This window comes from Pyxidicoccus caerfyrddinensis (assembly GCF_010894405.1).
Taxonomy (GTDB): Bacteria; Myxococcota; Myxococcia; order Myxococcales; family Myxococcaceae; genus Myxococcus; species Myxococcus caerfyrddinensis.
On record NZ_JAAIYA010000001.1, the window covers coordinates 232354 to 290024 of the forward strand.

Here is a 57671-nt window from a genome sequence, read left to right on the forward strand (position 1 = left end):
ACAGCATGCTCTTGGTCTGGGAGCCATAGTCGAAGGGAAGCGACACGCCCCCCACTTCATCCGAGTCGACCCACCGGACCGAGCCGTCCAACAGTTCCAGCCCGAGCTGGAACCCCGTCGGCACCGTGGGGAAGCTCCCGTCGAACACATCCGCGACGCGGACCCAGACCTCCCTGCCCGCGACCTTCGTTTTGGGCTTGAGCTGCGAGCGGAACGTCCCGGCGCGCCTGCCCGGCACCGCGACCATTCCGACCGAGTCGCCGTAGAACGAACCATTGTACGGATTGGGCGCGGTCTGGCTCATCCCGTACTCGTCGGCCGTCAGGCCGGTCTGCGACGTGGGCTCGTTGAGCGAATTCTTCGCAATCGTGTTGGCCTGCTCGTGGTCGTCCACGGTCTTCGCCTTCGTCCACTTGAACGCCAGGTGCACCAGCGACGTCGGTGTCGCGGGCGGCAGCTCCGTGCCGACCAGGAATCCGACGGTGCCGTGTCCCGCCAGGACGCGGCGGAAGAACGCGCAGCCGTAGGTCACCAGCACCCGCTCGTGGTCATGGCGAGCCATGGTCGGCAGGAAGCCGCCGTTGTCATTGCTGAGCCACTGCCGGTTGAAGAAGTTGTGACAGGCGTTGTGGACGTAGAGCTGTGACTTGAACGAGGGCGGCACGCAGCGGTCGTAGTACTTCGCCCCGTCGTTGCTCCATACGTCGCCGTCCGCCGCGGGCAGGAGCGTGAGGAACTCGTAGTCCCTGGGCGGGCCGCTCGTCGCCCCCCAGTCCGTCGGAGCGAGCGACAGCACGGCGAGCACCGTGACACCGGCCGGCAGGCTCGCGCGAATGGGAACAATCACCACCGCCTCGCCGCCGCGCGAGTGCCCCATGAGTCCGACGTGGCTGAAGTCGAGCGCACCCTTGAAGATGGGCCCGCCGCTGTTGAGCGTCTGGAAATGCGCGATGGTGGCATTGATGATGTCGGCGCGGTCCGTGATGTTGCCCGGACCCGAGGTCCACCCGTTCAATTCGTTGCAGTCCACCGACACCGCGACGAAGCCCATCTTCGCCAGCGCGTGCTGGAAGTAGTCGTAGCCCAGGTAGCTCGGGTCCGCGGGCGAATGATTGCCGTGGGCCATGAAGATGATGGGCACCGGCCCGCCCTTGCGGCGCCGCTTGTTGAACGGCGTGTTCGCGCCGTCGTCTTCAGCGGGGTAGTAGACGTTGCCTCGGATGTGCAGCGTCTGCCCTCCGATGCTCGTCGTGCCCCCGTCGTAATCGGCGAAGCCGACCGGGAACAGGTCGAGGCCGGACGGGTCGTACGTCACGTGGGGCGAGACGCACAGGCAGGTGAGCTCCTGGGCGAACGCGCTCACGCAGGTGCCGAGCGTCTGCACCACGTGGATGACGTCGTCGTGCTCGACCGCATGGTTGAGCAGTACGACGGGGCCGCCGCCTTCACCGGCCTTCACGTGGTTGCGGTAGACCTTCACCGTGGCGCCGCTCGCCACCCAGGTGACTCGGACGGAGGTGTCGCCGCACTGGATGGGCGCGACCTGCGGCGCGGGCAGCGCCGAGCACGGAAGGACCGTGCCGTCGCCGGGAGGGCTCGGCGGATCGCGCGGGCACATCCGCTGGACGACCGACAGCATGTCGCCCGCGAGGAGCGGCGCCGGCAACCCGACCAGGTGCGCGACGCCCCAGGTGCGCCAGATGCCGAGCGAGACGCCGTTGAGCGACAGCTCGAAGCGGGCACCATTCACCAGCTGGGTGATGCGTATCTGCTGGGTGCCTTCGTACGCTGGGTCGATGGACGGCGCCGGCAGCGGAGTCGGCGGCGGCACCGTGGTGTAGGCGACCGAGGGCGGGCTCCGGTCCCTGCACAGCTGCGCCCACGCGCGCACCACCTGGCCCAGGCCATAGTCGGGCGTCACGTTGACGCCCTGGTGTGGGGCCGCGCCCTTGACCTTCCCGACCTCGACGGTGTCGGCGGTGATCCACACATCACAGCCCGTGAGCAGGTTGTTGACGCCCGTGCGCGAGCCGCATTGATAGACGGGCGCGGGGTCAATCTGGGGACGGGGCGGCCCGTCTGGATAATCCTGGGTGTGGTCGCGCACCGTCACGACCGGTGACCAGCCGCTGGTGACACCGTTGGCCTGCTGCCGCGCACGGACGACATCCCCGGCGATCAGCGGCGTGGGGAGCGCCAGGAGGGCGCCGGACGGCTGGGGAAAACCTCCTGGCACCCCGGAGAGCACGGTGGCGCCGTTGACCTGGACGTCGAGCGTCGCGCCCACGACGAAGCCGGTGACGACGACTGCCTTCGCGCATTGGTACAGCGGCTCGCCGACGAGGGGCGGGGACAGATAGCGTGTGTCCTCGAGATTGAGCCGTTTGGTAGGCACTTCAGACATGAGTCGTGTCCTCCCCCCGCGGCCACCCTTCCATCAGGGGCCGCCGATCGCAATCGCACTCACGGTCGAGCTTTCGCCTCACGGCACCTGGTGCTCGGACAGGATGCGCACGTTGAGCGCGCCGTTGGCGAAGAACTGGCTGTTCTCCCCCACGCGGTGCTGCTCCAGCCGGCGCTGCAGGTCAATGTCATAGCGGCCGAGCTTCATCAGGCCGTCGTTGAACCAGCCGGCGCCCTTCCCGGAGCCGTCGACGTATTCCGCGTACGTCCCCTCCGCGGGCCAGACGACGGTGCCGAGCGTCGCGGTGAAGCGCCGCAGGTCGTCATCCGTCCACGTGAGGCCGGCGTCGTGCGCCTCGACGACGAAGGCGAGCATGCCGTTCGCGTGCGCCACGTCCTGCCCGGGCGGCTCGTGCGAGCCCCACCTGTCACTCCAGAACCAGGCCTCCGGGTGGAGGGGGTGTGGCCCGAGCTGCGCGCGCAGGGACGCGCTGACGTTGGGCAGGCCCCCGTTGATGTTGTCGAAGACGGCCTGGTAGGTGGGCCGCGCGGCGGCGTCCGCCGTCATGAGCGACAGGTCCATGGCGATGAAGGCCCAGTGCGCGACCAGGTGCGTGCGGTTGCGGTAGATGAAGGCCTCGGCCCCGCGCACGAACCACTTCTCGAAGATGTTCTTCTCGGTGAAGGCCAGCAGCCGCTCGTACCGCGAGCGATAGGCCGCGTCGTCGTAGAGCGTGGGCGTTTCGCGGATGACGCGCAGCAGGCGCGTGACGTAGCGCCAGCAGTAGCTCTCGTACAGCGGCACCTCCTGCCCCTCGGGGTCCGACAGGGTCGAGGCCCAGCCGAGGAAACCGTCCTTGAACTGGCTCCCGGGAAGAGAGCGGGAGACGCGGGCCGTGTCGACCAGGTTGTCGACGTAGAGCAGCGCACGGTCGAGGTACACGGTCCGCCCGGTGGCCCGGTACATCGCGGTGTTGGCGTCGATGCCGTACGCGAGGCTGTAGAAGTCCCAGCTGTCCGTCGATTGGCTCCGGAGCAGGAAGTCCGTCTTGTGCTCGCGCTCCCAGACGTTCAGGAACAGCCGCTCCCACGCGTCCACGGTGCGCAGCCCGGGAGGCGCGGTGGGCACGGGCGTCGGCGGAAGCGGAAGCGGGGGCGGGGGCGCCGGCGCGGGGGCCGAGGCGTTGGCCACCGTGAAGCTCGCGGTGGCCTCATCCGCGCGGAAGCCGGCGTAGTGGGCGACCACCGTGACGGAGTGGTCCCCATCGGGGAGCGTCCGCGTGTCGTAGAGCGTGGCCCCGCCGTCCCCCGCCGTCCCCGCGAAGTCGAAGGGGACGCGGAGGTCCAGGGACATCGGCGAGTGGTTCCGGGTGGGGGCGTCCAGGAAGAACTCCACCCGGGTGATGCCACTTCCGGAGCCGGGGGCCACGAAGATGGCGACGCTGCCCTGGAGGGTGCTCCCCGCGAGCGCCTGCTCCTCCTGCCGGTCCGGGGAACGGCTGACCCTGAGGGCGGAGGCATTGAACAGGTCCGGCCGCTCGTCGGTGGGCGTGGACTCAGCGGGCTGCTGGCCGTCTGGCTCACCCTGTTCGACGCTCTCACAGGCGCCCGAGGGCAGGAGCAGGAGCGCCAGGACGAACCACATGGCGAGCCCACGGGGATGTCGACCGCGGAATTTCGACATCGAGATTGTCCTCGAGCCGGGTCACCGGCCCTACCCTTCGAGGGTAGGAGCGGCCCTGGACTTCCCCAAGGGCACCACGGGGGCAGGCGCGCGCTCGGCACCGGACGCCCTGCCCGACATCAGGCCAGGGTGCCTCGGTTCGGGTCCGGCCTGTTCTGGACAGCGCCCGCGGCGGCGGGCACCTCGAGGACCACCTCCGCCCCGCCCGCGGCACTGTCCGCCACGTACGCACGGCCGCCATGCCGCGCCGCCACCTCGCGGACGATGGCCAGCCCCAGCCCCACCCCGGGCCTGCCGGGCGCGGTGTCCGCCAGCCGGTGGAAGGGCGCGAAGACCGCGTCGCGAGCGGCGGGTGGAATGCCCGGTCCGTCATCCGCCACACTCACCCGGTAGCGCTCCGCCTCGCGCGACAGCCGCACGCGGATCTCCCCACCCTCCGGTGAGAACTTCAGGGCGTTGGCCAGCAGGTTGTCCACCGCCTGCCGCAGCCCTCCCGCATCGAAGTGCGCCTCCGCGGGGGCTGGCGCGTCCAGGCGGATGAGCAGGCCCCGCCGCTCCGCCTCCGCGCGTGCCCCCTCCACCGCCTGGGCCACCACCACCGCCAGGTCCCCCTTCTTGCGGTCCCACGCCCCCCGCCCCACCGCCGCCAGGTCCAGCAGGCTCCCCGCCAGCACCGCCAGCCGCTCCACCTCGCGCCGCGCCTCCCGCAGGCTGGCCCGGAGCTCCTCCGGCTCCCGCTCGCGCCGCAGCGCCAGGTCCATGGTCGTCCGCATCAGCGACAGCGGCGTGCGCAGCTCATGCGCCGCGTCCGCGATGAGCCGCTCCTGCGCCTCCCTCGCGCCCCGCAGCCGCTGCGTCGCCTCGGCCAGCACCGCCCGCAGCTCGCCAATCTCGTCGCGACCCGGGTCCTCCGCCGGCGCGTGAGAGAAGTCCCCCTCGCGCAACCGGCCCAGGTGCCCGGTCATCGCATCCAGCCGCCGGGCCAGCCGCCTTGCCTGGAGCGTCTGCACACCCAGCAGCAGGAGCCCCGTCACCGCCGCCAGTGAGAAGGCCATGCGGTAGTACGTGCCCACCGAGCCGTCCACCTGCCCCAGCGACGCCGACAGCCGCAGGGCGAACCGCTCCCCGTGCGGCGAGCGCACGTTCACCAGCACCTCGCGCCACCGGCCGCCGCCCGCGTCCGTCCGCGTGGAGAGCGCCGGCTCCACGCCGGGCTCGCCGGGCACGAAGCGCTCTTCCTGGGGGGCCTGCTCCGGGAGCGGCGGGTAGCGCATCACCAGCACCCCGTCCGGCCCGTAGAGATAGCCCCGCGGCGCGAAGGGACGCACCTGGTCCACCAGCGGAGACACCGCCATGTGCAGGTGCACCTTCTGGTCGGGGCCGTCGAAGAGGCTGACGCTCTCCACCGCCGCCTGCGCGAGCAGCGCCCGGTCCAGCGAGCGCTCCAGGTCATAGCGAAACAGCCGCCCCGCGATGACCAGCGCGGCGAGCGTGGTCAGCGTCGGAACCAGCGCCCCCAGCAGCCACAGCCGCCGCGTCAGCGTCAAGGCGACCCGTCCCCGGACGCCACCACCAGCTTGTAGCCCACGCCCCGCACGGAGCGGATGGTGACGTCCGTCGCCTCCAGCCGCTCCAGCTTCGTGCGCAGGTAGCCCACGTAGACCTCCAGCACGTTGCCGCTGCCGTCGAAGTCCGGGCCCCACGCCTGCGTCAGCAGCCGGGCGCGCACCTGGGGCGCTCCCGGGTGCTTCGCCAGCGCGGAGAAGAGCGCGAACTCGCGCGCCGTCAGCGGCTCCTCGCGCTCACCCCGGCGCAGCACCCGGCGGCGGGGGTCCAGCAGGAGTCCCCCGAGCCGCAGCGGCCCATCCTCCGGCTCGCCCCTGCGGCACAGCGCCTCCAGGCGCGCCAGCAGCTCGTCGAAGTCGAAGGGCTTCACCAGGTAGTCGTCCGCGCCCGAGCGCAGCCCCGCCACCTTCTCCGGCGTCGTTCCTCGCGCGGTGAGCATCAACACCGGCGTGCGGACTCCGGCGCTCCTCCAGTGTTTCAGCAACGTGAGGCCATCCACACCCGGCAGGGCCCAGTCGAGGATGATGACCTCGTAGCCATCCTGACCGCCGCGCTCCAGCGCCTCGCGGCCCTCCGAGCACACCTCCACGGTGTGGCCCTCCTCCGCCAACCCGCGCCGGAGGAGCGCCACCATCTTCTCCTCGTCCTCGACGAGCAGGATCTTCACGGTACGGCCCCCCTTCGGAGGCCGCTGCCAGCCTCACACCCGTGTGCACTTTTTCACGGATGTGCAGGGCGGAGCCAGACCCCTCGGGCACGGGGCCGCGTGGCCACCTCCGACGCCGCGCGACACGCCGCCCCGGACGCCGGTGACGCGCCGGCCTTACCCGCCGCAGGCGCCGCAGTCCGGCCGGCAGCTGTTGTACCAGTTGACGTTGCCGCACGACTCGGTGACCTGGCAGGTGCCGTCACCGCACCGGTAGACGTCCTGGTCCCGCAACCGCGTGACGAGGGGCCGGTACGTGACGGTGCCGTAGGTGCAACTGGCGTAGAACAGCCCCGAGGCATCCAGCGTGCAATGATTGGCGCACTCCCCGACGAAGTAGATGGGCAGGCACTGCTTGCGCTGACTCCCCGAGTTGTCCACCACGGCGCACGCCCGCGAACTGCTCAGGCTCTGGTTCAGCAGCGTCCCCCGGCTGCCCGCGTAGATGCCCTGCCCGGTGAAGAGGTTGCCGAAGAAGCAGGACTCCTGCTTCGGGAAGGTGTTCAGCTCATCGCTCGTGTACGCGATGACCTGCCCCTGCGCATGCCGGCCCAGCACGGAGATGGGGACATTCGCGCCGTAGGGATTCACATGGGCGGCCAGGCACGCGGAGATGAGCTGCTGCTCGAGCAGGGGCGCTGGCGAGCCACCGGCCCACACCGGCGCCAGGCCCAGCGCTCCCGTCCAGGTATACGTCTGCCCCGACGTGGGCCGCGTGTACGTGCGCGTCTGTCCCGCTGGCACGGCGCAGCGGATGATGTAGCGCATCACCTCGTCGGCCTTCGCCGGGTTCGACTGGAACCACGAATGGAAGGACTGCGTCGTCAGGCCGTTGAACGACAGCCCGTTGAACGACAGCCCATTGAAGGACAGCCCGTTGAATGACAAGCCATTGACCGACAGGTTGTTGTCGCTACGGACCTCCTGGACCTGGGACTGAAGCGCGGGTGGCTCGGCGGGTGGGTCCTCCACCGACCCGCAGCCGCCCGTCCCCAGCAGCAGGACGCTCGACACCAGGGCCCACGAAGCAACACGACTCCCCATGCCGCGGCAGCGGCCGGACTCGACGGTCTGCATGTGATTCCCTGCCCCTCACATCCATGATGGATGTAAAATCACAGTAGCAGGTGAGACACGGCTCCGTCCCCCGCCGCCCCGCATCCATCCAATGACAGACAGTCCTTCCATCATCGACTGAACACAGGGGCGCGCCAGTATCCAGAAATGGATGTCCTGGTCCGAAAAGATGCGACCCGTTTTTTCTCAGCCCGGGAGCGGCTCGGCGGACGAGCCCGGACGGGCCGCCTCCATGCCGTGCTGCACGAGGAAGGCGCGGACGGCGTCGGCGATCTCCGTGCCCGCCTCCAGGAGCCCCGCGTGGCCGGCGTCATCCACCTGCATCCAGTGCGCGTGGGGCATGGCGTCGCGCATGCGCTCCACCTCGCTCAGGGGCACCAGGGTGTCGTCCCGCGCGGCGATGATGAGTGTGGGCACCCTCACGCGGCGCACCACGTCCCACGCGTGCCCCTCCGCCAGCCCGCGCAGCGTGTACCAGTACGCCTCCGGGCTCATCCGCCGCAGCGCCTGCATGAACTCGTCGATGTCCGCTCGCGGCGCCCGGGCGCGCAGCGCGCCCACCGCGCGTCCCAGCGGATAGGCGAAGCGGCTGGCCATCACCGCGTGCGCCACCGGCGCCGCCAGCGGCAGCGCGGGCGTGGTGGCCCGGAACAGGCCCCGGGTGGCGGACAGCGCCACGCGCGCGCGCAGGCTGTCGCTCCCCGAGCCCGGCGCCCCGGGCGTGCCGGCGATGAGCGTCATCGCGGGCACCAGGTCCGGCCGCTTCCGGTACAGCTCCAGCAGGACACGCACCCCCATGGAGAAGGCCACGTGCAGCGGCGGCCGCCCGTTGCCCCGGGCCATGACGGCCTCGGTGACGCGCTCCAAATCATCCACGTGCACGGGCACGCGGTAGTCGCCGCTGATGGAGTTCTCACTGCTGCCGTGCCCGCGGTAGTTCCAGTGCACCACCCGGTGGTCCTGCTCCAGGTTGGCGACGATGTATCGCCAGAAGTTCTCCGACGTGCCGATGCCGTTGGTCAGCAGCACCGTCGGCCGCACCGAGAGCTCCGCGTCGGCGGCGTCCTCCAGCAGGTTTCCCTGGTGCGTATGCCAGGCCACCCGGGTTCCATCCGGGGCGGAGACGAAGCGCGTGGAGCGGCGGTAGGGCATGCCACTTCCAACCATGGGGCGCCCCGGCGGGTGGCGCAAGGTCTCCCTGCCACCAGGCGGGCGCCCCCGTGGCACACCGACCTCCTTTCGGAACTCCACCGTGACGCTCCCCGCTCCGACCAGGGCCGGGTTATGAGTGAGCGCATGCTCTGCGTGGACGCGGAACAGTTCGATATCAGCCTCGCGCTCGCGCACTACGCCGAGCACGGCTTCGCGCGGCTGGGCCGCGTGCTCGGTGACGAAGGCCTGGAGGCCCTGCGCGAGCGGGCGGACGACCTCATGCTCGGCCGCGTCGTCCATGAAGGCATGTTCTTCCAGCCGGACGCGGCCACGGGCCGGTACGAAGACGCGCCCCTGGGGCTGGGCTGGCAGGGGCCGTCGCTGGACTACCGCAAGCTGGAGAAGCTGGAGAAGGACCCGCGCTTCCTGGCGTGGCTGGAGAACCCGCTGTTCGAGCGCATCGCCCGCGCCCGCATCTCCGGCGACGTCGTCCTCTACCGCGCCATCCTCTTCCACAAGGGCCAGGCCGGAGGCAGCAACCTGCCCTGGCACCAGGACGGAGGCCGGCTGTGGGGCCTCACCCGCGAGCCCGACCTTCAAATCTGGACGGCGCTGGACGACGCGCCCGAGGACGGCGGCTGTCTGGAAGTCGTCCCCGGCAGCCACCGGGACGGGCTGGTGACGGCGCTGGGCGGCGTCATCCCCACGGACGCGGTGGCCGCCGCCGACGCCGAGCACCGCGCCCTGCGCCTGCCCGTCCGCGCCGGCGAGTCCATCCTCGTCCACAACCACGTGTGGCACCGCTCCGGACGCGGCCGTCCCGGGCTGCGCCGCCGCGCCTTCTCCGCCTGCTACATGGGCGCGGATGTCCGCTGCCTGAGGAAGAAGAAGGCCCCGCGCGTCTTCCCGCCCGTGTTCCGCCGCTGAAGGCTCAGGTCAGCAGGAGCGGGCGCAGGGGCGGCAGGGGCACGTCGCGGCCGCGCTGCGCCACCGGGAGGACGACGCGGAAGGTGCTGCCCCGCCCCTCCTCGCTCTCCACGGTGATTTCGCCGCCGAAGCCGGTGACGATGCCGTGGCAGATGGACAGCCCCAGCCCGGTGCCCTCGCCCACCGGCTTGGTGGTGAAGAACGGATCGAAGATGCGCGCGCGCACCTCGGGCGGCATGCCGACGCCGGTGTCCTTCACCTCGACGATGACCCTGTCTCCCGAGTGGCGCAGCACGAGGCGCACCTCGTGCTGGTCCGGCTTGCCCTGCGGAATGGCCTGCGCGGCGTTGATGAGCAGGTTGAGGAACACCTGCCCGAAGCGCCCCTCGTTGCCCTCCACCAGCGGCACCTCGCGGTACTCACGAACAATCTGCGCCCGCATCTTCAGCTCGCCGCGCGCCATCGTAATCGCGGACTCGAGCACCGCCTGCACGTTGACGGCGGTGGCCACCTCGTCGTCCCCGCGCGAGAAGGTGCGCAAGTCACGGACGATCTGGCGCACGCGGTGCGCCCCGTCGGACGCCTCGCGCAGCACCTCTTCCATCTCCGCGATGCGCCCCGGCGGCAGCTCGCGGGACACCCCCTGCAGCTCTCCGACGAGGAAGGACAGGTTGGACAGCACGAAGGCCAGCGGGTTGTTGATTTCGTGCGCCACGCCGGCCGCCAGCGTGCCCACCGCCGCCAGCCGGTCCGCCACCACGAGCTGCGCCTGCATGGCTTTGCGCTCGGTGACGTCCAGCGACACGCCACCCAGCAGGCGCCGGCCGGAGCGCTCCTTCACGATGAAGCGGTAGGTGAGCCAGTAGCGCTCGCTGCCGTCCGGCGACGGAATCATGCCCTCGCTGGCCCAGGCCTTCCCCGACGAGAGCACCGCCTGGTCCTCCCGGCGCACGTGCTCGGCGGACGCCGCCGGCATCAGCGCCGTGTCGTCGATGAGCGCCAGGTCCACGCCTTCCGGTATCCGGAAGAAGCGGCGGTAGGACTCGTTCACCCAGATGCGCCGGCCCTGCTCGTCCTTGATGAAGGCCACCACCGGGCTGTTGTTCATGAAGGAGGCGAACAGCTCCTGCGACTCCTGCAGCGCGGCGAGCGCGGCCGTGCGCTGCACCATCAGCTCCTGGCGCGCCTTCGCCTCCGCGGCGTTGCCCATGGCCGCGCCGAGCAGACCCGCCATCAGCTCCAGCGTGCGCACGTCCCGGTCATCGAACGCGTTCGTCCGGCTGGAGATGACGTTGAGCGCCCCCACCGGCCGCGCCTCGCGCCACAGCGGGACGCAGATCATCGAGCGCGCCCCCACCTGCCGCGTGGCGTGCACGTTGACGCGCACGTCCTCCTCGGTGTCGTCCGTGCGCATGACCTCGCCGCGCAGCAGGCTGGCGCCGGTGAGGCTGCCCTCCACCTTCAGCTTGAAGCCGGTGTGCTGCGCCACGCTGCCGGTGGTCACGCGGTACTCGACAATCCCCTCCTCCACCAGCGCCACCGCCGCGCCGTCCGCGCCGCACAGCACCCGCGCGCGCTCGCACAACAGGCGCATGATTTCATCCAGGTCCAGCCCCGCCAGCGCCACGTCCGCCTGCGTCTGGATGATGGCGGCCAGCCGCTCCATCTCCCCGCGCGCCGCCTCCTCGGACGTCCGCCGCAGGCGCCGCGCCGCGCCGCGCCGCTCCAGCATCAGCCGCCGCGCGCGCACCTCGCCCGGGGAGAAGGGCGCCACCAGGTACTCGTCCACGCCCGCCGCCAGCAGCGGCTCCAGGTCCGCGTCCGAGTCCGTCCGCGCCAGCCCCAGCACCAGCGGCTCGTCCGGCCGCGCCCGCATCCGCAGCGAGTCCAGCCACCGCGCGTCCGCCGCCAGGTCCCCGGACTCCACCACCAGCACGTCCACCACCCCGTGCACCAGCGCCGAGCCCGCCTCCAGCACCGTCGAGGCCACCGATACCTCCTGGCCCTGCCGACGCAGCTCCTCCGCCACGGGGTGCTGCGGCTCCGTGCTGACGCAGAGGAACTTCATCCCGCCCTTCCTGCTCCCCCGAAGGAAGCCGTGCATTTGAAATCTTACAGCCCCGCAGTACTACAATCCAGGCCCGGCCCCGCCCCCAAGGTGCGGGTCCTGCCTGCCCCACGGCCCTGCCAGCGGGCTGAAAACAGGTGACTCCGCTGGAGGCTGGAAGGTCACTGCCCGCAGCGGCGGCCGCATATCATCGAAAGCGTGCCGGGTATCCCTGGAATCCTGGTGGCCGAGCAACCGCACTACCTGCCGTGGGTGGACTTCTACGAGCAGGTGGCGCGCGCGGGCACCCTGCTGGTGCTGGACAACGTGCAGTGGCTGCGGCGCGGCTGGCAGCGGCGCACGCGCGTGGCGCTGCCGGCCAACGTCCCCCTGCCCCCGCCCACCGAGCCCGGCTTCCAGTGGCTGTCCATCCCCCTGGAGGCGCCGCACCGGGATGCTCTTATCGCCGACCTGGCGGTGGACCCGCGCCAGCCGTGGCCGCGCAAACACCTCCACGCGCTGGTGACGCTGTACGGGCGGCGGCCTTACTTCGCCACGCAGGTGCTGCCGTTGTTGGAGCCCTTCTACGACGCGGCGGCGCGCGAGGCCGGGCCGGGCTCGCTGCTGCGGGTGCTGCTCTCGAGCATGGCGTTGTTCCACGAGCCGCTGGGGCTGCGGCCCCACGTCATGCGGGCTTCCACGCTGGCGCGACAGGGTGACGACAAGTCGGGGCGGCTGGTGGCGTACTGCCAGCAGCTCGGGGCGCACACCTACTACTCGGGCCTGGGCTCGTCGCTGTACCTGAAGACGGGCCTGTTCCGGGACGCGGGCGTGCGCGTGCTGTGGCAGCGCTTCCGGCACCCGCCCTATTCGCAGGGCCGCGAGGGCCGCTTCGTCCACGGCATGTCGATGGTGGACGTGCTGGCCAACGTCCCCGTGGACGAGGTGCGCCAGTGGCTGGAGCCCTCGCCCTGGGGCCCCTTCGCACCGGCCCCTTGAGTGAGGCTCAGGGCGTCTTGTTCTGGTCGAAGCGGACGAAGTAGCCCCGCACCGCCGAGTCCAGCAGTCCGTGGTCCAGCCGCGGCTCGGTGCCCTGGTAGTGGGCCATGTCGATGACCTGGTCGAGCAGGTCGCGAGGCTGGCAGGCCGCGAAGGGGCGGTTCATCGGGCGGTAGTGCGTGTCGATGAGGTAGTCCACGGCGGCCGCGTCGTAGGCCACGCCGCGCTTCTTGCACATGATCTGGAAGATCTCGTGGAACTGCTCCTCGTCCGGGCGCTGCACCTCCAGCTTGTAGCGGACGCGGCGCAGGAAGGCGTCGTCCACGAGGTCGCTGGGATCCAGGTTGGTGGAGAAGGCGGCGAACACGTCGAAGGGCACCTGCACCTTCTTGCCGGTGTGCAGGGTGAGCATGTCGATGTCGCTCTCCAGCGGGACGATCCACCGGTTGAGCAGGTCCTTGGGGGACACCTTCTGCCGGCCGAAGTCGTCGATGAGGAGCATCCCGTTGCTCGCCTTCATCTGGAACGGGGCCTCGTAGTACTTCACCTCCGGCGAGTAGACGAGGTCGAGCATCTCCAGCGTCAGCTCACCGCCCACCACGACGAGCGGGCGCCGGCAGCGCACCCAGCGCCTGTCGTACGCGGGCGCGCCGTCGTCCTCCACGGGCTTGTGGAGGTTGGCGTCGAAGATCTTCACCACGAAGTCGTCGATGAGCAGCGCGTGGGGGATGAAGATGTCCCCGTCGAAGCAGTTCACCATCCCCTGGCAGATGGCCGTCTTGCCGTTGCCGGGCGGGCCGTAGAAGAAGATGGCGCGGCCAGAGTTCATCGCCGGGCCGATGCCGTCGAAGATGTAGTCGCGGATGACGAGGTCGCCGAACTTGTCCTGCATCCGCGCGCGGGTGATGCGGGTGCCGCGGACGGTCTGCTTCTTCACCGCGGCCACCCACTCCTGGAAGGGCACGGGCGCGGGGCCGTTGTAGCGGTTGCGGTCGTTGATCTGCCGCAGCACGTCCGTCACGAACGGGGTGAGCTGGTAGATCATCGTGGACTTGCCCACGCCGGACGAGCCACCGCCGCGGATGTCCACGTACTTCTGGCGGCGCAGGCCCTCGATGATGTCGTCGACGATGGCCGTGGGGAGCTGGAGGCGCGCGGCCAGGTCCATGCCGCGCATCTCACCGGCGGCGAAGAGGGCCTTGAGGACCAGCTCCTCGATGAAGGTCGCCGTGAGGCCCGTCTCGTCCAGGCCGCGCGGCTGCTGGGGCCAGAACCTGTCCCCAGTGACGACGGGCATGGAGCCGTCCGTGTTCCGGCGCTGCATGGGGCGGCGCTCGGCGCCCGGGGCGGGAGGTGGGGCGGCGGCGGCGGGGGCGCGGCGCTCGGGGCCGGTGTACGCGGGGGTGGAGACCTGGGGGGCGGGAGCCGCCCGGGGCGCGGGAGGGGCGGCGGGCGGTGGGCGGCGCTCGGGTGGTGGGGCGAGCGGGGCCGGAGCGCGGCGCTCGGGGATGGCGGCGTCCGGGGAGACGACGACGGAGCGGCGCTCGGTGGGGAAGTCGGGGCCCTCTGGCGGTGGTGGCGGGCGCTGGGCGGCGGGGGCTGGCGGCCGGGGCGGGAGCGCGGGGCTGGTGCCGGTGAGTCCCGTGCGCGCGCGAGGCGGGCCGGAGAGCACGGGGGATGCGGCCGGAACCGCGGGCGTCTCCACGGGGGTGACGCTGCGGTTGTCTTCGTCGGCCGGCTCGCCTGCGGCCGGGGGGGACGGCCTCCTGAACAGGGACATTGGCGCTCGCTCGAGGGTGTTGGCCCCGGAGCCTACCGCATGGCTGCTGTTTCAATGAAACACCACGGTGACGGGTTTGGGCGGAATTCCGGTGGGCCCGGGTTTTCCGTGTCGGAGGGTTGTGGCATGGATGCGCGCCCCTTCGCCCCCGCCGGAGGGCACTCACCCCTCTCACCGGAGCTACATCCGTGAAGCGACTTCTGTCCCTGCTCACCCTCCCCTTGCTGCTCGTCGGTACCGCCGCGGCCGCGCAGACGACGACGCCCGTCATCACCTTCAACGCCAACTGGACCCTGGCCGAGTCCGCGCCGCTCGTGGCCGGAGGACAGGTGCAGGTGGCCTATGACGCCACCCGCCTGCCGCAGTGCCGCACCACCCTGCCGGATGGGAGTCCCGGTTGGAGCCTCACCGGGTACTACCGGCTGAACGGTGGCACCGTGGGGAGCTTCGACGTGGCGGGTGCTCCGACCACGGGCGCCGCGCCCGTCATCGCCCTGCCCGTGGCAGGCCCGCTGGAGGTGTGGTTCCGCGTGGCCAGCGCGGGGTGTGAGGCGTGGGATTCGAACTATGGGACGAACTTCCGGTTCACCGTGCAGCCTGCGGGGACGGCGGTGCCGCCCACGATTGTGTTCCAGGAGGGCTGGGTGGAGTACGTCGTCGGCACGCTGAAGGCGGGCCAGCCGTTCGTCGTGGACTACGACCTCGACCGGCTCCCCGAGTGCCGGCTCCTCTACAACGGCGCGCCCACGTGGGAAGTGTGGGTGTACTACCGGTTCGACAACGGCGTGACGGGGAGCAAGAGCGTCACGGCGGTGTCCGGGTACTCGCGGTTCGGGGTGCCGGTGACCCTGACTCCGCCGGCTGGGGCGCGCTCGGTGTCGATGTGGTTCGAGAACTGGGACCGTGGGTACTGCCACCGGTGGGACTCGAACTTCAGCGCGAACTACGGGTTCAGCTTGCAGCCGTAGCAGCCTGACTCCGTGTCGTCACTGGATGCCCCGTGGCCCCTGGCTGCGGGGCATCTGTGTTTGCGTGGGTCGAAAGTGTCCCCGTTGGGTTGTGTGCCCATCCGGAATGCCGGGTGTTAATTTCGGCGCATGAGCTTCTTCCAGGAACCGCCTCGACTTGGGAACCAGTACGACGACGACGCGCTCTTGCAGAGCTACCTGGCGCGCACGCTGCCGGAAGACCTCCGGCGCTCGCTGATGGATGAGTTCCGCGAGTTGGGGGACCTGGGTGGGGGCTATTTCTATCAGTTCCAGCTGCGGGACCGGCTGAACGAGCCGGAGCTGACGCAGTGGGATGCGTGGGGCCACCGCATCGACCACATCGAGGTGTCGCCGCTCTGGAAGGAAGCAGAAGTCCTCGCGGCAAAGCGGGGGCTTGTGGCGACGGCGTACGAGCAGAAGAGCGCCGAGCTCAGCCGCGTGCACCAGTTCGTCCTGAACTACCTCGTACAGGCATCGCTCGATGTGCACTCGTGCCCGCTAGCGATGACGGATGGTGCGGCAAGGTCGCTGCTCAATCTGGGGAACCGGGAGTTGATTGACCGTGCCCTGCCCCACCTGACGTCGAGAGACCCCGCAGGCTTCTGGACGTCCGGCCAGTGGATGACCGAGCGGACCGGTGGCTCGGACGTGGGCCTGACGCAGACGGTGGCGCGGCAGTCTCCCGAGGAGTGGAGACTGTACGGGACGAAGTGGTTCACGTCCGCGACGACTGCACAGATGGCGCTGACGCTGGCGCGGCCGGAGGGCAACGGTCCCGGTGGCAAGGGATTGGCCATCTTCTATGTGGAGACGCGGGATGCCGCAGGGAAGCTGAATGGCATCCAGATCAACCGGCTGAAGGACAAGTTCGGGACGCGGAAGGTTCCCACGGCGGAGTTGACACTGGATGGAACGCTGGCGATTCCGGTGGCCGGGCTGACGGATGGCATCAAGCACATGGCGTGGATGCTGAATGTGACGCGCACGTGGAATGCCATGGGCTCTGCGTGGAGCATGCGCCGGGCGATGGCGCTGGCCCGTGATTACGCACAGCGACGGGTGCAGTTCGGCGCGAAGCTGGCGGAGAAGCCGCTCCACGTGGACACGCTGGCGGGACTGGAGGCGGAGTTCCAGGCGGGCTTCATGCTGGCCTTCCGCGCGGTGGAGTTGCTGGGGCGAATGGAGGCGAAGGTGGCCACGGAGCAGGAGTTGCTCCTGCAGCGGCTGGTGACGCCGCTGGCGAAGCTGACGACGGGGCGCCAGGCGGTGCACGTCACGTCGGAGGTCTCCGAGGCGTTCGGCGGCGCAGGATACGTGGAGGACACGGGCGTGCCGAGGTTGCAGGCGGACTCGCAGGTGTTGTCCATCTGGGAGGGCACTACGAATGTGCTGTCTCTGGACGTACTGCGGGCGCTGGCGAAGGACGGCACGCTGGAGGCGTTCTTCCACGAGGTGGAGGGACGGCTGGCGAAGGTGCGGGACCCGGGCCTGCGGCCCTGTGTGGACGCGGCGAACAGCGCGCTGGATCATGCCCGGGCATGGGTGTCTGGTGCGATGGGGAATCCCGCGACACTGGAAGCCGGGGCTCGGCGGTTCTCACTGACGCTGGGGCGGACGATAGAACTGGCGCTACTATGCAATCATGCTCAGTGGTGCCTGGATAATGAGCACGGGCCGAGGAGCAAGGCGGCGGCACGGCGGTTCGCACAGCATGGTGTGGACCTCATCTGGGATGAGATGAATGCGGATGACGTGCGCCTGCTGGGGTAATTTTGCCCCTCTTTTCAGTCGCATCAGCTTTGATGCCGTAAGGGCCTGCAACTAACCGGCGCATAATACAGTCCTACGGTGGGTCGGACATGCCCCAATGCTTACGTCTGGCACCGAAGCTTGCTTACCAACCCCTAGAGGCATACGGTCAGTACCACTCCGACTCCGCACTTACTGCGGAATCGGAGGGGGGAACCGATGCCTTTCGATCCACCGCTCTCTCTGCAGGAACTCGAAAAGGCCTTCAGTGGCAAGTTCACAGTACTGAAGGAAGTTGCCGCTGGCGGCCAAGGAGCTGTCTTTGAAGCCAAGAATCAGATGCTTCAGACAGCGTCTTCGCTAGCACTAAAGATCTACTTCGGAGAGCAGATTGAAGAGCGGGCCGCACGCGAAGTAGAGGCTCTGCGAACGATCACTGGGCCAACACTCACAAGCCTTCACGATGCTGGAACAGTCTCAATTCGAGGCGAGCGTTGCTTCTACATCGCAACTCAATTCGTGAATGGCGACACCATCTCATCAGTAATAGCAAAAGGCCCGATAGCTCCCCAAAGCGTCGCAAACATCGCTCATGACATCGCACTGGCGATCGAGAAACTCTGGGAGGCCAGAATTGTCCATCGCGACATTAAACCCAGCAACATAATCATCAACGACCAAGCAAGATCAGTCCTCATTGATCTTGGACTTGCTCGACATCTGGCCCTCGACTCCCTCACCAGTATGGGCAAGACGTGGGGCACCATCGGCTACCTATCCCCTGAGCAAATGGAGGCCCAACGCGCACTAACCTGCAAGTCTGACATGTTCTCGCTAGGAATTGTCTTGCAAGAATGCCTCCTGGGGCGCCATCCAACGCATCGACAGCAACTTCACCTCAAGAACGGCGGCATCCCGACTGCCAACCTAGCAAAGAACACTCCAGCCCCGCTGGCCAAACTAATTGATTCGATGGTGCACAAGAATCCCATCAAACGGCCCCTGCCGCAGACTGCTTGCCAACTAGCCCTACACTGCATTCCCTAAAGCCATGAAGAACTTCTACGCAATTGCTCGATTTAGAATGGCAACCCCCGCCGATACGGTCGACGGAGGCGTCATAATCCCTGCCGGGATAGCGGCCCCGGTTCTTGCTCGCAGAAAATTAAGCAAGAAATTCCCGCACCTCCGCCGCCGCCTTCTTGACCCACAAATCTACCTTGCAAACCTAAGCGCCTCACTATGCGCGGAAACATGCACCAACCTCATAAGCTATGGCTGGTTCGGGGAGGCCTCCATCGACCAATACGACAGTCAGAAACTTACTCAGGCCCAATGGAAGGCCAGCGTCATTGGAGACGTGCTGAAGAAGTGGAAAGGCAAGCTTCCTTCCGCAGACGTCGACATCGACAACTCAATAACAACTTGCCTTGCACTCCAAGCCGCCATGGAGTGCGAAATGCTAATTCTTCCAGCACCACTCATTAGCTCAACAAAAGACATATCGACATCCCTCCAGTGGCTAGATCGGGGCTTGGCGGCAACACAAAAGCTCAAGCTCACATCTCCCGCCCTTGCAACAATAGCCATTTCCGACCACTGCCTGCGCGCATTTGAAGCTTGGTCGAACCCCATTATAGATTCAATTCTCGACCAAGTAACAGCCCGAGCTCCATACGGAGCATATGTGGTTCTCGAACAAGCAAGCGAAGACGGTTATTATTTCAACCATCCCAACACAGTAAGCTCCCTACTTAGGTTAGTAGATGGGCTCAAAGCAGGCGGACTGAAACACGTCCACGTCGCATTCGCAGGCGTCGCTGGCCTCTTGTCACTAATTGCCGGAGCCGACACTTGGTCTGCCGGATGGTATAGATCTCAACGACGCTTGCGCCTACGGGATTTTGAGCAAAAGGAGGGTCGCGCCTATCCAGCGTACTATTCGCACGCGCTGGCAGCAGAGCTTCATCTTGACGCAGATCTTGATGCAACAATCACAGGGGGTTTTCTACCCAAGCTTGGTGACAACACCCCAGCAAGTGAGGGGCTACTAAGAGCGCTTTCGACTGGCAAGAGAGTTTCGTCGGTTCCAGAATGGCAGTATCGCCAGTCCAATATCACAAGGGCAACCGAACACTTCTTGCATGCCATGACTAGAGAGACAAGGAAACTCTCCAGCATGACCCAAGACCAGCAAATAAAGTATGGAAGAGACTGGCTTGACGGTGCAACTCGGCTTGCAGCCGAAATATCTAGAATCGGAACTGAGTTCAACGCCCGAACGTCACTGATCCACCAACTGACGTGGCAACAGGCTTTCGATGAGTACTGCTCAAACGCCCAATCGTAGCTAGCCTACATCCGATGTGGATGACGCCCGCCCCACCCAGTAGCCGCCATCTACATCACTCAAGCATCATGCGATCGTCGCTGTTCCCAAGCGCGCATAACAATCCAAGCCCAACTAGGTGAATTCACCTTCCGGAAACGCCCTCGCAGTTCAACGCGAACACTATCGCGACCAACACCAATCAGCCCTAGCCCTGAATGTCGGCATTCGGCACGCAACTCTCGCAACCCAACCAACTCCTCTGGGACGGCAACGTATGACTTATTGGAAAACTGCAAGTATGATTTTGCCTGCTCGACTGCATCCCGCCACTTAATCAGCTTTGCTTCGACAGCAACAACTCTCGCGGACAGGGGGAATCTTCCCGCGACCAGTACATACCGGTCAGACTTCATTCTAACCAATCCCAATCGCCTTAACTTGCGCACCGACTCAACCACCCGCGCAGGCTGAACAAACAGCCGCTCCGAGAGTTCTTCACAACTTAGAGATCCCTGCCTTGAGAGTTCGGCCACCACGAACGCATCAAAGAATGACGCCCTCCCAAAAAAATCGAGCCGTTTACGCTTCGCCTTGGGTAATTGCACAAACAGCAAATCAGGGATAACAGCCCCCACCTGCAGTTCGTAGAAACATCTGGATTCATCTCCGGGCAATTCACGCTTCAGAAACGGTTGCATCTGTCTCGCAAGAACCTGAACAAGCTCAGACTCAAGCGAAAACGACGCCCGCTGGCGCGGCCTAGTCTTTGTGCTTCCTCCCTCAGTCATTTAGTTTTCACCCACATAAAATCATTCCGGCACAGTGATCGCTATTAGCACGAATCTGGGCGTGCACAACCGCAGCCTGACATATCACTATGCTGCTGGCACTGGTCTCCCTGGTGGGTTTCATCGTGGCTGTGTGGAGCTACGTGGAGGAAATGACCTCGGGCGCGACGGTGCCCTACCACACCGTCGTCAGCGACACGGAGAAGCGCTTCGCCAACCTCACCCGCAACGTGGACGTGGGGCTGGAGACCTACGCCGACCTCTTCGAGCAGCTGGAGGTGCTCCCCTTCGCGGTCGGCTTCGACCTGACGGCCTTCGGGCTCGACGGGCTGCGGTGGGCCGCATCCGTCTTCGCCACCGCCGTGATGGTCGTGGAGGGGATGCTGTACCAGGGCACCTGACGCTCCGTCGTGCCACTCATGCTCGGGACAAGCAATGAACGCGACGGGTCTTCACGTTCGTCACCTTTCCCGAGCGCTCCAGCACTCCCTGTCCCACGATGAACAGGGCGCCGTGGATCTGCTTCCGGCACGCCTCGTATACGTCCGGAGGCACCACGAGGTTGGCGATGCCCGTCTCGTCCTCCAGCGAGATGAAGCAGATTCCCTTCGCCGTCGGTGGCCGCTGCCGGCAGATGAGCATCCCGCCCACCGCCACCTGCTGCCCCGAGCGCACCTTCTTCAATCCCTCCGCCGTCACCGCGCCCAGCTTCTTCAGCGTGGGCCGCAGCAGTTCCAGAGGGTGCTTCTCCAGAGACAGCCCCACCGTGTCGTAGTCCGCCACCACGCGCTCATAGAGGCTCATCGACGGCAGCTCCACCTCCGTGCCGTCCATCGACATACCGAAGAACAGGTCGTCCGAGTCCAGTGGGCCCAGCGCCTGTATCTCCCACAGCGCCTTGCGCCGAGAGCCGCACAGTCCCGCCAGTGTTCCCGCCAGCGCCAACCGCGTCAGCTCGTGCCGGGGAATGCGCGCCCGCCTCGCCAGGTCTCCTACGTCGCGGAAGCCCTCCCCCTTCGCCGACTCCACCCGGCGCCCCGCGGACTCTCCCAGCCCCCTCACCATCCGCAACCCCAGCCTCAGCGCCTTCCCGCCCTCCTCCAGCGTGCAGTCCCACCTCGAGCGCTGCACGTCCACCTCCCGCACCTCCACCCCATGCCGCTGCGCATCCGCTACCAACGTGTGAGGCGCGTAGAACCCCATCGGCTGTGAGTTCAGTAGCGACGCCGTGAAGGCCGCCGGGTAGTGGCACTTCAGCCAGCTCGACGCGTACGCAATCAACGCGAAGCTCGCCGAGTGGCTCTCAGGAAACCCGTAGTGCGCGAAGCCGCGGAAGTTGTCGAACCACTCCTCCGCCTGTCCTCGCGCATACCCACGGGAGATACAGCCCTCCACGAACCTCCCCCGGTACTGCAACAGCATCGACTCCGCCCGCTTGTGGCTCAGCACCCGCCGCAGCCCGTCCGCCTCCCCCGCCGTGAAGCCCGCCGCCACCATCGCCAGCTTCATCGCCTGCTCCTGGAAGAGCGGCACCCCCAGCGTCTTCCCGAGAATCTCCTTCACCGCCTCGCTCGGGTACTGCACCTGCTCGATTCCGTTCCTCCGCCTCAAGAACGGATGCACCATGTTCCCGACAATCGGCCCCGGGCGGATGAGGGCAATCTCCACCACCAGGTCGTAGAACGTCCTCGGCCGCAGCCTCGGCAACATGTTCATCTGCGCGCGGCTCTCAATCTGGAACACCCCCACCGTGTCCGCCTCGCACAACATGTCGTAGACCTTCGGGTCCTCCGCCGGAATCGTCGCCAGCGACAGCTCCCTCCCGTGGTGCTCCCGAATCAGCGCGAGGCACTTCGACAGCGCCGTCAGCATCCCCAACGCCAGCAGGTCCACCTTCAGCAGCCCAATCGAGTTGATGTCATCCTTCTCCCACTGGATGACCGTGCGGCCCGGCATCGCCGCGTTCTCCACCGGCACCAGCTCCGTCAGCGGCTCGCGCGTAATCACGAACCCACCGACATGGATGGACAGGTGTCTCGGAAAGCCCTCCATCTCCATCGCCAGGGACAGCGTCTTCTGCACCCGACTGTCAAAGGCAGACAGCCCCGCCTCCAGCAACACCTCCGGCGTCACCTGGAATCCATTGGCCGCCGCCACCTTCGACAGCTTGTCCACCTGATCCAACGACAGCCCCAGCGCCTTGCCCGTCTCGCGCAGCGCCAGCCGGCCCCGGTAGCAGATGACCTCGCACACCATCCCCGCCCGCTGCCGGCCGTGCTTCTCGTAGACGTACTGGAGCACCTCCTCGCGCCGCTCGTGCTCGAAGTCCACGTCGATGTCCGGCGGCTCCTTGCGCTCCATGCTCAGGAAGCGCTCGAACAACAACCCCATCCGCACCGGATCAATCGCCGTAATCTGCAATGCGTAGCAGACCGCCGAGTTCGCCGCGCTCCCCCGCCCCTGGCAGAGAATCCCCCGCCTCCTCGCGAACCCCACGATGTCCCACAGCGCCAGGAAGTACCCCGCGAAGTCCAGGGCGGCGATGAGCTTCAATTCATGCTCAATCTGTTTCACCACCTCCGGCGGCACGCCCCCCGGATAGCGCACCACGAGCCCCTCGTACGTCAGCGCCCGCAGGTGCGCGTTCGCCGTGCGCCCCTCGGGCAGGTCCTCCTCCGGGAAGCGGTAATGCAAGTCATCCAACGAGGCGTGGCACCGTGACGCCAGCTCGATGGACCGCTCCAGCGCCTCCGGCCGGTCCGCGAACAGCCGCCCCATCTCATGCGGCCCCTTCAGCGTCCGCTCCGCGTTGGGCAACATCCGCGTCCCCGTCTTGTCCACCGTCGTCCCGTGGCGGATCGCCACCAGCACGTCCTGCAAGGGCTGCCGCCGACGGTGGTGCGTGTGCACGTCGTTGTGCACCACCACGGGCACGCCCAGCTCTCGCGCCAGCGCGTCCACCCGGGCCTCTCGCGCCTGGTCTCCCGCCGACAGCGTCCGGCACAGCCCCACGTGGAAGCGCTCCGGGAAGGCCTCCGCCAGCGCCGCCACCCGCTCCACCGGGGCCGGCTCGGGCAACAGGGCGAGCAGTCCCGCGGAGCGGTCCGCCAGCGCCCGCCACGGCAGCCCCGCCTCCCCCTTCGGGTGCGTCATCCGGCTCTGCGACACCAGGCTGCACAGGTTCGCGTACCCGCCCGCGTCCGCCGCGTACACCACCACCGGCGGGGCGTCCTCCAGCGTCAGCTCGGCCCCGAGGATGAGCTTCAGGCCGTGCTCCTTCGCCGCCAGGTGCGCCTTCACCACCCCGTACAGCCCGTCCGCGTCCGTCAGCGCCAGCGCTCGCACCCCGAGCCTCGCGGCCGTGGCCACCAGCTCCTCCGGATGCGAGGCGCCGCGCAGGAACGAGAAGTTGGAGCGGCAGACGAGCTCGGCGTAATCCACAGCCGATCAACATACTGAGCGGGCGTTCAGGCGCTAGGTTGGATCGACACTCGGCGAGAGAGGAGACGTCATGGGTTGACGCCGGCCAGGACGATCTCGCGTGTCGCGCCAGACTCACTCCAGGCCGAGCACATCGTCCCCCGCTGCCCGTCATGCTAATGAGCGTCAGGAAGTGAGGTTAAGGCTTGGGCACGTGGAGGATAGGAAGAGGTAGCGCCGATGGCATGGCAGCCTCGTCCTCTAGCGGTGCACAGTGGGGAGCACTGTTGTGGGCGAGGGACGAGGTAGGTCAAGGCAGGCGGGGGGCACGACACGCCCTGGAGGGTGCAGAGTCCCTCATGGAAGCTTGGCTGTCGTGCTCCGGGAGCACCTCTTCTCCCGTGCGCGGGCGAGCGGTCGCCTCGGGCTCGTAGGGAGGGTGTCCACGCGCCGAAGAGCTATGAAGTCTTGCACGCGCTATCTTCGGGCCTCACGACCAAGAACTCGGAGAGCGCTCATGTACGAAGCATTCCGAATCGCTCGAGTGCATGAGCGAACGGGAAAAGACCTGCTGCACCTCGATTTCCGCGAAGCGCCCGAGGGCATGGCCCTCGTCATCCATCCGCAAAGAAACGCGCCTCAGGCACTTGAGTTGCGGATTCTTGGAGACCCCATCGAGGTCGATGACGCCATCGCCGAGGAGCGATTCACAGCGGAGCAGCTTCGACTCTACCACGAACTGCAAATGGCTGAGACCAAGCCCCTGTCTGGCCCACAGGAGCGCCCGGCGGGCGCAGCCCTGACGAGTGGGCGCATCCGCGCGCTCTGGTCATCTACGCGCTTGACCTTCATCAGGAGGCTCATCGAGCCTCTCGCGCCCGATGACATCTTCGTGGTTGAGGTGTCGGGCCAAGCCACCTATGCGATGTCGCGGCGCCAGTTCGAGGCGGATTTTCCAAACGTCGTCGCGAGTAGGGCCTATTCCGAGTACGGCAGCTACAACTATAAAGACACGCCTCAGCGAGCATCTGCCTACATTGTTCGTTAGGGCCCTATCCCAGCGTCACTTGAGAGCTCGCCAGAAGTGAGCCACCTGCGCTCTGCCGAAGTGACAAGGGACGGACCACGATTGCCCGATTCGCTCCGCCCGAGGCGACTCACGCCTCCGCCCCATGGCTTCAACCGCCCCGAGCATTCACGTCACTCCCTGAAACTCATTAGGAGCCGACCCAGGACCCCAGACCCGAGGCCCACGCACGTGCGCTCCCCACGAACCTTCATCACCCGGGTGCTCGGAGCCCTGCTCGGTGGCTCCCGTGTTCCACCCCGGAACGAGGCACCAGAGGCCCGGGAGGTCGAGCTCGACTTCTATCTCCGCTCCCTGAACCGCTACCGCGTCTACGTGAGCGACAGCGAGGCGAGGCCTGTGACGTGGCTTCGTGTCACCGGCTTCGAGGGTGGTGTCATCCAGGCGCGCAACGGCGAGTCCCTGGGACGCGCCTCCGTCCGCCGCTACGCGGTGACCTATCCCAGCGGTGTGCTCGTCACGGTCAAGCCCGCCCATTCGAGTCCCCTGCCGTCGGGTGCACACTTCCAGCCCACCGACGCGCCGACGTCCGAAGTCCTACGGGACTCCGACCTCGACATGGGCCGGGCCTACGTGCGCATCGACTTCGCCGCCTCGGGTCCTAAGCCTCATGACCCGAACCACTTCACGATGACCTTCAGCAACATCAGCCACCGGAGGATCCGCGTCCTCCGCTTCGGCGGCTACCAGAAGGAGGGGGACGTCTACCGGGTCTCCACCTTCACCGAAGCCCTCTTCAACTCCGACGACTTCATCAACTGGTACGCAGCCCCCGCGGATGGCTGGATTGCGCCGGGGCAGAGCGTCAGCGACCCCGCCAGCTACGGCGGCGGCCTGTGGGCCTACCACTGCGAAACCGAGGACCACCTCACGTTCATCGCGAGCGGCTCGCCGGCCTCCTGACGCTCCCGGCGGCCGGCGGACGCGGCTTCAGCAGTGCTGTGCAATCGCCGACACCAGATCCTCCAGCCGGGGCGGCTTCTTGATGAAGCTGGCCGCATTGAGCTTCTCGGCATTGCCCTGCACGTCCCGGTACGCGGACACGACCACGACCGGAATGTTCGCAAGCGCCGGGTCCTGGCACTGCGCCTCCCGGAAGGCATGCCCGTCCATCACCGGCATCATCAAGTCCAACAGGATGAGGCAGGGCAGCGCCTCCGTGCTCCGGAGCCAGGCCAGCGCCCGCTCTCCATTCGACGCGCCCACGACGTCACAGCCCTGCTCCTCCAGCAGCTCCACCAGGGCCTCGCGAATCTCCGTGTCGTCCTCGACCACCAGCAGCTTGTGCCGCTTCACGAGGACACCTCCACGCCCTCAGACGCCCCTGGCGCCGCCGGCCTGGGAGTGCGTGGCAGGGTGACGATGAACCGGGCCCCGCGCGGCTCCACCTCCTCGATGCCGATGGTGCCTCCGTGGGCCTCGGTGATCTGCCGGGCGACGTACAACCCCAGGCCCATGCCTCCGAAGTGGCTCATCGAGACCGCGCGCTCGAAGCGACCGAAGATCCGCGCCCGCTCGGTTTCCGGCACGCCCGGCCCCCTGTCGGAGACCGTGAGGACCGCGGTGTCTCCCTCGGCTCGCACCGTCAGCTCCACGGGCGTTCCCGCCGCGTACTTGAGGGCGTTGGACAGCAGGTTGGTGAGCACCTGCTCCACGCGAAGTCGGTCCCACTCACCCGTGACGGGCTCGCCCCCTCGAAAGGTCAGCTCGCAGCCCTCCTTGGCGGCCTGCTCGCGGAAGCGGTCCACCAGGTCATCCACGCTCTTGGTCAGGTCGAACCGCTCAGGGGACAGGACGAGCCGTCCGCTGGCGATGCGGGACACGTCCAGCAACGCCTCCACCAGCTGGGTCAGCCGCTCCCCGCCCCGGTACGCACGCTCCGCCTTGTTGCGGAGCTTCGGCTCCAGGACCTGGCTCCCATGGAGCAGGCTCTGAAGCTGGAGCTGGATGGCGCTCAGCGGCGTCTTCAGCTCGTGCGACGCGATGGAGAGGAACTCGTCGCGCAGACGGATGGCCTCCTGCGCCTGGGCGAGCCGGAGGCGCTCCGCCTCCGCATTGCGCTTGTCCGTGAGGTCGCGCGTCACCTTCGCGAAGCCGATGATCCTGCCGTCGAGGTCCCGCATCGGCTGGATGACGACGTTCGCCCAGAAGCGCGTGCCGTCCTTGCGCACCCGCCACCCCTCCTCCTCGAATCGTCCCTCGGCGGCCGCGACCTCGAGCTCCCGGTCGCACTTGCCGTCCGCCACCTCCTCGGGAAGGTAGAACCGCGAGAAGTGCTGGCCGATGATCTCCTCGGGCGCGTAGCCCTTGATGTTCATGGCGCCCGCATTCCAGGTGGCCACGTGGCCCTGGGGGTCGAGCATGAAGATGGCGTAGTCCTTCACGCTCTGGATGAGCAGCCGGAAGCGCTGCTCACTCTGGCGAAGCGCCTCCTCCGCCGCGCGCCGCTCCGTCAGGTCTCGCGTCACCTTGCTGAACCCGTACAGCTTTCCGGACTCGTCCCAGAGCGAGGTGATCACCACGTCGGCCCAGAAGCGCGTGCCGTCCTTGCGCACCCGCCAGCCCTCGTCCTCGACCCGCCCGTCCCGGACGGCGATGGAGAGCAGCCGCTGGGGCCTTCCGTCCGCCACGTCCTCGGGGGTGTAGAACCGGGAGAGGGAGTGGCCGACGATTTCATCCGCCAGGTAGCCCTTGATGGACTCGGCCCCGGAGTTCCAGGTCTGGACCCTTCCTTCCGGATCCAACATGAAGATGGCGTAGTCCTTCACGCTCTGGATGGCGAGCCTGTAGCGCTCCTCACGCTGGCGCGGCGCTTCTGGCTCGGGCGCGCGCTCCGGGGACGGCTGGACGGGATGATGGCCGATGCTCAAGGATGACTCTCCAGCGGTTGGACTCAGGGACCCGACAGTCGCAGCCTATGGAATAAGGACTCGCCCCCCACATGTAACCTGTTGAGGCCCAACGAACTGTTCAGTCATGCACTTGTCATCCGGGCAGCGGAACCTCAACCGTCCATGCGGGCCGGCAACCGCCTCGACGTCCGTTCCAGCGCGGAGGAATGCTGGGCTCTACCTGAAACCGGCCGGTGGTTCACGGGCAGTGCGGCCTGCATGGGATGGGAATGAGAGGGATTGCGCAATCCCTCTCACCGCTCACACCGCCTGGAGCTGGGCCCCGGAGACCTCGTCCAGGAACGAGGAGATGGCGGCGTTCACCGCCTCCGGCTGCTCCAGGTTGCTCATGTGCCCGCCGTGAGGCAGCCGCAAGAGCCGTGAGCCGGAGATGCGCTCATGCAGCCGGTCCGCCATCTCCGGCAGCGTCACCGCGTCCTCCTCGCCCACCAGGATCAGCGTGGGCGTGGTGATGCGGTGCAGCTCGCCCTCCACGCTGCGCCGGTGGATGACGCCGTCCATGGCCCTCCACACCGCTCGCGGGTTGCTGGCGAGCTGCCGGCGCAGCGCTTCCCGCTCTGCCCGCCTCGCCGGGTCATTCATGAAGGTGGGCCCGAAGTAGATGTGCATGATGCGGTCCACCACCGGCCCCAGCCCCAGCCAGTGCGTCACCGCGGAGAGCAGGCGGAAGCGCGGCAGGTTGCTCGGAAGCTCTGCCGCGGCGGACGTGTCCAGCAGCACCAGCGAGCTCAAGAGCTCCGGGTGACGCGCCGCCACGCGCAGCCCCACGAAGCCTCCCATCGACAGCCCCACGAAGTGACACGGCGCCAGCCGCAGCGCCTGGATGACGGACACCGCGTCCTCGTACACCGTCCTCAGGTCTATCGGCTTGCCGTCCTCGGGCGCCTCGCTGTGGCCCTGCCCGCGGTGGTCGTAGCAGATGCACCGGTAGCGGCCCTTCAGCGCCTCCACCTGCCGCGAGAACAGGTGCGAGTCCCACAGCAGCCCGTGGCTGAAGAGCACGGGCTCACCGGGCCCTCCAGAGTCCTCGTAGTAGAGCTTCGCGCCACGAATGGACAGGAACGGCATGGATATCCAGGATAGGGCGGTGGTCCGGAGCCGAAACCCCCGGCTCCAGGGCGATTGTTTCCTGCCCCATCCCAGGCCCCATCCCTGGGTTTGACAGGACGGCGAGGCGGCTGCCAAACATGGGGCATGGACCTCACCCCCACTGCCTGGCAGCTCTGGATGGTCGCGGCGCTGGTCTGCGGAGCGCTCGAAATCAAGCTCTCCGGCTTCGTGATGCTCTGGTTCTCCCTGGGGGCGCTGGCCTCCTCGCTCGCCGCCTCGCTGGGCCTGGGTATCAACGTCCAGCTCTTCCTCTTCACCGCCGTCTCCGCCGGCCTGTTCGCCGCCTCGCGCACCATCTTCAAAAACGTTTTCATGCGCACCGCCTCGCATTTGAAGACAGGTATCGAGGCGATGCTCGGCCAGGAGGCGGTGGTGGTGGAGATGCTCGGCGAGCCCCATGGGGGCACCGTGCGCATCAACGGCGAGCTGTGGACGGCGCGCTCCCTGTCGGGGCTCGTGGCCGAGGGCGAGCGCGTCACCGTGGAGCAGGTGGAAGGTCTCAAGCTTTGGGTGCGCCGCCCTTCGGCGTCGCTGTCGGTTCCCGTCGCGGAACACAAGAAGGAGAGGGCCTAGTGGACTTCGTAACCGTGCTTCTCATCATCGCGGCGGTGGCGGTGGGCTTCGCCCTCGTCACCGGCATCCGAATCGTCCCCCAGGCCAAGGTCATGGTGGTGGAGCGGCTGGGCAAGTTCCACAGCGTGGCCACCAGCGGCCTCAACATCCTGATTCCCTTCCTCGACAGCCCCCGCGCCATCGAGATGCGCGTGGGCAACCGCGTCATGCGCAGCAACCTGGTGGACTTGCGCGAGCAGGTCATGGGCTTTGAGACCGTGCAGGTCATCACCCATGACAACGTCAACATGGAGGTCGGCTCGGTCATCTACTACCAGATCGTCGACCCCGCGAAGGCGCTCTACCAGGTGGAGAACCTGGCGCTGGCGATTGAACAGCTCACCATGACGAACCTGCGCAACGTCATGGGCGGGCTGACGCTGGACCAGACGCTCACCAGCCGCGAGACGGTGAATACCAAGCTGCGCATCGTGCTGGACGAGGCCACCGAGAAGTGGGGCGTGAAGGTGACGCGCGTGGAGCTGCGGGAAATCGAGCCGCCCCAGGCCATCAAGGCCGCCATGGCCAAGCAGATGACGGCCGAGCGCGAGCGCCGCGCCGAGGTGACGAAGGCCGAGGGCGACAAGTCCGCCGCCATCCTCCAGGCCGAAGGCGAGAAGATTTCGCGCATCCTCCGCGCCGAGGCCGAGCGCGACGCCGAGGTGGCCCGCGCCGAGGGCCACAAGCGCGCCGTCATGCTGGAGGCCGAGGGCAAGGCCGAGGCCACCCGCCTCGTCTTCGAGGCCATCCACCAGGGCCGCGCCACCCCCGAGGTGCTCGCGCTGCGCTACATGGAGACGCTCCAGGAGCTGGGCAAGGGCGACAACAAGATGTTCATCCCCTACGAGGCCACCGCCGCCCTGGGCGCCGTCTCCGCCATCAAGGACCTCTTCAGCGAGGCCATGCCCAAGCGCGCGCCCGCCCAGGCCGCGCCCGCCACCCGCGCCCCCTCCGCCGCCGCGCTGAGCGCCCAGGCCATTGCCCGCGGCGCCGCCGTCCCCGAGGCCGCCACGCTCGTCGGCACGCCCGCCGTCCCGGTGCGCCGCACGCGCCCGGCCTCCGAGTCCCAGGACGACTGACGCACCGTCCTACCTGCCCCGGCGCGGGAACCTATTTCGCGCCAGGGTGTCCTGGAGGCCGGACACCGCAGTCACCCGGAGACACCATGCAGGAAGCATTCATCGAAGGCGGCTGGGGGATGTACCCGACGACCCTGGCCGGGCTCGCCCTCGTCCTCACCTGCCTCCAGTACGCGCGCCGGCCCGAGGCGCGCTACGTGCCGCTGATGCTGTCGCTCGGGATCGTCACGCTGATGGCCGGCGCGCTCGGCTTCGCCTCCGGCATCATCTCCGTGCTGCGCCACTACACCGGCGCCGGCTCGGAAGCGCCGACGTCCGTCCTCTACGTGGGCTTCTATGAGTCGCTCCACAACGTGAGGCTCGCGCTGATCATGTCCACGCTGGGCGCCATCGTCGCGTCGGTCGGCGCGCTGCGCCTGGCTCGCGGGGCGGCGGCTTCCCGCGCGGCCCTGGGCTGAGGCGACGCCGGAAATTCCCCCGGTCAGGGCGCCTGCGCGCGCCTCGTCCAGCCGGGCCAGCGGGCGTGCCGGGGTTGCATTCCGGCGCGCCCCTTGCCATAGATTGCCGCGCTGCTCGTTCCACCCGGAGGGCCTGACAACCCCTCCCCACGCGAGGTCCGACGTCCCTTGAAGCTGAGCCGCTGAATCCCCAGGCCCGTTTGCCTCTCCCGCGCTGAGCCGCCTTCCGGCGGGCTCGCGCCCTGGATTCAGGAGCTCGCTTCATATGTCATCCATTCGCGCGCACCGCGTGTCGTTCGCCTTTTCCGACGCCGTCCCCGTCCTCTCCGAAGTCGACTTCCACCTGCCCGCCGGCTGGACGGGGCTCGTCGGCGCCAACGGCGCTGGCAAGTCCACCCTCCTCCGCCTGCTCTCCGGTGAGCTCACGCCCACCGAGGGGCACCTCCAGCTCGAGCCGCCCTCGCCCACCGTCATCCTCTGCCACCAGGAGGTGGAGACGCTGACGCCCGACATCACAGCGTTCGCCGAGTCGTGGGACTCGCTCGCGCGGCGGCTGCACGGGCAATTGGGGCTGGACGTCACCGCGCTGGAGCGCTGGCCCACGCTGTCCCCGGGCGAGCGCAAGCGGTGGCAGGTGGGCGCGGCCCTCGCCGCCGAGCCCCATGTGCTGCTCTTGGACGAGCCCACCAACCACCTCGACGTGGAGGCCCGCACGTGGCTCATCTCCGCGCTGCGGCGCTTCCGGGGCATCGGCGTCGTCGTGTCGCATGACCGCTCGCTGCTGGAGGCCCTCACCACGTCCACCCTGCGCGTGCATGCCGGCGGCGCGCGGTTGTGGCCCGGCGCGTACTCCGCCGCCCAGGTGCACTGGGAGGCCGAGCGCGAGGCAGAGGTGGCCGCGTACCAGGGGGCCCGCGCCGAGCAGCGCCGCGCGGCGCACCTGCTGGACCAGGCCCGGCGCGAGCAGCAGGCCGTCACCGCCAACCGCCAGACCCGCAAGCGGATGAAGGACAAGAACGACAACGACGCGCGCTCCATGGGCGCCAAGGTGGTGGCCGGCTGGGCCGAGGACGGCGCTGGCAAGCGCGTGGGCGTGGCGCGCCGCGAGTTGGAGCGCGTCAGTGACGCGGTGGGCGAGTTCACCGCGGACAAGACGCTGGGACGCTCCGTCTTCGTGGGCTACGTGCGCTCGCCCAACCCGTGGCTCTTCACGCTCGACGTGCCGGCGGTGCGCGCGGGGGACGTGGAGTTGCTCGGGCCGGTGAAGCTGTCCGTGGGCCGCGAGGCGCGCGTGCGCGTCGAGGGCCCCAACGGCGCCGGGAAGAGCACCCTGGTGCGCGCGCTGCTGGAGCACGCCCGCGTGCCCCTGGAGCGCGTGCTGTACCTGCCCCAGGACGTCGGCGCCGCGGAGGGCCGGGCCACGCTGGACGCGGTGCGCGAGCTGCCGCCAGAAGAGCGGGGCCGCGTGTTGTCCCTGGTGGCCGCGCTGGGTGTGGACCCGGAGCGGCTACTTGCCTCGGAGCAGCCGTCCCCCGGCGAGGCGCGCAAGCTGCTCATCGCGCGCGGCCTGGGACAGCACGCGTGGGCCCTGGTGCTGGACGAGCCCACCAACCACCTGGACCTGCCGTCCATCGAACGTCTGGAGGCGGCCCTGCGCGAGTACCCGGGGGCGCTGCTGCTCGTCACCCATGACGCCGCGTTCGCGCGCGCGTGCACCACGGAGTCCTGGCGCGTGGAGCATGGGCGGGTGGAGGTGAGCGCGGGCTGAAATTCGAAACGGCCGGGAAGATTCAATCGACCCCTCGTTCTCCCTGCACACCCGACGCATTCCGCGTCCCGCAACCCTGGAGAATGATGATGAAGACGTCCCGCCTCGTGCCCGCTCTCGTCCTCGGCCTGACCCTCGCCAGCGTCCCCGCGCTCGCCGACAGCGCGTCCTGCACGCCGTCCAACGTGGCGGTGTTGTCCAACCGCATCCACGTCAAGTGCGCCGCGTCCGTCGCCGGAGGCATCTGGTACTTCGCGCTCTCCACGTCCGACACCGCGCATGCGAACCGGACTCTCAGCCTGCTCAGCACCGCGCTCGCCGGAGGCCGCACGCTGTCCATCGACTACAACCCGTCCACCACCGCCGGCACCAGCATCGGCTGTCAGTCCAATGACTGCCGGTTGATCAACTGGATTGCGATGTGGTGAACCGTACCGGATTCCAGAGGTCACCCATGGAAACCCGACGCGTCTGGTGGGGGCTGTCCGTCCTGGCATGTCTGCTGGGAGCGCTCCCCGCCCAGGCTTCTCTCTACTGGAACCACGGTGTCCGCAGCACCACGCCCAGCGTCTGCTTCGTAGGCGATGCGCTCACCTCGCGCCCCACGCGCGTGCAGCAGGTGCTCGACTACATCCACGACTTCGAGCGCGCCGCCAACATCCGCTTCAACTACCTGGGCACCTGCCCGGCCTCCATCGTCCAGCCCAACGGCAACGACTGGTTCGGCGGCGACATCCGCGTCGTCCTGTCCGGCACCAGCGTGCCCTTCACCGGCATGGTCCCCGGCAACGGCTGCCCGATGTTCCTCGAGGGCGGCGTCTACAACGGCGACAACGACGGCGGTGGCAGCTGGTCCAATGCCCCGAGCGACCTCGTCACGAACCGCGGCTGCCGCTACAACCTGAAGCTCGGTGACGACGCCGACGCCTTCGGCGTGCCCTGGAAGGACCACTCGCTGCACGAGTTCGGCCACGCGATGGGCCTTTCCCACGAGCACGTCCGGGACGACGTGGACTTCGCGACGTGCAACGCCAACGGCTACGGCGGCAGCGCGAGCAGCGGTCACCTCACGCCGTACGACAGGTACTCGGTGATGCACTACCAGTTCCTGGCCTGCGGCATCCACGGCAACTACGGCCACGCCGGCCTGTCCACGTGGGACGAGCTCGCGCTGCACATCCTCTACCCGGAGCCCGTGCGCGTCGCGGAGCTGGTGGGCCGGAGGGTCATCCGCACCACCGAGCCCCTCAACCTGTCCTCCGCCTGGGGCGCGCGCGGCGCCAACCTCTCCGTCGTCGCGTCGTCCTTCTCGTGGACGCTGTCGGGCATCTCGTACAGCTCCTCCAGCAGTCTCTCCACGTGGCTGGGCGCGGGGACGTACACCCTGCAGTTCTCCCACGCGGACTTCCTCGGCCGGACGTACTCGTACTCCGGCACGGTGGAGGTGCTCACGCCCGCGGACTACGCGAAGCAGGTGGTGACGCCCGTGTCCGCGAGCATGCCCCTGCTGTGAGTGAGGACCGGAGGTGTCCTTCCTCGTGAGGGCATCCCTGCACGCGCGGCGGCTCGCGACATCGCGAGCCGCCGCGTCCGCGTCAGGGGCCTCCGAACACGCCCAGCCACACCTCGTTGTTCTTGAGGTGGTCGGCCACGCGGGAGAGGTTGGAGGCCTCGTTGGTGGAGAAGGCGAACACCACGGAGCCCTTGGGCCCGCCGGCCGCAATGAGGACCTGCGTGTCGCGCGGGCCTTCGAGCAGGAGGAGGTCCTGCTGCGTTCCCTGGGCGTCCAGCTTCAGGATGAAGCCCTTGCCATTGTCCTGCGTGCGCCCGCTGTCCAGGTCCAGGTAGCCTGTGTGGCCCGCGAGGCAGTAGTGCGCCTCCCCGCACGGCACCAGCGCGGCGGAGGTCTCGTCCTGGTCCAGGGAGAAGTCGCGGGTGACGGCCTCCTCCACCGGGCGGTCGAACCGGCCGGACGCGAAGAAGAGATTCGTTTCGCGGCTCTTGTCCTCCTGCTGCACGGGCCTGCTCGTGCGGCCGCCAATGGCATAGGCCCCGCCGCCCACCACGAGGCTGGCGAGCTCATCCGCGGTCTCCGTCGGCACCGTCCTCGCGCCCAGCCACGCGCCCGTGGGCTCGAAGCTCGACACGAGGATGCCCCGGCCCTCCGGCCCCTCCGGGAGCTTCCGGAGCGCCTCCACGTACGCGCGCCGGTGGACGCCCAGGAAGGGGGTGGCGACATGGGCCCGGTCCGCCTCGTCCACGGTGAGCCCGAAGCCCGTGAAGGGCGCTCCCATGGCGGACATCTGTTCCCGGGTCGTCGCCTTCAGGATGACGCTCGGCGCCACCACACTCGTCCACTTCGTCTGCAGGCGGTTGTCGAGCCGGAGCAGGCGCAGGCCGTCCATGCCCGCGAGCACGTACACGTCCTCGCCGGAGGGCCGGATGACGAGGACGCCCAGGCCGCGCTCCTCGTCCGTCTCCTGGAGCTTCACCACCCGGCCGTCCGGCAGGCCGTTGAAGGTGAGGCGCTCCTCTGGCGGTACATCGTTGCGGAGCACTCCCTCGGAGATGACCGTGCCGTCCGGGCGGAGGCGGCGCAATTGGATCTCCAGCTGGGACTGCGTCTTCTCCCAGCCGAACACCGTGAGCTCTCCGCTGGGGTGCACGACGAAGTCCTGGATGAACTCCGGCATCGTCAGCTCCCCGAGGAGCTCTCCCCCAGGCCCCACGTGCGTCAGCAGCTTGACGGGTGGATAGTAGAAGCTGTCGACGCCGTGGTCCTGGTACTCGATGCGGCGAAGCCAGGTGGAGCCGTCCGCCTCCACGCCCAGCCCCACCACGTTGCCGCGGAAGGCACAGTCCACCCGGCGCACGCGGGCGCGGGCGTCGAAGGGTGCCCTTGCCTCGAAGCCGGCCTGCGCGTCCCGGGCACAGTCATCGTCCGAGTCCGAGCAGCCCCCGAGCACGGAGACGAGGGCGGCGAGCGTGAGGAAGGAGAGCCGCGAACACGCGGGGCGGAACCGGGCCATGACGTCACTCCAGCTGGGGCGATTCAGGGACGACTGCGAGGAGCACGACACCCGCCGGCCCGGGTGTCCGGGACGCGCGTCCCGGCGGCGCCACTATAAACGGAGCGGGCGCGGGCCGGAGGACGGCTCAGGTGCCGGAGTGTTGGAGGTACCACTCCACCAGCCGCGCCACGCCCTCCTCCACGGACACCCGGGCGCGAAAGCCCGTCTCGCGCTCCAGCGCCGAGGGGTCCGCCCACGTGGCGTCCAGCTCTCCCGGCTGGGCCGGCAGTGGGTTCAGCCTCGCTTCCGTGCCCAGGTGCCGCTCCAGCAGGGCCAGGAAGTCCCGCAGTGCCACCGGCTCGCCCCGGCCCACGTTGAGGAGCCGGTACGGCGGAGCTCCCGAGGGCGGCCGGTCCAACACGCGCACCACGGCCTCCGCCACGTCGTCCACGTGCGTGAAGTCGCGCCGCATCCGGCCCTCGCCATACAGGTCGATGGTGCGGCCCTCGCGCAGGGCCTTGAGGAAGAGCATGGGCGCCATGTCCGGCCGGCCCCACGGCCCGTACACGGTGAAGAAGCGCAGGCCCGTGGTGGGCAGCCCGTGCAGGTGGCTGGCCGTGTGGGCCAGCAGCTCATCCGTGCGCTTGGTGGCCGCGTAGACGCTGAGCGGCCGGTCCGCCGCCGCGTCCTCCCGGAAGGGCACCGGAGTGCCCGCGCCGTACACGGAGCTGGAGGATGCGTACACCAGGTGCCCCACGTCCCGGGCCTGCTCCAGGACGTGGAGGAACCCGGTGACATTCGTGTCCAGGTAGCTGCGAGCGGCCGAGCCCGCTGCCCGCACCCCCACGCGCGCCGCCAGGTGGATCACGCGGTCCGGATGTTCGCGCTCGAACAGGGCCCGCAGCGAGGGCCCGTCCGTCACATCGACTGGGTGGAAGGCGAAGTGCTCGGCACCCGGCAGGCCCTGGAGCCGTGCCAGCCGTGCCTGCTTGAGGGGCACGTCACCGGACGGGTCCAGGTTGTCCACGCCGATGACGGCGTCCCCCCGCGCGAGCAGCCGTGCGCTGACGTGGTGGCCGATGAAACCCGCCGCTCCGGTGACGAGGACCCGCATGCGCCCCCCACGCTCCCACGGAGCGCTTCCCGTCTCCACCGCTTGCACGTAGGGTGGGGGTCGCATGGTGTCCGTGAAACAGCTCCGCCCCTTCGCCGGGGCCCCGCTGGACGCATTCATGGCCGCGTCCGGCCCGGTGGCCCTCATCCAGCCGCCCGCGGCGCTCCTGCAGGCCGCGGCCCTGGGAAGCGCCAGCCACCGCACCGTCGCCATGGCCCACCGCGCGCGCATGGAGGAGCGGCTGCTCGCCATGCTCCGCGACTTCGACAACCTGGAGGTCCACTTCCTCCAGCCCACGGTGGACGGCGAGGAGTTCACCGTGGGTCGCACCGACACGTGTGACCTGGCGGTGCCGGACCCGTCCGTCTCCCAGCACCACGCCACCCTGCGGTGGAACGCCGAGCGCGGCGGCTTCACCGTGCGCGACGCGGAGTCCATGAACGGCACGTGGATCAACGGCGCGCCGCTGGCCTACCGCGCGCAGGTGCCGCTCCATGACGGGGACACGCTGGCCTTCGGCGATGCCCAGTTCCTCTACCTGCGCGCGGAGACGGTTTATGAGCACCTGCGCCTGGCCAGTCCCCGCCCGTCCCAGCGCTGACCGGCTTCAGGGCACGGCGCGCACGGCCTCCATGACGGCCTTGCGCAGGTAGGAGCGCCAGTCCGTCTGCGCCTGGAACATGCCGATATTGACCACGGTGTGTGTCTCGTTGCGCCAGCTCAGCTCGCCGGAGGGCGACACGACGCCCGTGTCCAGCACCACCTGGGCCTGGCCCATCGCGTTGATGGCGGACGCGTCCACCCAGGCGAGCACCACCACCACGGCCGCCTCGGCCTGGTTGTCGCTGATGAGCGCGACCACTTCTTCCGTGGAGGGCGCGGGGGCTGGGGAGATGCGCGTGCCCATCACCTCGAAGCCGCGCTCGCGCAGCACCGCTTCCGTCTGGCTGACGAGCACGGTGCGCGGGTTGCCCTCGCCCATCATGTCCTCGCGGTACGTGGACGCCGGCAGCGAATCCATGCGCGAGCCCACCACCACCACCACCTTGCGGATGGCCCCGGGCGGCCGGACCTGGGGCGCGGCACAGGCGGCGAGCAGGAGAGTCAGGGCAGCGGTGACGTGGAGGGAAACGCGCATGGTTCGGGACCCGGAGGATGGGAGGTGGCTCACCGACTATCATGTAGTCTCCTGAAGCTTGCTTGAGCAAAGGAGGCAGTGTGCAACGGCAGGAGAGAAAGGCCCTGCTGTTCAGCACGCTGCCCTTCAACGCCCGCCTGGGGCCCTTTTGTGGCTGAGGTTTCGTGGGAGCAGGAAGCTGCCTTGGTGGTTGAGGCGCTCAACCTCCTGACCGTGCTGGCGGCACCCCGTCTCTACGCACGATGGTGCAAGCAAGCCCCGCCTGAGGAACTGCGTACAGCGCTCCGAGCCCGCTTGGCGGCGCTCTCGGCTTTCTGCGCGGGAACGTGGGGGAGCCCTGACGCGGAGCGCTTCCGGTCAGCAGCTCCCCAAGTGCAGACGCTCGTCGAATCCCTGTCAGGCGCTCTCCCCGGAAGCCTCATGGAACCCGGATGGAACGTCCAGGCCCGCGAATGCCTGGGCGCGCTCGGTTTCCCTCCGCCGTCAGAAGGATGGGACGCCTTCGAGGGGTGGCGTGCCGACAACGACTGAGATTCAGCCCGCTCTTCTTCATGTGCCTCAGGTACTCGCTACCTCCCGAGGCGCGGCTGACGCAGCCGGCGCCACAGCGCTGACCTTCCAGCAGGCGGCGGTAAAGCGGACTTCAGCTCCGTGCACATAAGGCTCGAAGGCGGCACGGACCGTTTCGATGACCTGCGTGCGAGTCCGGTCGTCCACCTGTTGAAGCATCAGTCCGACGGGACCGAGCCGGGTCAGATAACGGACCAGCTCCTTCTCGGGCAGGGTGCAGGCGACATCGATCGGCCGGATGTCGATGCCGGCCCAGCCGCTCTCCTCCAGGATTGAGGAGACCCGGCGCCGGTCCGCGAAGGCGAACTGCCCCGGCGCCTCCGGTCGGCGGGCAGGGAGGTTTGGCAGGAGCGGCGCCGCGGCACGCTCGGCTGTCGTCATGAACGGAGTTTCCGCGGGACTCCGCCAGGCGATGAACCGGAGCTCGGCGTCGGGCCTTGCGGCACGCCGCAGGTTCGCAAAAGCCCGGACAGGGTCGTCGAAGAACATCACGCCGAAGCGCGAGATGATCATGTCGAAGCTTGCAGGCTCGAATGCGTGGCTCTGCGCGTTGGCGCGGATGAAGCCTGCCGGCGTACCTTCCCGTTCGGCGCGGGCCCGAGCGGCGGCGATCATCGGCTCCGAAATGTCGATGCCGATGCAGCGGCCCTTCGCTCCGAGCCGCCGCGCGGCGGCGAGCGTGGTGCTGCCCGTGCCGCAGCCGACGTCGAGCACCCGCCCTCCGGATTCGGCGGAGACCGCTTCGATGAGCAGGTCTTCGAAGGGTTTGAACATCGAGTCGAGCAACTCCTGCGCGTCGACCCAGGCGCGTCCGGCGAGGCCGTTCCAAAGTTTCGTCTGCTCGTCATCGGGCGGGGGCGTGACATCCATGCGCGTCTCCTTCTGCTTGCCTTCAAGAAGTGGAGCTTGCACTGTGCCACTTCAAGTCAACTTGAGGTCAAGCGCGTGGGAGACCTGGACATCAGCGAGGTGGCGAAGCAGTCCGGCCTGCCAGCCTCGACGCTGCGGTTCTATGAGGAGAAGGGGCTGATCGCCTCCATCGGCAGGCGGGGCCTGCGCCGGCTGTTCAATGCGGGCGTGCTCGAACGGCTGGCGCTGATCGCGATGGGGCGCGCCGCCGGCTTCTCGCTCGACGAAATCGCGCGCATGTTCGCGCCGGACGGGCGGCCGCGCATCGACCGACAGGTGCTCGCGGCCAAGGCGGAGGAGCTGGACAGGACGATCCGCGAGCTGAGCGCCATGCGCGACGGCCTGCGGCACGCCGCTGCCTGTACCGCGCCGAGCCACATGGAATGCCCCACCTTCCGCCGCATCCTGCGGGCCACCGCGTCTGGACGCGTGGGAGCGCGGAAGTAGGTCAGTCGAACAACCCCTGCAGATAGAACCGGCCGTCCCGTCCATCCCGGAACACCCACGCCGGGCCCAGCCCCTCGAAGTGCACCCGGTAGTAGTCCCGCTGGTAGGGCACGTCGGCCCACCACTCTCCGCCCAGCCGCTCCGGGCCCGCCAGCGCCGTCACCCGGTGCCGCTTCCCGCCCAGCCGCGCCGCCAGCAGCCGCCCCGACTCCGCCACCTCTGCATCCAGGCACGCCGGCGCCGCCAACAGCCGTGACGGCCGCTCCCGCCCCACACCCGCCGCCACATCCGCGCGCGCCCCCGCCTCCAACCCTTCCGCCGCCAGCCCCCGCCTGCGCTCCGGCGGGTGGAAGCCCCGCGCTCCATGCGCCGCCTCCGGCCGGTGCACCGCCTCCAGCCCCGCCGCGAAGAGTGAGTGCTCGCCCAGCGTCGTCACCAGCCGCGACAGCACCACCTCCAGCGCCGCGTCCCCTTCCGGAGCGTCCCCCAGCGCGAGCTGCTGCCCCCGGTCCTCGGAGTGCTCGTCCACCCGCGCGGACACCTCCGCCACCGGGTTCTCCAGCTTCAACTCCTCCAGCCGGTGCCGCGCCAGGTCCAGCAGCAGCTTCGCCTGCGCAGTGGGCCGCGCCAGCGTCAGCGGCACCCGCGCCTGCCCCCGCGGGTCCAGCTTCATGGAGAAGGTGAGCCGCACCGCCGCCCGCCGCCGCCCGGACAGCCGCGCCCCCAGCCGGTCCGTCAGCGTCTTCAGCGCGAAGCGCAGCGGCTCGAAGGACTCCGCGGGGAAGTCCAGCACCACCCGCTCCTCCAGCACCTCGTCCAGCACCGCCGCGACGAAGGGCGTGTCGTCCTCCCCCCTGCAGCGCGCATGCACCCGCGCCCCGGCCACCCCGCCGCGCGCCGCCACCGCTCCCGCGGGCAGCACCGCCACCTCTCCCAGCGTCGTCAGGCCCAGCGAGGAGAAGGCCGCGCCCTCCCCTCCCTCCAGCGCCGCCAGCGGCAGCGGGGCCAGCGCCCGGGCCCCTCCCCCCTCCGGCACCACCTCCACCCGCCGCGCCCCGTGGCGCGCCAGCGCCCGCGACGTGAAGGCCTCCGAGGCCACCACCGCGTGCCCCCGGTAGCCCAGCTCCGCGCACCGCTCCAGCGCCAGCACCGCCAGGGGCTCCTCGCCCCCCACCAGGTGCGCCGCCCCCGCGTCCAGCCACAAGCCCTCCGGCGGGGACAATTGGAAGCCCGGCGCCAGCGCCATCAGCGCCTCGCCCAGCACCGTCAGCGCTCGCGCCTCGTCCTCCGGGCGGTAGGGGAAGTGCCGCAGCACCGGCTCCAGCGCCGTCGCCGCCGTCAGCGTCATCCCCGGGCGCACCCCGGCCTTCAGCGCCGTGGTGGACGCGAAGGCCACGCGCCGCTGGCCGCGCACCTCCTCCACCAGCGCGAAGGGCCGGCCCGCCAGCTCCGGCAGCTCCAGCACCTTTCGCTGCACCGGGAAGCGCGTGAAGTGCAGATAGGCCCTGCGCATGGCCCCGCTCAGCCCGCCACGCCGGCCGCGTCCAGGCCCTCGCGCAGGGACGGCATGGGCGCGTCACGGCCGGGCCGCTGGCCGAGGATTCCGCAGCCGTTGCGCAGCGCCCCGGCCTGGTCGCGCAGGAAGTCCGGCGTGGCGTCCGCCCCGGCCTCCGCCACGTCCAGCACCCGGCCGCCGTCCTCCAGCCCCAGCTCCGGGTACAGCACGCTCCACGGCAGCTCCGCCCGCGTCCCCGTGCCCCCCTGCCGGCTGCGCACGACCTCCACCGACCAGCCCTTCCCGTCGCGCGCCTCCGTGCGAAGCCGCGTCATCCCGTCCGCCGGCGCCTCCGGCGAGGTGAGCAGCAGCAGCAGCCCGCCCCCGCGCTCCGCCGCGTCCGCCAGCTTGCGCGCCTCCGCCAAAGAGACCCGTGGCGTCCTCCCCGCCGAGCCCACCCCTCGCGTCAGGTCCAACACCACGCAGGCAAAGGCCCCGCTGCGGGCGAGCTGCACCGCCGCCCATACCCGCTGCTCGGGCGCCTGGGGCCGGACGATGAGCAGCCGCTCCAGGTCCACGCCCAGCGCCGCCGCCGCGGGCGGATACAGCTCACGCGGGCCATCCACCCACGCGCACAGCCGCTCCTCGTGGTGCGCCGCCGCCACCGCGCGCAGCGCCAGGCTGGTGCGCCCCGAGGCCGCCTCGCCGCACAGCTCCACCGCCTGCCCCAGCGGAAAGCCGCCCGCGGGCAGCAGCGCGTCCACCGCTTCCATCCCGGTGCGCAGCACCGCCAGGTAGCGCCGGGGCGCCGCCTGGAGCTGGCGGATCTTCTCCCGCAGCTGCTCGACCACCGAGCCCGACGAGCCCGTCGCCCCCGCCTCCCCACGCTGCTCCACCGCCGCGCGCATCTCGCCTCCTCGCCAGAAACCCTGAGCCCGAACGATCGTCTGGACGCTCGTTCAGTATGCTCGTGGGTCTGACATGCGCCGCACAGGACGCAGGGCGATGGGGCGGCGGATCAGACCTGACAGCTCGGATCCGCGGGGACGACGTGAGAGATCTCCAGGGTCTGCGCGAGCGCCAGGCCGCTAGCCCGCGCAGATCACCTTCACTTCCACCTTCGTGTCGTCCGCGCGGCGCAGGCACGTGCCCAGGAAGTACAGGCGCGCGGAGCGCTCCTCACCCGAGGGCTCGTAGCGCAGGTCGCCCGCCGCCACCGAGCAGGTCTCCACCGTGCCGTCCGCGCGCGTGAGCTCCACCTTCGCCAGCCGAGCGTCCGGCAGGTTCACCACGTCGATGCTCTGCGCCACCGTGGCCAGCTCCGCGATGCTCAGCAGCGTGTCCCGGTAGCCCTCCTTGCAGATGGAGTCGAGGTTGCGCAGGTCCTGGTCGAACTTCTCCGCCAGGGCCCGCTGCCGGAAGCCCGGGCCGTTCGACGTCGGGCAGTCGACGTTGCGCACGAACGTGCCGTTGCTCGTGACGTCCTGAACCAGGCCGGCCCGCTTGTCGGACAGCGCCACCGGGCCAATGGTGGCCCACAGCACCTCGCGGGAGGCACCCGTCGAATCATGCAGGCGCTGGAAGAGGGAGAAGTACTCGTCCACCGACGTCAGCTTGTCCCCCTGCTCCGTGCAGTGGTCCACCGAGGTGTCCCCGGTGAGCACCACGGGCGGCGGGCGCGCGGTGGAGCTGCAGTCCTCTTCGTCTGACACCACCACGACGAGCAGCCGCGCGCCATCGCGCAGGAAGCCCGCGTTGCCGCCCTCGGAGAGGGCCTTCGTCGCCAGCGGCTCCGACACCGCCAGGTTCACCGCCTCGAAGGGGGACTCCTGCCCGCTGCCGTCCGTGCCCTGCTCCACCAGCCGGCGGAACTTCTCCACCAGGAACGGGTCCGAGCCCTCGATGAAGCGCTCGTCCGTCGCCTGCCCCGAGGCGTCCGGCACGGGCTGCAGGCGGCCGGACTGGTCCTCGTAGTACCGGACCTGGTCCTCCCCCTGGAACAGCACGCGCCGATAGACGGACGTGGTGATGACGCCCACACGGAAGTCCTGGGCGATGCCGCCGCCCTCCTTGAGGGCCTCCACGAAGGCGGGCAGCTCCCGGGCGATGCCCTCCTGCTCCTCCGCCATGGAGGACGAGTTGTCGATGACGAAGAGGATGTCCGTCTTCTGCGGGGAGACGACCGGGGACTCGGCCTCGCATTTCCCTGGCAGGGTGGAGCCCGGGTCATCGACGGGCGACTTGCACGCCACCCCCCACAGGGCGGCCATCAGCAGCAGGGTTGCACGGGTGCGGAGCTTCATGGGGGTCTCCGGGGGGACGGCGCACCCTGGCGGCGCGCCGCATCAAGCTGGGGGGGCAAGCATGCCCCACCCCGTCCAAGGACGCGAGACTTCAGAGGATCGTCGGGCATCCGACGAGGGAGTGGAAAAACGCACATCGCGTTTGCCAGGGGCGTTTTGGTTGTTACGTTGGTTCATCTGCCGCAGACAACTGACAGATGTTCACCGGTTCGGTCGCTTGCCGACCGGGCTTGAGCAAGAACGAGAGAAGAGGCCGAACTTCATGTCCGACGAGAAGAAGAAGGGCTCCTCCGCGAGCGCCATGCCCACCGCGATGGCACCGCCGGGGCTCATCAACAAGGAAGACATTCCGCAGGTGCTGCCCATCCTGCCGCTGCGCAACAGCGTCTTCTTCCCGGGCGGTGTCCTTCCGCTGGCCGTCGGCCGCCAGAAGACCATTGCCCTCATCAAGGACGCGGTGCGCGACGACCAAGTCATCGGCGTCGTCACGCAGCGCCGCGCCGAGGAGGAGGACCCGGGCGCGTCCGACCTCTACACCATGGGCACCGTCGCCCGCATCGTGAAGCTCCTGAAGATGGGCGAGGACAACTACTCGCTCGTCGTCCAGGGCCTTGCCCGCTTCCGCGTGGTGGAGCTGGTCCAGGAGGCGCCCTACCTGAAGGCCCGCGTCGACGCCGTCGAGGACAAGACCTCGTCGGAGAACGTCGAAGTCGAGGCCCTGGGCATCAACCTCAAGAAGCTGGCGCGCGAGGTCATCGAGCTGATGCCCGAGCTGCCGGCCGCCGCCACCGAGCTGGTGGAGAGCATCACCCACCCCGGCCACCTGGCGGACCTCATCGCCGCCAACGTGGACGTGCCCATCGAGGAGAAGCAGGCCGTCCTCGAGACGGTGGACCTCAAGGCGCGGATGAAGCTCGTCCTCGAGCTGCTCAACCGCAAGCGTGAGATCCTCAAGCTCTCCAACAAGATCGACTCCGCCGTGAAGGGCGAGATGTCGAAGACCCAGCGCGAGTACTACCTGCGCCAGCAGCTCAAGGCGATCAAGGAAGAGCTCGGGGAGATGGGCGAGGAGGAGGAGGAGCTCGACGAGCTGCAGGAGCGCCTGAAGAAGGCCGGCCTGCCGCCCGACGTGGAGAAGGTGGCCCAGAAGGAGCTCAACCGCCTGAAGACCATTCCGGCGGCCTCCAGCGAGTACACCGTCTCGCGCACCTACCTCGACTGGATTGCCGACCTGCCGTGGTCGAAGATCTCCGAGGACAACCTCGACATCGAGAACGCGCGCCAGCAGCTCGACAAGGACCACTTCGGCATCAAGAAGGTGAAGAAGCGCATCCTGGAGTACCTGGCCGTCCGCAAGCTGAAGAACGACATGCGTGGTCCCATCCTCTGCCTCGTGGGTCCCCCGGGCGTCGGCAAGACGTCGCTGGGCCAGAGCGTGGCGAAGGCCACGGGCCGCAAGTTCGTGCGCCTGTCCCTGGGCGGCGTGCGTGACGAGGCGGAGATCCGCGGCCACCGGCGTACCTACGTCGGCGCGCTGCCCGGCCGCTTCATCCAGAGCATGAAGAAGGCCGGCACCAAGAACCCGGTGATGATGCTCGACGAGATCGACAAGCTCGGCGCGGACTTCCGCGGCGACCCGAGCGCGGCGCTCCTCGAGGTGCTGGACCCGGAGCAGAACAACTCGTTCAGCGACCACTACCTCGACGTGGCCTTCGACCTGTCCAAGGTCATGTTCGTCGCCACGGCGAATCAGCTCGACCCCATCCCCGGGCCGCTCCGCGACCGCATGGAGATCATCGAGCTGACGGGCTACACCTTCGAGGAGAAGCAGAACATCGCCCGCATCCACTTGGTGCCCAAGCAGCTCAGGGAGCACGGGCTGAGCACGGACCACATCGAGATCACCGATGAGGCGCTGCTGACGCTGACTACCTCGTACACGCGAGAGGCCGGCGTGCGTAACCTCGAGCGCCGCATCGCGGACATCTGCCGCGCGGTGGCGGTGGAGGTGGCCGGCGGGAAGATGGACAAGCAGACCATCAACTCCGACCGCGTGAAGGAGATCCTCGGGCCCGAGATGTTCTACTCGGAAGTCGCCGAGCGGACCGAGGTGCCGGGTGTGGCCACGGGCCTGGCCTGGACGGCTGCGGGTGGCGACCTGCTCTTCATCGAGGCGACGAAGATGGCGGGCAAGGGCGGCATGACGCTCACCGGCCAGCTCGGCGACGTGATGAAGGAGAGCGCCACGGCGGCGCTGAGCTACCTGCGCAGCAAGGCGGAGCAGCTCGGCATCAGCCCGAACTTCCTCGAGAAGACGGACCTGCACCTGCACTTCCCGGCGGGCTCCATTCCGAAGGACGGTCCTTCGGCGGGCGTCACCATCCTCACCGCGCTCACCAGCCTGCTGACGGGCATCCGGGTGCGGCACGACACGGCGATGACGGGCGAGGCCACGCTGCGTGGCCTGGTTCTGCCGGTGGGTGGCATCAAGGAGAAGGTGCTGGCGGCGCACCGGGCGGGCATCAAGCGGGTCATCCTGCCCGAGCGGTGCCGCAAGGACCTCATCGACGTGCCGGACCAGGCGCGCAACGAGCTGGAGTTCATCTTCGTCACGCACATGGACGAGGTGCTCAAGGCCGCCCTGGAGACCATGCCGGTCGGCCTCGCCCCCAGCGGCGGCGGCGAGCCGGGCAAGGAGGCCCCGCTGGCTCAGAAGACGGCGGAGCCCGAGGTTCGCGCCTAGCGCACGGCCTCACGGCCGGTAGGAAGTGACACGGGCAGGTTCCCTCACGGGGACCTGCCCGTTGTCTTTGCGGGCGGGCGCCGTTCTCGTGGCCTCCGGCCGGGCAGGCGCAGGCCGGGGCTGCCCTTCCGTCGAGTCCCGCGCCAGGGGACACTGGGGAACGGCGCTCCGTCCCCGGGCGTCACACCCGCCATGCTGAAAGCCACCTCCCTGCTCGGACTGTGCGCCGCCCTGCTCTCCGCGCCCGTGCTCGCGTCGGAGGCGGTGGCACCGTCCTCCGTCCCCTCGGCGGACGGGGCGAGCACTACGGCGTCATCCCCCGCGTGGCCCGCTCCGGGCGCGCCGCTCACCGTGGCTGCAGTGCGCTTCCCCGAGGGCTTCGGAAAGCGGCGCATCTACCTGGACGCGGGGCACGGCGCGGTGGGGAACACGGGCAACCGCTCCGTGACGTGCGAGGACGAGGAGGCCTTCACCCTGCGCGTGGCGGAGGACCTGGCGGGGCGGCTGGAGGCCACCGGCCACTTCCGGGTGCGCCTGAGCCGCAAGCCGGGCGAGCGCGTCCCCTACCCGTCCCGTCTCAACGCCGCGCGGAGCTGGAATGCGCACGCGCTGCTGAGCCTGCACTCGGATGCGCGGGGCATGGCCCTGCCCTGGGAGCCCGCGCCGGGACAGCAATGCTACCGGCAGGACGCGTCCCCGGGGTTCAGCGTGCTGTGGTCCGAGGAGGCCAACACGCCCCTGCAAGCCCGGCGGGCCCTGCTGGCCCGCGCGCTGGCCCGGAGCCTGGGACGCGCCGGCTTCCGCTCCTACGACGGCGTGGACTACACGGGACTCTACGCCCCCGATGCCGCACAGCCCGGCGTCTTCGTCGCGCGCCCGAACGAGCCCACGCATCGGCGCATCTTCGTGCTGCGCAGGCCGACCATCCCCTCCGTCATCATCGAGACGCACCACGCGCTCGACTTCGAGGAGGCCGCGCGCTGGCGCGAGGAGCGCACCCTGGAGGCGTTCTCCGCCGCCGTGGCCCAGGGGCTCGTGGATGCGCTCGCGCCGGCTCCAGGCCCCACCGCGGCGGCCCAGCCCTGAGCAGGCCCCGTCTCCGGTGATGCCTCCGCCCGGCGCCGTGGGCGGACGCGGCCCGCGTCCTTGTCGGGCTGCTCCATCGTCCACGAGCAATCAGCCTTCTCCGCGCTGGTCGCCTTCCTCCGAGACTTCATCGAGGTGCCGCGAGAGCCGGGCCGCCACCGCGTCCACGTGCGGCGCGCGCAGCGCGCTGTAGTGGTCTCCCGGCACATCCTCCACCGTGAGGAGCGACGTCACCCAGCGCGACCAGCCGTGCGTCGCATCCACGGCGTGCTCGCGCTGCGAGTCCTTCGCGCGCAGCAGCAGCACCGGCCCGCGATACTCCCCGGGCCGCCAGGCCATCTGCGCGCGCAGGTTCGCCCGCATCACGTCACGCCACGGGCGCAGGTCCGCGTCCCGCACCTCCGGCGGGAGCCAGCCCGCCTCACGCGCGTGACGGGCCACCCGAGCGAGCTGCTCCTCGTCGGACAGTCCTTCGAGCAACTCGGGCCGCAGCGTCGGCTCGGCGCCCGCCGTGCGCGCCAGGTCCATGGCCATTCCCGCGAGCAATAGCGTGCCGTCCGGCGCGTGCGAGGACATCCCCTCCGCCGGAGCGAAGCTGTCCAGCAGCACCAGCAACTCCACGCGCTGGCCCTGCCGCTCCAGCTGGCGCGCCATCTCGAAGGCCACCACGCCGCCCATGGACCAGCCGCCGAGCACATACGGCCCTTCCGGCCGCACCGCGCGCACGGCCTCCACGTACCGCCGGGCCAGTGCCTCCACCGTGTCCAACGGAGGCTCGCGTCCATCGAGCCCGGAGGCCTGCAACCCGTAGAGAGGCCGCCCCAGCTTCCGGGCCAGCTCGCGGTACGGCCCCACGGCACCGCCCACCGCGTGGACGAGGAACACCGGCGTGCCCGTGCCCTCCGCTTGCAGCGTCACGCAGTGGCGCGCGGGGCCGTCGTCGGACCTCGCGCCCTCCAGCCAGGCCGCGAGCCGCTCCACCGTGGGCGCCTCGAAGAGCGCGCGCAGGGGGACCTCCACGCCGAGTGCTTCGCGCAGCCGCGCCACCACCTGCGTGGCCAGCAACGAGTGGCCACCCAGCGCGAAGAAGTCGTCACGCCGGCCCACCCGCCCCGGCTCCATGCGCAGCACCTGGGCCCAGGCCGTGGCCAGGGACTCTTCCAACGGCGTCCGCGGAGGCTCGTATGCGGAGCCCGTGGTGCCTGCGCCGCCCTCCGGCGCGGGCAGCGCCTTGCGGTCCACCTTGCCGCTGGGAGTCAGGGGCAGCGCCTTCAGCACCGCGAAGGCCGAGGGCACCATGTACGCGGGCAGCCGCTGCGACAGGAAGGTGCGTAGCTCCGTCACGTCCACTTCGGAGCCCGTCACAGCCGGCACTACGTATGCCACCAGCCGCATGCCGCCGGGGCCGTCGTCGCGCGCCACCACCACCGCCTCGCCCACGCCCGGGTGCGTGTGCAGGGCGGCTTCGACTTCACCCAATTCGATGCGGAAGCCGCGCAGCTTCACCTGGAAGTCGAGCCGGCCCAAGTACTCCAGCGTGCCATCCGGCAGCCAGCGCGCGAGGTCGCCCGTGCGGTACAGCCGCGACCCGGGGACTCCGGAGAACGCATCCGGAACGAAGCGCTCCGCCGTCAGCTCCGGCCGGCGCCAGTAGCCCCGGCCCACCTGGATGCCACCGATGAGCAGCTCACCGGGCACCCCCACGGGCGCGAGCTGCCCATGACGGTCCACCACATGGATGCGCGTGTTCGCCACCGGCCGGCCGATGGGCACCACGGGCCGCGCATCGTCTCGCGGGCACGCGTGGTACGTCACGTCGACCGCCGCTTCCGTGGGGCCGTAGAGGTTGTGGACCTCCGCCACCGGCAGTCGGGCCTGGGCGCGGCGGACCACTGGCGCGGGCAAGGCCTCGCCACTGCACACCACGCGGCGCAGGTGCGTCAGCCGCTCCAGCCCGGGCTCCTCCACGAAGGCCTGCAACATGGACGGGACGAAGTGCGCGGTGGTGACGCGCTCCTGCTCCATCAGTCGCACGAGGTACTCGGGGTCCTGATGCCCACCGGGCCGCGCCAGCACCAACCGTGCGCCCGTCATCAGGGGCCAGAAGAACTCCCACACGGACACGTCGAAGCTGAACGGCGTCTTCTGCAACACCGTGTCGGCCGACGTCAGCCCATACTCCCGCTGCATCCACAGCAGGCGGTTGACGATGCCCGCGTGCGCGTTCATCGCCCCCTTGGGCCGGCCCGTACTCCCCGAGGTGAAGATGACGTAGGCCAGCGAGTCCGGGCCGGCGAGCGGTTCGAGACGGGAAGCGTCTTCACGCGCCACCGCGTCCCAGTCCGCATCCAGGCACAGCACCCGCGCGGAGTGCGGAGGCAACACGTCCTTCAACCCCCGCTGGGTGAGGAGCACCGAGGCGTCCGAGTCCTCCAGCATCCACGCCAGGCGCTCGCGAGGGTACGCCGGGTCCAACGGCACGTACGCACCGCCGGCCTTCAGCACGCCCAGCAGTGCCACCACCAGATCCAGCGAGCGCTCCAGGCAAACGCCCACGCGAGTCTCCGGCCCCACGCCCAGTGAGCGCAGATGGCGCGCGAGCTGGTTGGCCCGCGCATCGAGCTGCACATAGCTGAGCGCCGAGTCCTCGAAGCGCACCGCCTCCGCGTCCGGCGTGCGCGCCACCTGCGCCTCGATGAGCGAGTGCAGGCACACGTCGCGCGGGTACGCCTCCTCACGTCCCTGGAAGTCCACCTGGAGCCGCCGTTGCTCCTCGGCGGTCAGCAGGCGCAGCTCGGACAGGCGCAGCTCCGGCCTGACCGTGACGGCCTCCAGGAGCACCCGCAGGTGGTCGACCAGCCGGCGCACGGACTCCTCGCGGAACAGGTCCGTGCGGTAGCCAATCTGCCCGCGCACGCCGCCAGGCGTCTCGACGAAGCCCACGGTGAGGTCGAACTTGACGGTGTCACTCTCCACGGCGACGGGATGAAGCGAGAGCGAGCCATCCCCGCGCGCGCCCGGCGTCGCCGCGTCGGGCGTGTTCTGGAGGATGAGCATCACCTGGAACAGCGGCGAGCGGCCCAGGTCACGTTGCGGCCGCAGCTCCTCCACCAGCTTCTCGAATGGGATGTCCTGGTGGGCCTGCGCGCCAAGGGTTGTCTCGCGCACGCGTCCCAGCACTGCGCGGAAGGACGGGTCTCCATCCAGTCGAGTCCGCAGGGCGAGCGTGTTGATGAAGAGGCCCACCAGCCCCTCCAGCTCCGCGAAGCGCCGGCCGGCGATGGGCGTGCCGACGACGACGTCATCCTGTCCGGAGTGACGCGACAGCACGACCTGGAACGCACCCAGCAGGGCCATGAAGAGGGTGACGCCCTCCTCCCGGCACAGGGACTGGAGCCCGCGCGACAGCTCGGGGCTGAGCTGGAACTCGAAGCTCGCGCCCCGCGAAGACGGCACGGGAGGACGCGGGAAGTCCGTGGGCAGTTCCAGCGCATGCGGCGCCCCGGCCAGATGTTCCTTCCAATAGGTGAGCTGTGACTCCAATACCTCGTCACGCAGCCATTCGCGCTGCCAGACGCAATAGTCCGCGTACTGGAGCGGCAGCTCCGGCAGGGTCGAAGACCTCCCCGCGACGAAGCCCAGGTAGAGGGCCTCCAGCTCGCGGACGAGCACACCCGAGGACCAGCCGTCGCAGACGATGTGGTGCAGCGTGAGGAGCAGCAGGTGCCGTTCCTCGGACAGGCGCAGCAGCGAGACGCGCAGCAGCGGCCCGTGCGCCAGGTCGAAGGGACGCGTCGCTTCCTCGCGGGCCAGCAGCCGTGCCTCGGCCTCGCGGTCCTCGCGTGCGCGCAGGTCCGTCACCGCCAGCCGGACGGGCCCCGGCGGTGCGATGACCTGGATGGGGACGCCGCCCTCATCCGGGAAGCGGGTGCGCAGGCTCTCGTGCCGGCGCACCAGCTCCGTGAAGGCGCGCTCCAGGGCCGCCACGTCCAGCCGTCCCTCAACGCGCAGCACGGTGGGCACGTTGTACGTCGCCCCGCCTGGCTGCAGCCTGTCCAGGAACCACAGGCGCTGCTGCGCGAAGGACAGCGGCAGCGGGCCGCCTCGGGGCACGGGACGGAGCGCGGGCAGCGCGAGGCTCCGCGTCGCCTGCTCCACCTGCACGGCGAGCGACTCCACGGTGGGCGCATCGAACAGGACGCGCAAGGGCACCTCCACGCCCACGGTGCTCCGCAGGCGTGACACCACCTGCGTGGCCAGCAGCGAGTGTCCGCCCAGCTCGAAGAAGTCGTCGTGGACTCCCACTCGCTCCACGTGCAGCAACTCCGTCCAGAGCGCGGCGAGCTGTGCCTCCAGCGCGGTGCGCGGCGCCACGTACTCCCGGGCCCGGACCGCCAGCGCCCCTTCCGGCGCGGGCAGCGCCTTGCGGTCCACCTTGCCGTTGGACGTCAGCGGCAGGGCGGGCAGCACTGCGATGGCGGCGGGCACCATGTACTCCGGCAGCCGCTCCTTGAGCGCCTGACGCAGCGAGGCCACATCCACCGAGGCCCCCTCCTCCGCTACCACGTACGCCACCAGTCGCTTGTCGCCGGGCGCGTCCTCTCGCACCACGGCCACGGCTTCACGCACAGAGGGGAGGCGCGCCAGGGCGGACTCCACCTCGCCCGGCTCGATGCGGAAGCCGCGCAGCTTCACCTGGAGGTCCGTGCGACCGAGGTACTCCAGCGTGCCGTCGGCCCGCCAGCGCGCCCTGTCTCCCGTGCGATACAGCCGCGCACCGGGCGTGCCCGAGAACGGGTCTGGCACGAAGCGCTCGGCGGTGAGGGAAGGCTGGCCCAGGTAGCCCCGCGCCAAGCCCACGCCGCCGACGCACAGCTCACCGTGTACCCCCACGGGCAGCGCGTGCAGCGCCGCGTCCACCAAGTACACCCGGAGGTTGGCCCAGGGCCGGCCGATGTTCAGCGGGGCCCCGGGCCGCAGCGGCTCGGAGATGGAGGCGCACACCGTCACCTCCGTGGGGCCATACGCGTTGAACAGCCGCACGCGGCCGCCCCAGCGCTCCACCACCTCGGACGTGAGGGCCTCTCCCGCGGCGACGAGCGTCTCCAACGACGAGAAGTCCTCCGGGGCCACCTGCGCCAGCACCGACGGAGTCAGGGTGACGGCGGAGATGGACTCCTCGCGAGCCAGCGTGCGCAGCGGCTCGCCCGGCAGCAAGCGCTCCCTCGGGGCGAGCACCAGCGTGGCGCCGGAGAGCAGCGCGCCGAACAGCTCCCACACGGAGGCATCGAAGCCGATGGAGAAGAACTGCAGCACGCGACTGCCGGGCCGCAGCGACATGGCCGCGCCCGCACGCAGCGCCGTGTTGCACAGGCCCCTGTGCTGGAGCAGCGTGCCCTTGGGACGCCCCGTGCTGCCCGACGTGTAGATGATGTAGGCGAGGCTGTCCGCGACCGCGCCACTCTCGGGAGCCGTCGTGGGCCGCGCATCGATGAGCGCCGCGTCCGCGTCCAGCAGCACGAGCTGTCCACCGCCCGAGGGCAGCTCGTCAGCCAGTGCCTCCGTCGTGACGAGCACCGGTGCCGCGCTGTCGCGCAGCATGTACGTGAGCCGCTCCACGGGCTGGCTCGCATCCAGGGGCATCCAGGCGCCACCGGCCTTGAGGATGCCGAGGATGCCGACCACCGTCTCCAGCGAGCGCTCCACGCACAGCGCCACCGGCACGTCGGGCCGGACGCCCAGCGCGCGCAGGTGATGCGCGAGCTGGTTGGCCCGTGCCTCGAGCGCCGCATAGGTGAGCGACTGGCCCTCGAAGCGCACGGCCACCGCGTCAGGCGTACGTGCAGCCTGGGTCGCGAAGAGGTGGTGCGCGCACGCGTCGCGGGGGAAGTCCCGCTCCGTGTCGTTCCACTCCACGAGGACCTGGCGCCGCTCCTCCGAGGACAGGAGGGAGAGCGTGGAAACACGTGCCTCGGGCCGGGCCGCCGCGGCCTCCAGCACCGTGCCCAGGTGCCGCACCAGCCGGTCGACCGTCTCTTCCGTGAAGAGGTCCGTGCGGTACTCGCAGGCGCACTCCAGGCCTCGGGCCGTCTCCGCCATGGACAGCGTGAGGTCCAGGCGTGACGTGCCCGCATCCACCGGCTCGCCACGCAGGGTGAGGCCGGGCACCGTCAGCTCGGTGACGGGCTGGTTCTGGAGCACCAGCTTCACCTGGAACAGTGGCGCGTGGCCCTGGCTGCGCTCGGGGTTGAGCGCACGGACGACCTCCTCGAAGGGCACGTCCTGGTGCGCGTAGGCGCCGAGCGTGGCCCGCCGCACGCGGCCCAGCAGCTCGTGGAAGGAGGGGTCGCCCTCCAGCCGGGCGCGGATGGCGAGCTGGTTGATGAAGAAGCCGATGAGCCCCTCCGTCTCCGCCCGGTTCCGGTTCGCGATGTCCGTGCCGACGACGAAGTCCTCCTGGCCGGAGTGGCGCGAGAGGACCACCTCGAAGCCCGCCAGCAGGGCCATGAACAGGGTGGCGCCCTCACGGCGGCACAGCGCCTGGAGCGAGGCCGCCAGCTCGCGCGGCAGCACGCGCGTGAGCATGGCTCCCTGCCGTCCCTGCACGGCCGGACGGGGGAAGTCGGTGGGCACCTCCAGCACCGGCGGCGCGCCCGCGAGGTGCTCGCTCCACCAGGAGAGCTGCGCCTCCAGCGCTTCACCCTGGAGCCACTCGCGCTGCCACAGCGCGTAGTCCGCGTACTGCACGGGCAACACGGGCAGCTCGGGAGCACGGCCCTCGCGGAAGGCCGCGTAGAGCATCGCGGACTCACGCACCAGCACGCCCATGGACCAGCCGTCCGAGACGATGTGGTGCATCATCACCAGCAGCAGGTGCCGCGACTCGGACACCCGCACCAGCGAGGCGCGCAGCAGCGGGCCGCGCGTCAGGTCGAACGGGCGTCGCGCCTCTTCGTATGCCAGCCTCCGGGCCTCGGCCTCGCGTGCGCCCTCGGGCAGCGGGGTCAGGTCCACCACGGGCAGGGACACGGGTGCGGGCGCGTGGATGACCTGGACGGGGCCATCCTGGAAGGTGGTGCGCAGCACTTCGTGGCGGCGCACCAACTCCGTCAGGCCGCGCTCCAGCGCGCCCACGTCCAGCGTGCCCTCCAGCCAGAGCACGACGGGCATGTTGTAGAAGGCGCTTCCTGGCTCCAGCCTGTCGAGGAACCACAGGCGCTGCTGCGCGAAGGACAGCGGCAGTGCGCCGGTGCGAGGTACGGGCACCAGCGGCGGTGGCTGCAAGGAGGAGCCCGCCAGGGCCTCCACGCGCGCGGCGAGCCCGGCCACGGTGGGTGACTCGAACAGCTCGCGCAGCGGCACCTCCACTCCCACGGTGCTCCGCACGCGCGACACCACCTGTGTGGCCAGCAGCGAGTGGCCGCCCAGCGCGAAGAAGTCGTCGTGGCGACCTGGCTTCTCCACCCGCAGCACCTCGGCCCAGATGGCCGCGAGCTGTTCCTCGGTGGGAGTGGCCGGAGCCTCGTAGGTGGCCCCGGCGGAGGCGCTGTCCGGAGCGGGCAGCGCCCCACGGTCCACCTTGCCGTTGGGCGTGAGGGGGAACGCGTCCAGCGGCACGAAGGCCGTGGGCACCATGTACTCCGGCAGCCGCTGCTTGAGGAACGCACGCAGCGCCGCCGAATCCGGCGCGGTGTCCTGGTGGGTGAAGTACGCCACGAGGCGCGGGTTGCCGGGCACGTCCTCGCGCACCCGCACCAGGGACTCGCGCACCGCCGGGTGTTGCGCCAGCGCGGACTCGATTTCTCCCAGCTCGATGCGGAAGCCGCGCAGCTTCACCTGGAAGTCGGTGCGGCCCAGATACTCCAACGTGCCGTCGTCGAGCCACCGTACCCGGTCGCCGGTGCGGTACATGCGTGCGCCCGGCGTGGCGCTGAACGGGTCCGCCAGGAAGCGCTCCGCCGTGATCTCGGGCCGGCGCAGGTAGCCGCGCGCGAGGCCTGCTCCAGCGATGAACAGCTCCCCAGGCACGCCTGGCGGCACAGGCCGCAGGTGCGCATCCAGCACGTACACCCGCATGTTGGCCAGCGGTCCGCCCAGGGTGGGACGGGTGCCGGGCCGCACCGCGAAGGCGGTGGCGTCCACGGTGCACTCGGTGGGGCCGTAGACGTTGAAGGTGCGCGTGCGCGGCGCGGTGGCCAACTCCCGCCACAGCGCCTCGTCGATGGCCTCACCACCGGGTACCAGCAGGCGCGGCGAGCTCGCGTCTCGCAGCAGACCGTCCCGCACCAGCAACCGCAGCAGCGACGGAGTGCAGTCCAGCACGTCCACGCGGTGCCGCCGCAGCCAGCCCCGCATGGCGTCCGGGTCCTGGCGCGTGCCCTCGGGAACGATGCACAGGCAGTGGCCGTCGAGCAGTTGAACGAGCTGCTTCACGGAGGCGTCGAAGGCCAGCGGCGCGTTGACGCTCACCCGCAGCCCTGAGGGCTGGCCGGCATACACAGTGCGCGCCAGTGCATGGCGCAGGTTGAGCACCGAGCGGTGCCGCACCATGACGCCCTTCGGCGTGCCCGTGCTCCCGGACGTGTAGATGACGTAGGCGAGGTTGTCGGCGGAGGCAGACGGCGCGGGAGCGTGCGACGGCAGCGAGGACGGCAGCGCATCCGCCGCGTCGAGGCACAACACGCGAGCCACCGAGGGCGTCCAGCCGTCCACCTGCCGCCGGTGGGTCAGCAGCACTGGAGCGCCGCAGTCCTGGAGGGTGAAGTCCCGCCGCTGCGCGGGCCACGCCGGGTCCATGGGCACGTAGGCCCCACCGGCCTTCATCACGCCCAGCAGTGCAACGACCATGTCCACGCCGCGTTCGAAGCACAGCGCCACGGGCACGTCGGGCCCCACGCCCAGCACACGCAGGTGGTGCGCGAGCTGGTTGGCCCGCGTGTCGAGCTGCGCGAAGGAGAGAACGGACTCCTCGAAGGACACGGCGGGTGCGTCGGGCTTGCGGCCCACCTGGAGCTCGAAGGCCTGGTGCACGGTCGAGTCCACCGGGACGTCCACGGTGGTTTCGTTCCACTCGCGCAGCACCTGCTCGCGCTCGGAGGGCGGCAGCAGGTCCAGCTCGGACAAGCGCTGCTCCGGGTTGGAGGCGATGGCCTCCAGCAGCACCTGGAAGTGCCGCGCCAGGCGCTGACCCGTGGCCTCCGTGAAGAGGTCTGCGCTCAACTGCAGGTGGCCCTGGAAGCCCTCGGCGGTCTCGGACAGGTCGAGGCCGAGCTCGAACTTGGCCAGGTCGCCGCCAACGCCGTCCATCGAACGGAAGGTCAGCGATGGCAGACTGACCTCCTGCGCCGGAGCGTTCTGCAGGACGAAGAGGGCCTGGAAGAGCGGCGAGCGGTTCAGGTCGCGCGACGGCTGGAGCTCCTCCACCAGCTTTTCGAAGGGGATGTCCTGGTGCTCGTAGGCACCGAGCGTCATCTCCCGCACCTGCCGCAGCAGCTCGCGGAACGACAGCGCACCTTCCGGACGCGCGCGCAGGACGAGCGTGTTCGCGAAGAAGCCGATGAGGCCCTCGGTCTCCGCATGCCGACGACCGGCGATGGGCGAGCCGACGACGATGTCCTCCTGGCCCGAGTAGCGCGCCAGCACCGTCTGGTACGCCGCCAGCAACAGCATGAAGGGCGTTGCCCCCTCACGCTGGGCAATCGCGTTGAGCGAGTCGCTCAGTCGACGTGACAGGCGCACCGGCACGCGGACGCCTCGACGCGAGAGGACGGGCGGACGCGGAAGGTCCGTGGGCAGCTCCAGGTGCGGCGGCGCACCGGCGAGCCGCTGCTTCCACCAGCCGAGCTGTGCATCCAGCACCGCGCCATGCAGCCAGCCGCGCTGCCACACCGCGTAGTCCGCGTACTGCACGGGCAGCGCTGGGAGCGGTGACGGCAGGTCGCGCGTGAAGGCGTCGTAGAGGGCCGCCAGCTCGCGGACGAGCACGCCCGCGGACCAGCCGTCGGAGACGATGTGGTGCAGCACGAGCACCAGCACGTGCTCTTCGGAGGACAGCGTCAGCAGCGCCGCACGGAACAGGGGCCCGCGCTCCAGATTGAAGGGACGCTGCGCCTCCCGCTCCACCTGCCGGCGCGCCTCAGCCTCGCGCTCGGAGGCTGGCAGGGTGCCCAGGTCCACCGCGCGGAAGTCGAGCACCGGCTCCGGGGCGATG

General features: G+C 69.4%; 40 protein-coding genes (2 of these 40 only partly in view). 19 read left to right on the forward strand and 21 right to left on the reverse strand.

Annotated elements, in window-relative coordinates:
* The 6 genes from G4D86_RS00865 to G4D86_RS00890 form a co-directional block, all read right to left on the reverse strand.
* Nucleotides 1-2404 carry the 5' portion of an alpha/beta hydrolase gene (locus G4D86_RS00865; RefSeq protein ID WP_163988336.1) on the reverse strand. Its footprint begins 128 nt before the window's first position, so 2404 of the gene's 2532 nt are visible here — the first part of the coding sequence; it begins with the start codon at nt 2402-2404; the stop codon falls past the left edge of the window.
* A 78-nt stretch (nt 2405-2482) separates the two neighbouring features.
* A complete protein-coding gene (locus G4D86_RS00870; protein WP_205519419.1) occupies nt 2483-4048 on the reverse strand; it encodes a hypothetical protein in 1566 nt (521 codons plus the stop codon).
* A 158-nt stretch (nt 4049-4206) separates the two neighbouring features.
* A complete protein-coding gene (locus G4D86_RS00875) occupies nt 4207-5634 on the reverse strand; it encodes a HAMP domain-containing sensor histidine kinase (protein ID WP_163988339.1) in 1428 nt (475 codons plus the stop codon).
* Complete coding sequence (locus tag G4D86_RS00880) at nt 5631-6320, reverse strand: response regulator transcription factor (RefSeq protein WP_163988341.1); 690 nt, start codon at nt 6318-6320, stop codon at nt 5631-5633. The genes G4D86_RS00875 and G4D86_RS00880 overlap by 4 nt, the downstream gene beginning before the upstream one ends.
* A gap of 156 nt (nt 6321-6476) precedes the next feature.
* On the reverse strand, nt 6477-7436 hold the full coding sequence (locus tag G4D86_RS00885; RefSeq protein ID WP_163988343.1) for a hypothetical protein: 960 nt from the start codon (nt 7434-7436) through the stop codon (nt 6477-6479).
* Between the two features lie 186 nt (nt 7437-7622).
* Nucleotides 7623-8588: an alpha/beta fold hydrolase gene (locus G4D86_RS00890; protein WP_163988345.1), complete on the reverse strand. Its 966-nt coding sequence runs from the start codon at nt 8586-8588 to the stop codon at nt 7623-7625.
* 144 nt (nt 8589-8732) lie between these two features.
* Here G4D86_RS00890 and G4D86_RS00895 point away from each other — a divergent pair, with 144 nt between their 5' ends.
* Nucleotides 8733-9515, forward strand: coding sequence for a phytanoyl-CoA dioxygenase family protein (locus tag G4D86_RS00895; protein WP_163988347.1), 783 nt, complete (start codon nt 8733-8735; stop codon nt 9513-9515).
* 4 nt (nt 9516-9519) lie between these two features.
* Here G4D86_RS00895 and G4D86_RS00900 read toward each other — a convergent pair whose 3' ends face one another.
* A complete protein-coding gene (locus G4D86_RS00900) occupies nt 9520-11583 on the reverse strand; it encodes an ATP-binding protein (protein ID WP_163988349.1) in 2064 nt (687 codons plus the stop codon).
* Between the two features lie 198 nt (nt 11584-11781).
* Between G4D86_RS00900 and G4D86_RS00905 the strand changes: the two genes are divergently transcribed.
* On the forward strand, nt 11782-12561 hold the full coding sequence (locus tag G4D86_RS00905; protein WP_163988351.1) for a WbqC family protein: 780 nt from the start codon (nt 11782-11784) through the stop codon (nt 12559-12561).
* 7 nt (nt 12562-12568) lie between these two features.
* Here G4D86_RS00905 and G4D86_RS00910 read toward each other — a convergent pair whose 3' ends face one another.
* A complete protein-coding gene (locus G4D86_RS00910) occupies nt 12569-14341 on the reverse strand; it encodes an ATPase (protein ID WP_163988353.1) in 1773 nt (590 codons plus the stop codon).
* Between the two features lie 188 nt (nt 14342-14529).
* Between G4D86_RS00910 and G4D86_RS00915 the strand changes: the two genes are divergently transcribed.
* The 4 genes from G4D86_RS00915 (at nt 14530) to G4D86_RS00930 (ending at nt 19429) form a co-directional block, all read left to right on the forward strand.
* Nucleotides 14530-15309, forward strand: a complete 780-nt coding sequence (locus G4D86_RS00915) for a DUF6209 family protein (RefSeq protein WP_163988355.1) — start codon at nt 14530-14532, stop codon at nt 15307-15309.
* A gap of 129 nt (nt 15310-15438) precedes the next feature.
* Nucleotides 15439-17100, forward strand: coding sequence for an acyl-CoA dehydrogenase family protein (locus tag G4D86_RS00920; protein WP_163988357.1), 1662 nt, complete (start codon nt 15439-15441; stop codon nt 17098-17100).
* 198 nt (nt 17101-17298) lie between these two features.
* Nucleotides 17299-18126, forward strand: a complete 828-nt coding sequence (locus tag G4D86_RS00925) for a serine/threonine-protein kinase (protein WP_163988360.1) — start codon at nt 17299-17301, stop codon at nt 18124-18126.
* Nucleotides 18127-18130: 4 nt separating this feature from the next.
* Nucleotides 18131-19429, forward strand: a complete 1299-nt coding sequence (locus G4D86_RS00930; RefSeq protein ID WP_163988362.1) for a hypothetical protein — start codon at nt 18131-18133, stop codon at nt 19427-19429.
* 59 nt (nt 19430-19488) lie between these two features.
* Here the strand turns inward: G4D86_RS00930 and G4D86_RS00935 are convergent, their stop codons facing one another.
* On the reverse strand, nt 19489-20109 hold the full coding sequence (locus tag G4D86_RS00935; RefSeq protein WP_163988364.1) for a helix-turn-helix domain-containing protein: 621 nt from the start codon (nt 20107-20109) through the stop codon (nt 19489-19491).
* A 215-nt stretch (nt 20110-20324) separates the two neighbouring features.
* On the opposite strand from G4D86_RS00935, the gene G4D86_RS00940 reads away from it, so the two are divergent.
* Nucleotides 20325-20600, forward strand: a complete 276-nt coding sequence (locus tag G4D86_RS00940; protein WP_163988366.1) for a hypothetical protein — start codon at nt 20325-20327, stop codon at nt 20598-20600.
* A gap of 16 nt (nt 20601-20616) precedes the next feature.
* Here G4D86_RS00940 and G4D86_RS00945 read toward each other — a convergent pair whose 3' ends face one another.
* Nucleotides 20617-23640: an error-prone DNA polymerase gene (locus G4D86_RS00945; RefSeq protein WP_163988369.1), complete on the reverse strand. Its 3024-nt coding sequence runs from the start codon at nt 23638-23640 to the stop codon at nt 20617-20619.
* A gap of 496 nt (nt 23641-24136) precedes the next feature.
* Between G4D86_RS00945 and G4D86_RS00950 the strand changes: the two genes are divergently transcribed.
* Together G4D86_RS00950 and G4D86_RS00955 are read left to right on the forward strand one after the other, a co-directional pair.
* Entirely contained in the window at nt 24137-24667 is a 531-nt protein-coding gene (locus G4D86_RS00950) for a hypothetical protein (protein ID WP_163988371.1), read from the forward strand.
* Nucleotides 24668-24877: 210 nt separating this feature from the next.
* Nucleotides 24878-25609, forward strand: coding sequence for a hypothetical protein (locus tag G4D86_RS00955; protein ID WP_163988373.1), 732 nt, complete (start codon nt 24878-24880; stop codon nt 25607-25609).
* Between the two features lie 27 nt (nt 25610-25636).
* Here the strand turns inward: G4D86_RS00955 and G4D86_RS00960 are convergent, their stop codons facing one another.
* The 3 genes from G4D86_RS00960 to G4D86_RS00970 all read right to left on the reverse strand — a co-directional run bounded on the left by G4D86_RS00960 (nt 25637) and on the right by G4D86_RS00970 (nt 28686).
* Nucleotides 25637-26002, reverse strand: coding sequence for a response regulator (locus G4D86_RS00960; RefSeq protein ID WP_163988376.1), 366 nt, complete (start codon nt 26000-26002; stop codon nt 25637-25639).
* Nucleotides 25999-27576 (reverse strand): sensor histidine kinase, encoded by a 1578-nt coding sequence (locus G4D86_RS00965; protein WP_163988378.1) that lies wholly within the window; start codon nt 27574-27576, stop codon nt 25999-26001. The genes G4D86_RS00960 and G4D86_RS00965 overlap by 4 nt, the downstream gene beginning before the upstream one ends.
* A 282-nt stretch (nt 27577-27858) precedes the next feature.
* Nucleotides 27859-28686, reverse strand: a complete 828-nt coding sequence (locus G4D86_RS00970; protein WP_163988380.1) for an alpha/beta fold hydrolase — start codon at nt 28684-28686, stop codon at nt 27859-27861.
* A gap of 126 nt (nt 28687-28812) precedes the next feature.
* Between G4D86_RS00970 and G4D86_RS00975 the strand changes: the two genes are divergently transcribed.
* From G4D86_RS00975 to G4D86_RS01000, 6 genes are all read left to right on the forward strand, one after another.
* The gene (locus tag G4D86_RS00975; protein WP_163988382.1) at nt 28813-29301 is read left to right on the forward strand and encodes an NfeD family protein; all 489 of its coding nucleotides are present in this window, start codon (nt 28813-28815) and stop codon (nt 29299-29301) included.
* Nucleotides 29301-30419, forward strand: a complete 1119-nt coding sequence (locus tag G4D86_RS00980; protein WP_163988384.1) for an SPFH domain-containing protein — start codon at nt 29301-29303, stop codon at nt 30417-30419. Before G4D86_RS00975 ends, G4D86_RS00980 begins: the two co-directional genes overlap by 1 nt.
* Before the next feature lie 86 nt (nt 30420-30505).
* Entirely contained in the window at nt 30506-30877 is a 372-nt protein-coding gene (locus G4D86_RS00985) for a hypothetical protein (protein WP_163988386.1), read from the forward strand.
* Nucleotides 30878-31142: 265 nt separating this feature from the next.
* The gene (locus G4D86_RS00990) at nt 31143-32645 is read left to right on the forward strand and encodes an ATP-binding cassette domain-containing protein (RefSeq protein WP_163988388.1); all 1503 of its coding nucleotides are present in this window, start codon (nt 31143-31145) and stop codon (nt 32643-32645) included.
* A gap of 89 nt (nt 32646-32734) precedes the next feature.
* Nucleotides 32735-33073: a hypothetical protein gene (locus G4D86_RS00995; RefSeq protein ID WP_163988391.1), complete on the forward strand. Its 339-nt coding sequence runs from the start codon at nt 32735-32737 to the stop codon at nt 33071-33073.
* A gap of 26 nt (nt 33074-33099) precedes the next feature.
* Complete coding sequence (locus tag G4D86_RS01000; protein WP_163988393.1) at nt 33100-34158, forward strand: M12A family metallopeptidase; 1059 nt, start codon at nt 33100-33102, stop codon at nt 34156-34158.
* An 82-nt stretch (nt 34159-34240) separates the two neighbouring features.
* Here the strand turns inward: G4D86_RS01000 and G4D86_RS01005 are convergent, their stop codons facing one another.
* Both G4D86_RS01005 and G4D86_RS01010 read right to left on the reverse strand, forming a co-directional pair.
* Nucleotides 34241-35674: a hypothetical protein gene (locus tag G4D86_RS01005; RefSeq protein WP_163988395.1), complete on the reverse strand. Its 1434-nt coding sequence runs from the start codon at nt 35672-35674 to the stop codon at nt 34241-34243.
* A 127-nt stretch (nt 35675-35801) separates the two neighbouring features.
* Nucleotides 35802-36770, reverse strand: a complete 969-nt coding sequence (locus tag G4D86_RS01010) for an NAD-dependent epimerase/dehydratase family protein (protein ID WP_163988397.1) — start codon at nt 36768-36770, stop codon at nt 35802-35804.
* A 64-nt stretch (nt 36771-36834) separates the two neighbouring features.
* Between G4D86_RS01010 and G4D86_RS01015 the strand changes: the two genes are divergently transcribed.
* Entirely contained in the window at nt 36835-37371 is a 537-nt protein-coding gene (locus G4D86_RS01015; RefSeq protein WP_163988399.1) for an FHA domain-containing protein, read from the forward strand.
* A 6-nt stretch (nt 37372-37377) separates the two neighbouring features.
* Here the strand turns inward: G4D86_RS01015 and G4D86_RS01020 are convergent, their stop codons facing one another.
* Nucleotides 37378-37908, reverse strand: a complete 531-nt coding sequence (locus G4D86_RS01020; protein ID WP_163988401.1) for a hypothetical protein — start codon at nt 37906-37908, stop codon at nt 37378-37380.
* A gap of 558 nt (nt 37909-38466) precedes the next feature.
* Nucleotides 38467-39348: a class I SAM-dependent methyltransferase gene (locus tag G4D86_RS01025; RefSeq protein WP_163988403.1), complete on the reverse strand. Its 882-nt coding sequence runs from the start codon at nt 39346-39348 to the stop codon at nt 38467-38469.
* A 75-nt stretch (nt 39349-39423) separates the two neighbouring features.
* Between G4D86_RS01025 and G4D86_RS01030 the strand changes: the two genes are divergently transcribed.
* On the forward strand, nt 39424-39834 hold the full coding sequence (locus G4D86_RS01030) for a helix-turn-helix domain-containing protein (RefSeq protein ID WP_163988405.1): 411 nt from the start codon (nt 39424-39426) through the stop codon (nt 39832-39834).
* 1 nt (nt 39835) lies between these two features.
* Here G4D86_RS01030 and G4D86_RS01035 read toward each other — a convergent pair whose 3' ends face one another.
* The 3 genes from G4D86_RS01035 to G4D86_RS01045 all read right to left on the reverse strand — a co-directional run bounded on the left by G4D86_RS01035 (nt 39836) and on the right by G4D86_RS01045 (nt 43632).
* Nucleotides 39836-41347 carry a Y-family DNA polymerase gene (locus G4D86_RS01035; protein WP_163988407.1) on the reverse strand — a complete coding sequence of 504 codons (1512 nt, stop codon included), beginning with the start codon at nt 41345-41347 and terminating at the stop codon, nt 39836-39838.
* Nucleotides 41348-41355: 8 nt separating this feature from the next.
* Nucleotides 41356-42237 carry an ImuA family protein gene (locus G4D86_RS01040; RefSeq protein WP_163988409.1) on the reverse strand — a complete coding sequence of 294 codons (882 nt, stop codon included), beginning with the start codon at nt 42235-42237 and terminating at the stop codon, nt 41356-41358.
* Nucleotides 42238-42417: 180 nt separating this feature from the next.
* A complete protein-coding gene (locus G4D86_RS01045) occupies nt 42418-43632 on the reverse strand; it encodes a vWA domain-containing protein (protein ID WP_163988411.1) in 1215 nt (404 codons plus the stop codon).
* A gap of 262 nt (nt 43633-43894) precedes the next feature.
* On the opposite strand from G4D86_RS01045, the gene lon reads away from it, so the two are divergent.
* The gene (gene lon, locus G4D86_RS01050) at nt 43895-46375 is read left to right on the forward strand and encodes an endopeptidase La (RefSeq protein WP_163988414.1); all 2481 of its coding nucleotides are present in this window, start codon (nt 43895-43897) and stop codon (nt 46373-46375) included.
* 192 nt (nt 46376-46567) lie between these two features.
* Nucleotides 46568-47461: an N-acetylmuramoyl-L-alanine amidase family protein gene (locus tag G4D86_RS01055; RefSeq protein ID WP_163988416.1), complete on the forward strand. Its 894-nt coding sequence runs from the start codon at nt 46568-46570 to the stop codon at nt 47459-47461.
* A gap of 90 nt (nt 47462-47551) precedes the next feature.
* Here G4D86_RS01055 and G4D86_RS01060 read toward each other — a convergent pair whose 3' ends face one another.
* On the reverse strand, nt 47552-57671 hold the 3' portion of the coding sequence (locus G4D86_RS01060) for a non-ribosomal peptide synthase/polyketide synthase (RefSeq protein WP_163988418.1). Its footprint extends 11138 nt past the window's final position; the window shows 10120 of its 21258 coding nt (coding positions 11139-21258); the start codon falls outside the window, past its right edge; its stop codon occupies nt 47552-47554.

What these genes read in the sequence shown, in the direction of transcription:
- G4D86_RS00870 (WP_205519419.1), bottom strand. Translation starts at nt 4,048, where the DNA reads ATGTGGTTCGTCCTGGCGCTCCTGCTCCTGCCCTCGGGCGCCTGTGAG.
- G4D86_RS00885 (WP_163988343.1), bottom strand. Translation starts at nt 7,436, where the DNA reads ATGCAGACCGTCGAGTCCGGCCGCTGCCGCGGCATGGGGAGTCGTGTT.
- G4D86_RS00890 (WP_163988345.1), bottom strand. Translation starts at nt 8,588, where the DNA reads ATGCCCTACCGCCGCTCCACGCGCTTCGTCTCCGCCCCGGATGGAACC.
- G4D86_RS00895 (WP_163988347.1), top strand. Translation starts at nt 8,733, where the DNA reads ATGCTCTGCGTGGACGCGGAACAGTTCGATATCAGCCTCGCGCTCGCG.
- G4D86_RS00900 (WP_163988349.1), bottom strand. Translation starts at nt 11,583, where the DNA reads ATGAAGTTCCTCTGCGTCAGCACGGAGCCGCAGCACCCCGTGGCGGAG.
- G4D86_RS00910 (WP_163988353.1), bottom strand. Translation starts at nt 14,341, where the DNA reads ATGTCCCTGTTCAGGAGGCCGTCCCCCCCGGCCGCAGGCGAGCCGGCC.
- G4D86_RS00920 (WP_163988357.1), top strand. Translation starts at nt 15,439, where the DNA reads ATGAGCTTCTTCCAGGAACCGCCTCGACTTGGGAACCAGTACGACGAC.
- G4D86_RS00925 (WP_163988360.1), top strand. Translation starts at nt 17,299, where the DNA reads ATGCCTTTCGATCCACCGCTCTCTCTGCAGGAACTCGAAAAGGCCTTC.
- G4D86_RS00930 (WP_163988362.1), top strand. Translation starts at nt 18,131, where the DNA reads ATGAAGAACTTCTACGCAATTGCTCGATTTAGAATGGCAACCCCCGCC.
- G4D86_RS00935 (WP_163988364.1), bottom strand. Translation starts at nt 20,109, where the DNA reads ATGCAACCGTTTCTGAAGCGTGAATTGCCCGGAGATGAATCCAGATGT.
- G4D86_RS00950 (WP_163988371.1), top strand. Translation starts at nt 24,137, where the DNA reads ATGTACGAAGCATTCCGAATCGCTCGAGTGCATGAGCGAACGGGAAAA.
- G4D86_RS00970 (WP_163988380.1), bottom strand. Translation starts at nt 28,686, where the DNA reads ATGCCGTTCCTGTCCATTCGTGGCGCGAAGCTCTACTACGAGGACTCT.
- G4D86_RS00975 (WP_163988382.1), top strand. Translation starts at nt 28,813, where the DNA reads ATGGACCTCACCCCCACTGCCTGGCAGCTCTGGATGGTCGCGGCGCTG.
- G4D86_RS00985 (WP_163988386.1), top strand. Translation starts at nt 30,506, where the DNA reads ATGCAGGAAGCATTCATCGAAGGCGGCTGGGGGATGTACCCGACGACC.
- G4D86_RS00990 (WP_163988388.1), top strand. Translation starts at nt 31,143, where the DNA reads ATGTCATCCATTCGCGCGCACCGCGTGTCGTTCGCCTTTTCCGACGCC.
- G4D86_RS00995 (WP_163988391.1), top strand. Translation starts at nt 32,735, where the DNA reads ATGAAGACGTCCCGCCTCGTGCCCGCTCTCGTCCTCGGCCTGACCCTC.
- G4D86_RS01000 (WP_163988393.1), top strand. Translation starts at nt 33,100, where the DNA reads ATGGAAACCCGACGCGTCTGGTGGGGGCTGTCCGTCCTGGCATGTCTG.
- G4D86_RS01005 (WP_163988395.1), bottom strand. Translation starts at nt 35,674, where the DNA reads ATGGCCCGGTTCCGCCCCGCGTGTTCGCGGCTCTCCTTCCTCACGCTC.
- G4D86_RS01010 (WP_163988397.1), bottom strand. Translation starts at nt 36,770, where the DNA reads ATGCGGGTCCTCGTCACCGGAGCGGCGGGTTTCATCGGCCACCACGTC.
- G4D86_RS01015 (WP_163988399.1), top strand. Translation starts at nt 36,835, where the DNA reads ATGGTGTCCGTGAAACAGCTCCGCCCCTTCGCCGGGGCCCCGCTGGAC.
- G4D86_RS01020 (WP_163988401.1), bottom strand. Translation starts at nt 37,908, where the DNA reads ATGCGCGTTTCCCTCCACGTCACCGCTGCCCTGACTCTCCTGCTCGCC.
- G4D86_RS01025 (WP_163988403.1), bottom strand. Translation starts at nt 39,348, where the DNA reads ATGGATGTCACGCCCCCGCCCGATGACGAGCAGACGAAACTTTGGAAC.
- G4D86_RS01035 (WP_163988407.1), bottom strand. Translation starts at nt 41,347, where the DNA reads ATGCGCAGGGCCTATCTGCACTTCACGCGCTTCCCGGTGCAGCGAAAG.
- G4D86_RS01040 (WP_163988409.1), bottom strand. Translation starts at nt 42,237, where the DNA reads ATGCGCGCGGCGGTGGAGCAGCGTGGGGAGGCGGGGGCGACGGGCTCG.
- G4D86_RS01045 (WP_163988411.1), bottom strand. Translation starts at nt 43,632, where the DNA reads ATGAAGCTCCGCACCCGTGCAACCCTGCTGCTGATGGCCGCCCTGTGG.
- lon (WP_163988414.1), top strand. Translation starts at nt 43,895, where the DNA reads ATGTCCGACGAGAAGAAGAAGGGCTCCTCCGCGAGCGCCATGCCCACC.
- G4D86_RS01055 (WP_163988416.1), top strand. Translation starts at nt 46,568, where the DNA reads ATGCTGAAAGCCACCTCCCTGCTCGGACTGTGCGCCGCCCTGCTCTCC.